Consider the following 56,990-nt stretch of genomic DNA (forward strand, 5'->3'; position numbering starts at 1 on the left):
GAGGCGCTTCTCCGCATCGACATCGGGCCACGGAAAACGATGCGCGAGCGGCCCTGGCGCCTTGTACAACGCGCTGAACTACACGACGTCCTACTTCGGGTGGCCGACCGCCGTAGTTGATGAACTCACCGGGTTCATAGAGGAAACCATGCCCACGTTCTTCGTGTGAGACAGCGAGATGCGAAAGCGGCCCCGGCTCGCGCCGGGCCGCTCGCTGCCTCTACGGCGCAGTCGTCCGGGTCCGACCCCTCGCCGGCGCGTAGCCCATCGGGACGAACTGCTGGTGCCGACGGGTAGGTCGCTCGGCAAGCCACGCCCGGATGAGCAGGCCGACGCTGACCGGAACCACCGCAGCAAAACTTGAGTGCCGTCCAGATCAGGGCCAGAACGAGGGTCTGCTGCACGAACGGGTGACAGTCGCGTCCAACCGCCGCGAGCGGGACTCGCCTTGCTCGCCGCCGACCAGGGACCTGCGTGCCAGAGTGTTTGCCATGTCGACGAGCGAAGAAACTCGGGCTGCCTTCTGCCGGTTCTGCGGGGGACCCGCCGTAGCCAAGTACAGAGTTCATCGGTTCGATCAGGGTGACGAGGAGGAGCTCGTCGAGGAGCTGTGCGAAGCGCTCTGCCCAGACTTCATGAAGGAGTACGCAGCACGACACCCGTCGCAACAGCCCGATCAGACATAACGTTGTGCCCCCTGGTTAGCGTGGACCTCGCTGCCCGTGCAAAGAACGGATTGGCGAGCCAGCGCGCGCCATCAGGGTCTGCTGCGCGACTCGTGACGGTTGCGTCAAACCGCCGCGATCGACCGCCTTGAAACAGGCCGCGTGGCCTGCCGACTCCGCCGAAGACTACGAGGTCGATACAGCTGCGCAGATCGCGACGGTCTGCGACGCCAAGGAGGGGCGTTCAGCACTCGATGACATTCACCGCCAGCCCACCCCGCGACGTCTCCTTGTACTTGATGTGCATATCCCGGCCGGTGTCGCGCATGGTCTTGATGGCCTTGTCGAGGGAGACCTTGTGGGAGCCGGTGCCGTTGAGGGCGAGGCGGGCGGCGTTGATGGCCTTCACCGAGGCGATCGCGTTGCGCTCGATGCAGGGGATCTGGACCAGGCCGCCGATGGGGTCGCAGGTGAGGCCGAGGTTGTGCTCGATGCCGACCTCGGCGGCGTTCTCGACCTGGGACGGCGAGCCGCCGATCACCTCGCACAGCGCGCCCGCGGCCATGGCGCAGGCCGAGCCGACCTCACCCTGGCAGCCCACCTCGGCGCCGGAGATCGAGGCGTTCTCCTTGAACAGGATGCCGATGGCGGCGGCGGTGAGGAGGAAGCGGACGACGCCGTCGTCGTCGGCGCCGCGGACGAAGCGGCTGTAGTAGTGCAGGACCGCGGGGATGATGCCGGCGGCGCCGTTGGTGGGGGCGGTGACGACGCGGCCGCCGGAGGCGTTCTGCTCGTTGACGGCGAGGGCGTAGAGGTTCACCCAGTCGATGACGTCGAGGGGGTCGCCGTCGCCGCGGGCGTTCAGGTCGGCCGACAGCTGGGGGGCGCGCCGCGGGACCTTGAGACCGCCGGGCAGGACACCCTCGGCGGCGCAGCCCTCGCGCACGCACTCCTGCATCACCGCCCAGATCTCCAGCAGCCCGGCGCGCACCTCCTCCTCGCTGCGCCACGACAGCTCGTTGGCCAGCATTACGTCGCTGATCCGCAGGCCCTCGCGCTCGCAGATCTCCATCAGCTGCGCGCCGGTGGTGAACGGGTAGCGCACCTCGGTGGAGTCGAGGACGACGCGGTCGGCGCCGACGGCGTCGTCGTCGACGACGAACCCCCCGCCCACCGAGTAGTAGACCCGTTCGCGCACGACCTCGCCGTCGGCACCGTAGGCGAGGAAGCGCATGCCGTTGGGGTGGGCCGGCAGCGACTTGCGCCGGTGCAGCACCAGGTCCTTGTCGGGGTCGAAGCCGATCGCGCGGACGCCGGCGAGCCGGATCGTGCGGTCGGCCCGCGCCTCCTCGAGGCGGCTCTGGGTGGCGACCGTGTCGACGGTCGCCGGGACCTCGCCTTCCAGCCCGAGCACCACCGCTCGCTCCGAGCCGTGCCCGTGGCCGGTGGCGCCCAGCGAGCCGAAGAGCTCGACCTTCACCCGATCGACGTCGTCGAGCAGACCGTCGGCGACCAGGCCGTCGACGAACGTCTTGGCCGCCCGCATCGGCCCCACGGTGTGGGACGACGACGGCCCGATGCCGATCGAGTACAGGTCGAAAGCGCTCAGCGCCACGTTGTCCCCCAACCCGTCCGACGTGGCCTCATCACTGGACGATAGCCCCGCGAGGCGAATTGGACGAGCAACCCGTCGTACCGCCGGCATAGCCCGATCGGGCCATGCGTCACGGCGATCGGACAGAGGTGGTGCGTTCTCCGACGCGGTCGCCGTCCGGCGCCCAGGCTGATGCTCCGCCACTCGCCAAGGAGATCTCGGATGAACGACCACCCTGCCCAGCCAGGCCCCGCCAACCAGCCCCCGCCTCCCCCGGGCATGTATCCCGATCCCGAAGGATCGGGGTACCGACGCTGGTGGGACGGCCGCCAATGGCATCCGGTCCAAGCAGCGCCCGGGCCGGCCCCGACCGCGGCCGGCGGCAGCAGGTTCGCCGGCTGGGTGAAGGCGCACCCGAAGACGACGGCCGGAATCGCCGCCGCTGCCGTGATCGCGGCCATCGCCGGCGGGATCGGAGGCGAGGAGGACGCGACCAAGAACGACACCGCCGGCGACAAGCCGACCCAGAACGTTCAGATCGACGACGACTCCGAGGCGACGGTCGAGGAGGTCCGCGACGACGAGCCCGCAGCCGCGCCGGCGCCTGAGCCGATCGACACCGACGGTGACGGCGTGACCGACGATGCCGACTACCGCCCCCAGGACCCGAAGGTGCGGACCGCCGACGACGTCGACACCGACAAGGACGGCGTCCCGGACCACGAGGATGCATTCCCCCGCGACGCCGACTACAGCAAGGACTCCGACGGCGACCGCGTCGCCGACAGCCTGGACGACTTCCCCCAGGACGAGCGCTACTCGACGGACTCCGATGGAGACAGCGTGGCCGACTCGGTGGATGCCTTCCCCGCGGACCCCGGCCGCTCCGAGGTCTCGGTCGCCATGGAGAACGCGCTGGAGTCAGCCGAGAACTACCTGGACTTCATGGCGTTCAGCCGTCTCGGGCTGATCGACCAGCTGTCGTCGGAGTACGGCGACGGCTTCAAGGTCGAGGACGCCACCTGGGCCGTCGACCAGCTCGACGTCGACTGGAGGGAACAGGCGGTCGCGTCGGCGAGGAACTACCTCGACCTCATGTCCTTCTCCCGCGCCGGCCTCATCGAGCAGCTCTCGAGCGCGTACGGCGAGCAGTTCACCCTCGAGCAGGCCACCTACGCCGCGGACAAGGTCGGCCTGTAGCGACGACAGCACGACACCGAGCCGTTACGGACGAAACCCGACTGCCATCGGCGCCCGGCTGCCGCGGCCGTCGGTCTGGGGTGCCACGCCGCTTGACGAGCAGGCCAGCGCTACCAGATTGTATGCAGATCCTGCTGCATCCTGACTTGTGAGCGGGACGAAGCCCCCTCCATCTCCACGACTTGTATACGGAGCGTCATGCGCAAGGGATACGTAGACGGATCGACCGGCCAGGTGCACTACCGCTGGGTGGGTGAGGACGGACCCGTCGTCGTGCTACTGCACCAGACCGCCTCCTCCTCGCGCATGTACGAGCGGTTCATGGCCGCGATGCCCAGCGGGTACCGGCTCATCGCGCTGGACACCCCCGGGTTCGGCGCCAGCGACCCGTATGCCGCGCAGCCGAGCACCGCACAGCTGGTGGCCGCGCTGGCCGAGGCGGTCGCCGCCCTCGGCCACGACCGCTACCACCTCCTGGGCCACCACACGGGCGCGGCACTGGCGTGCGAGTGGGCCGCCGGGCACGGGGAGGCGGTGCGGTCGCTGGCGATGATCGGGGGGCTCGCCATGGGTGCCGAGGCCCGGGCGAACTGGCTGGCGGGCGTGTCCGACGCTCCCCTGAGCGCCGACGGCGCACACCTGCTCCGAGCCTGGGAGCGGGTCGCGGGCATCGACGCGGTGCCGGTGGCGTCGCCGCCGGACGTCGACCTGCGTCATCGGGAAGCAGTCGACGTGCTGATCGCCTCACCCCGGTGGCCCGAGGCCTACCGGGCGGTGTTCTCTCAGGACTTCGAGGCGCACCTGGAGCGGGTGGGCTGCCCCGCGTTGCTGATGTCGGGCACCGAGGACATCCTGTGGCCCTACTTCGAGGCCACCGCGGCGTCGAAGCCGGACATGCGCACCGACGTGCTTCCCGGCGGCGCCTACGCGCTGGACCAGCACACCGAGGCCGTCGTGACGATCTACCTCGACTTCCTCACGGGCCTGCGCACCGCCTGACGAACGCCGCCCTTCGCACCCCGACGCCGCATGGGGTGCGAAGGGCGGAAGGGCCGCTCAGCCCCAGATCTCGTCGCAGTAGGACACGTTGAAGTTCTTCGCCCATTCCTGCGGGTCGTCGATCCCCCAGCGGTCCACCCAGTTCTGGGCGTGCTCGTGGATGATCGGATCACCGAAGAACCGCTTGCCACCGGCGTCGAACGCCTCGAAGTCGTCGACGTAGAGCAGGTCGAAGTGCTTGAACCACTCCTGCCCCTGCACGTTCTTGGTGACGACGAAGTTGGTGTACTCCTGGATGCGGTCGTTCTGCCGGAACTTCCCGTAGTCGATGGTCCGGGTGAACTCCCGGTACTCCTCCAGATCGCTCCCCGGCTTGATGTTGTAGGTGAGCAGAACCAGCTTGCGTGCCATCTTTCCTCCTGGGTGGTGGGTGTCAGTCGAACTGCTGGATCGCGGTCTTGGCCTCCAGGACCGGGCGGATGTGCTCCTGGGCCAAGGCGACGTGCGCCGGGTGCGAGGTGTACTCGCGCCACGACTGCTCGTCACGGAAGGTCATGTGGAAGTAGACGTGGGCGTTGCCCTCGGCCAGGCCCGCGTCCGCCGACACCTCGATCGACTCCAGGCCGGGGATCTCATCCGGCAGGGCGCGCAGCCCGTCGATGATCGCGTCGCGCTGCTCGGATGTGGCGGAGCCGGCCAGGGTGAGCATCACGTGGTGGTGGAGCAAGGGTCCTCCTTCGAGTCGGGTTCCGGGGTGTCGCGGAGCAGCCGCAGCACGGCCTCCGGCGTCAGGGGCAGCCGGTCGACGCGGACGCCGTACGGGGCGAGTGCGTCCTCCACCGCCGCGGCGATCGCTGCCGGTGCGGCCATCCGGCCGCCCTCGCCGACGCCCTTGACCCCGCGGTAGGTGAACGGCGACGGCGTCTCGAGGTGGCCGAGCCGGATCGGCGGGACGTCGAGGAAGGTGGGGACGAAGTAGCTGCGCAGGTCGCGCGCCCGGGGCTGCCCGGCGGCGTCGTACTCGAGCGCCTCCGAGAGCGCCGTGCCGATCCCCTGGGCCACGCCACCCACGACCTGGCCCCGGACGGCGTCCGGGTTCACCACCGTGCCGCAGTCGTGGAGCACGTAGTAGTCGAGGAGGTGCACCTGCCCGGTCGCGGTGTCGACCTCCACCACCGGAATGTGCACGGTGTGCCCGATGATCGGGCAGAAGCTCCCCCAGTCCGCGGAGGTCGCGCCGTCCACCGGACCCACGGGCATGGTCGCCATCGGATGGTCGTAGGTGAAGGTGCTCTCGAGCCCACTGCGGATGCCGTCGGGCAACGACAGGGCCTGCGTGTTGGCCAGCGCCGCCACGGCGGCGAGGGAGGCGAAGCTCGACGGTGCGCCTCGTACGGCGTACCCGCCGCGCTCCCGATCCCACTCGAGGTCGTCCTCGGCGCACTCGAGCAGGCGCGCCGCGAGGGGCCGGACCTGCTCGAGCACCTCGCGGGCGGCGCCCGCGACTGCGCCGGACAGCATCACCGTGAGCCGGCTCGCCGAGGGGCCCATGGCCGGCCCGGCGACCGAGGTGTCCAAGCGCGAGACGACGACGCTCTCGACAGCGACCCCGAACTCCTCGGCGGCGATCGTGGCCGCCACGGTCTCGGTCGGCGTGCCGAGCGAGGGTGAGTGGAGCGCGACGCGCACGGTGCCCTGGGCATCGATCCGTACCGTGGCGGTCTCTGCCGCGGTGGTGCCCCGCCCGGGCTCCTGGTCGAACATCACCCACAGCGCGGTGCCGCCCTGGACGCTGCGCTCCTGACACGTGACGACGCCGATGCCGATCGCCCGTCCCTCGGTGCGGGCCTCGCGCTGGCGCTCGCGCCACTCGGCGTACCGGGACTCGGCCAGCGCCTTGTCCAGCGCCGCCGGATAGTCACCGGAGTCGTAGACGTTGCCGGTCACGGTGCGGTGGGGGAACCGATCCGGCGTCAGGAGGTTGCGTCGGCGCAGCTCGACCCGGTCGATGCCCAGCTCGTCGGCGGCGGCGTCGACGAGCCGCTCCAGCATGAAGTTGTACGCCGTGCCGCCGAAGCCGCGGTAGGCCGCCTGCGGCACCTTGTTGGTCACGACGGCGGTGAACCTCATGCCGACCGCGGCGATGTCGTAAGGGCCTCCGGCCTGGGCGAGCGGCTCGGCGTTGTTGATCGGGCCGAGCACGAAAGCCGAGCCGTAGTCCTCGACCACCGAGAACCGGAGGCCGCGCATCGTGCCGTCCTCGTCGAGGGCGAGCTCGGCGTCGTAGCTGCGGTCCTCTCCGTGGTTGTCGCCGCCGACGAGGTTCTCGACGCGGTCCTCCAGGTAGCGCACCGGACGCCCGGTGGCCCGCGAGAGCAGCGCGCAGACCACCATCGCGCGCGGCTGCCAGAACTTCGCCCCGAACGAGCCTCCGATGTCTCGCGGGATCGCGGTGATCCGGGCCGGCGCCAGGCCGAGTGTGGCGCCGAGCGTCCAGAGCAGGACGTTGCTCTGATGGTTGCTCCAGAAGGTCAGCTCCTGCGAGCCGCGCTCCCACCGGGCCACGCAGCCGAAGGGCTCCAGCGCGGCACCGGTCTGCCGCGGCCAGCGGAGCCGGCGCCGCACCACGTGCGCGGCCCGGGCGAACTCGGCCTCCACCTCGCCGAAGTCGTAGGAGCGCTCCATCAAGACGTTGCCGGGGAGGCTCTCGTGCACGAGCGGCGCACCCGGCGCCATCGCCTCGGCGGGCGTCGTGATCGGCGGGAGGACGTCGTAGCGCACCCGCACCAGGGACGCGGCGTCCTCGGCGATCTCCCGGCTCGTGGCCGCCACTGCGACGACCGGCTCGCCCACGTGCCGGACCTTGTCGGCCGCGAGGGCAGGCATCGGCACCGGAAGCGGCGGGCGGTGCATGGCGGCCATCGTGAACACCGGCTGGGTGGCCGCGGCGACCTCGGCGCCGGTGAGCACGGCCCGGACTCCGGGAACCGACCGCACCGCGGCGACGTCGACCCCGACCACACGGGCGTGGGCGTGGGGGCTGCGGACCAAGGCGACGTGCAGCATGCCGGGAAGCTGCAGGTCGCCGACGAACCGGCCCTCGCCGCGCACGTGGCGCGCCGACTCCACCGTCGCCCGCGGCGTCCCGACCACGCGCGGGCCCGCGCCGGTCATGCGCCGCCCTCCCGCAACCGGGCGCGCTCGGCGCACCCGGCACAGCCGGCGCACTCGCGGACCCGCCGCGCGGCAAGCAGGACCGCCTCGACGATCTGGTCGTAGCCGGTGCAGCGGCACAGGTTGCCGTGCATCCAGTCGCGGACGCGGTCGGGCGCCGGGTCGGGGTCCTCGTCGAGCAGTGCCTGAGCGGTGAGCAGCATCCCGGAGGTGCAGAAGCCGCACTGGAGACCGTGGGCGTCGCGGAAGGCCTGCTGCAGATGACCGATGCCCCCGTCGGGGTCGGCCAGACCCTCGACGGTGACGACGTCGCGGCCGTCGACCTGGACGGCGAGGACCAGGCAGCCGCGCTCGGGGAGTCCGTCGACCAGCACGGTGCAGGCGCCGCAGCTGCCGTGCTCGCAACCGAGCCTCGTCCCAGCCAGGCCCCAACTCTCACGCAGCGTGTCCGCGAGGCTGGTGCGGTCCTCGACGGCGGCCTCGTAGGCCAGCGCGTTGACCGTCGCTCGCACCGTCCTCGTCATGACGCCTCACGCTGCGTCGAGACACCGCGCGATCCGAGCTCGGCCAGTGCGCGCCGGGCCAGCGTCGGCAGGACCTGCCGGCGATACCAGCCGCTGGCCTTCTCGTCGTCGTAGGGGTCGATGAGGGACGCCGCCTCGGCGAGCATGCTCTCGGCCGCGGAGTCCGCGCCGCCGACCAGCACCAGCCGTCCTGCGGCGCCGAACAGCGCGAGCCGGACGTCGCGCCCCGCGGCCGCGGCCACCGCACCGGCGATGGGCCAGGTCAGGTGCGTGCGCCGGACCAGCTGGAACCCGCACGACCCCGCTGCCACCGGGATCCGCAGCCGGACGATCAGCTCGCCGGGCTCGAGGACCGTCGCATTCGCTCGGCGTTGGAGCTCGCCGGCGGGAAGCGTCCGCTCGGTGGTCTCGACGTCGGTCCCCAGGACGGCGAGGGTGGCGGGCAGCTGCGAGGACGGGTCGGCCCACGCGAGGCTTCCCCCCAGAGTGGCTCGGCTGCGGATGCCGACCGCGCCGACACTGGCGAGGACCCGCCGCAGCAGCGGCGCCGCCTCGACGACCAGCGGGGAGCGCTCGACCTCGAGCATTGAGACCCCGGCACCGATGTGGATCGCGCCCGCTCCAACCTCGATGCCGCGCAGCTCGGGCAGTCTGGTCAGGTCGACCAGGATGCCCGCCTCGCGCTCGCCGAGTCGCAGCGCCGGGATCAGGCTCTGCCCCCCGGCCAGGGCGGTCGCCGTCGCGTCCGCGCGGAGCAGCGCCGAGGCGGCATGCAGGCTCGCCGGCCGCTCGTAGCGAAGAGGCGGGAGTTTCATCGAGAGTCCTGTCGCTGGAGACGGGACCTCGCATGCTTGCATACAATTTACGGGTTGCCTAGCCCCGGTTCCGCCTCAGCATCCAGTAGCAGGCGTCCAAGTTGTATACTTTGATTCCGAGTGCTCCAGACCCGACCTCACCAGGTGCGCGCCGGAGGCGACTTGACCTCGAGCCACACCGCGCCCTGCTCCAGTGCGGTCATCGAGTGCTCGACCCCCGGCGGGTGACGGAAGCCGTCGCCGGGGCCGAGGACGAAGCGCTCGCCGCCGATCACGGTCTCGGCGCCGCCGGAGACCAGGTAGCCCACGCTCTCGTGATCGTGCACGTGCGGCGGCGAGCACTGCCCGGCCGGCATGTGCACCTCCAGGAGGATCATCTCGCTGCCTTCGGCGAGCACGCGCACCTGCGCCGGGGTCAGCAGTGGGGTGTCCTCCACCTTCGTGATCGAGTGATGCTCCGCCGCGGCATTCGGGACCACCAGGTGGTCGACGGGATTCAAGGTCAACGGGCCTCCTCCATCGGGCCGCAGGCGGATCCTCCGCCCGCGGGTGCGGTGTTCCGTCCGGCAGTCGGGTGCACCTTGACCACCGGCGACGGATGCTCTTATTGTATACAATAAGGAAGCCTTCCTCACAAGGCCGCTCCGGCGCGCCAGGCCTACGAAAGGGAACAACGTGAACCGCACAGCCGACGTCGTGGTGATCGGTGGAGGTGTCATCGGCACGTCCGTGGCCTACTTCCTCAGCAGCGCTGGAGCCGACGTGGTCGTGGTGGAGAAGGAGGAGATCGCGGCCGGCGCCAGCGGGCACGGCCCGGGCTTCTTCAACGCCTTCGGAGGCGACTTCTCCCCCGGCGACCACCTCGCGATCGGGCTCGAGAGCATCCGGCTCATCCGCGAGCACATGCCCAATCTGGAGCAGTACCAGGAGGAGCCGAACTGGTTCAACGATCGGCCAGGCCTGGCGCCCGCGTTCTCTGAGGACGCCCTCACTCACCATCAGCAGATGTACGCCGCCAGCGGGCCGCAGCTGGAAGCGGCCGGCGCGGGGGCCGAATGGCTGGACGCCGCTGAGATCAGGGCCCAGGAGCCGCTTCTCGGGCCCGACGTGCTGGGCGGCTACCTCTTCCCGTCGGTCATCCAGGTCGACGGCTGGAAGCTGGCCCGGATGTACATGTCGGCGGCCCAGGCCGAGGGGGCCCGGCTCGAGAGGGCGGAGGTCACGGGGTTGACCTGGACCGACGAGACGGCGACCGGCGTCGTGCTGTCCGACGGCTCGACGATCTCCTGCCACCACGTCGTCGTCGCGATGGGCTCGTGGACGCCGGCCGCGTCGGTGTGGCTCGGCTTCCCGCTGCCGATGTGCAACCTCAAGGGACAGCTGCACATCCTGCAGGTTCCCGGCGGCGTCGACCTGAAGCACCACGTCATCGAGCGGATCGCGCTCATGCAGTACCCGAACGGCGACCTGCTGCTCGCGGCCACGCCGGACCCAGCTCCCGGCGGAGGGCTCCGACCCACGGATGCATACATCCGGCCGCTTTTCGAGAAGCACGCGCTGCCGGAGGACACCACGCTCCTCTACGAGACGGGCCTGAGCAGGTTCCCGTTCCTCAAGGACGCCGAGGTCGTCGACGACCTGGCCGGCGGGCGACCGATGTCGGTCGACCTGCTGCCGATGATCGGCACCACGCCGGCGATGTCGAACGTGCACATCGCCTCGGGTCACGGTCGCAAGGGGATCCACCTCTCGGCCGCCACCGGCAAGCTGGTCTCGGACCTGGTTCTCGACGGGAAGACCGAGCTGGCGCTCAACGTCGATGCCTACTCACCGCGGCGGTTCATGCCGCCCAAGATGTGAGCGAGCCCGGACACCGCCCCAGCCGCCACGAGGGCCTGCGCCGAGACTCGCTCGGCGCGGGCCCGCGCCGCGTCACTCGGTCTCCACGGGCTCGACGCTCTCGCAGGCCTCGAGCAGCGCCGCCTCGGAGAGTCCCTCGCCGCTGAGCTCGGCCACGACACGTCCGTGATTGAGCACGAGCACCCGGTGACAGATCGCCGCGATCTGCTCGTGGTCCCCGGAGAACACGACCACCGCCGTCCCCTTCGCGGCGAGGTCGGTCACCTGCTCGAGCAGCTCCTTGCTGGCTCCGGCGTCCACGCCCTGGGTCGGCTCGTCGACGAGCAGGACGTCGGGCTCGCCGAACAGCCACTTGCTGAAGACGATCTTCTGCTGGTTCCCGCCGCTGAACTGACGCATCGCCTGGTCGGGCTTCATCGGCCGCACGCCAGAGCGCTCCAGCAGGCCTACGGCCGCGCCGCGCTCCTTGCGCCACTGCACGCGTCCCTTGCTGCGGAAGCGATCGAGCGAAGGCAGGGTGACGTTCTCCGCCGCCGTGGCGTCCAGCCAGCACCCGTCGCGGTGCCGGTTCCCGGGGACAAGTGCCACTCCGGCCCGGATCGCGCCACGGACATCGCCGGTGACGTCGCCTGCACCGGTCACGGTGACCGAGCCGGACCGAGGTGCCTTCGCTCCCGAGAGCAGCTGCGGCAGCTCCTCCTGGCCCATGCCGGCGAGTCCGGTGACACCGACGATCTCCCCCGCACGGACGTCGAGCGAGAGGTCCTGCACGACCTCGCCGGACACGTCGCGGGCCGCCATCCGCACCTCCGCGTCGTCGCGAACCGCGCTCGGGTCGGGATAGAAGTCCTGGAGGCGGCGTCCGAGCATGTGCGCGACGAGGTCGCCTCGCGAGAGCCCGGCGGTGGGCGCGCTGATGACGTGCTTGCCGTCTCGCAGCACGGTGACGGCGTCGCAGTACTCGAGCACCTCGCCGAGACGATGGCTGATGAACAAGACCGTCGAGCCGAGGGCCGCCACCCGCCTCATGAAATCGGTGACCCTGGCCGCCTCGGTCCGGGAGAGGTAGGCCGTGGGCTCGTCGAGGATGAACAGGTGGTGTTCGAGGTCGTGCGACATCAACCGCATCGCACGCACGATCCCGATGAGAGCGTGCTCGGCCGGGCTCAGGTCGGCGACCATCGCGTCAAGGGGGATGTGGACGCCCAGGCGCTCGAAGCCTGCCCGGTAGGTCGCCCGCTCCCTGCGGACGTTCACCGGGGAGAGCAGCCGGGTCCCGTACTTCGCGTTCGCGCCGAGGTTCTCCAGCACCGTCATGGTGCCGACGAGACCGACGTCTTGGTGGATGACCGCGATGCCGTGCTCCCCCGGGGAGTGCACCGGCAGGCTCAACTGCCGGCCGAAGACCGTGATCTCGCCACCGTCCGGCCGGTGGTACCCGGTAAGGCACTTGACGAAGGTCGACTTGCCGCAGCCGTTCTGGCCGACCAGCGCATGGACCTGTCCGGCGGGCACCGCGAGGTCGAGTGGAGCCAGCGCCGGCACGCCCGCGAACGACTTGGAGAGCCCCCGGACGACGAGGGCGTCGTCTCCGCCCGTCGTCATGATCGCTCGCCGGAGCGGCGGCCGGCCAGCCGGGCCAGCGCGACGGCGAGCATCAGCGCCACGCCGTTGAAGACGTTGTTGACCCACGACTGGGCGCCCATGAGCTGCAGCGCGGTGATGCCCACGACGAGCAGGTAGAGCGCCACCATCGTGCCGAGCGCGTTGAACCGGCCGACGGTGATCGTGGTCGCGCCGAGGAACACCGCGGCGAACGGCGAGAGCAGGTACTGGTTGCCGATGCTGGGATCGATCGCGCCCAGGTTGCCCACCAGGAGGATGCCGATGACCGAGGCCATGAGCCCCGACACGACGAACGCACCCGTACGGATCCGGCCGACGTTGATGCCGGCGAGCCGTGCGGAGTCCCGGTTGCCGCCGATGAACAGCAGGTAGCGCCCCAGCGGCGTCCTCTCGTAGACGTACCAGAGCACGGCGACCAGGATCCACGCGTACCAGGTGGTCATCGGGAGGCCGAGCAGCTTGGCCCGCGACAGTTCGACGAAGAGGTCGGGCACGCCTACCACCACCCGCGAGTCGGTGATGGCGTAGGCGGCACCGGTGAATGCGGTGAACATGCCGAGGGTGGTGATGAACGAGTCGACGCCGACGCCGACCACCAGCAGCGCATTGACCATCCCGACCAGGACGCCCATGGCCAGCGCGGCGAGGATGGCCACCGCGGGGCCGGCGCCCTTCTCGGACAGCACCGCGACGGTGGCGGCGCTGGCGACCATCACCGACGCGATGGACAGGTCGAAGTCGCCGGTGCGCAGCACCACCGTCGCGGCGAGCGCCAGCAGCAGGACGATGGCCTGCGAGTTGACCATCGCCTGGATCACCGCGACCGACCGGAAACCCTCGAGGAAGAGGGCACTGACCGCGAAGAGCAGCACGAGCAGTCCCACGAGGGCATAGCGCTCGATCAGGACCTGCGCAGAGGCGCCGCGGGCCGCGCCGGCCCCGACGCGCGGGCCTTTCGCCGGTGCGGATGCCGGGGAGCCGTCGGTCACCTGGGACTGCTCGGATGAAGTCGACATCCCGTCCTCCTGCCGGGCCGCCTGCAGCCCGCCGCGCTCGAAGATTTGAAGCTGACGTCCGCCCGGGCGGGATCACGCACCCGCCCGGGCGGTGGATCACTTGACGCCCCACAACTCCTCGTAGACGGCCTCGAAGCCGTCGTACTCGGGTTGGATCTGGTCGTTGGAGTCACCGACGTTGCTCTCGTCGATCAGCCGGGTGGGCACGACGGTGCCGCTGGGCTCCAGGCCGGTCAGGGCACGCGCGATCTCGTCGACCGTGGCCCAGCCGATCCAGCCTTCCGGCGGAGTCGCGACCGTCACGCGCTGGGTCCCGCCGTCGCGGATCGCGTCGAGCGCCTGGACGATGCCGTCGCGACTGACGATCGTGACGTCGGGACGGGTCTGCAGGACCGCCGGCTCCACGAACGTCACCGCCGAGTCCCAGGCGGGATAGACGTAGTTGATGTCCTGGTTCTGGGTGAGCTCGGTCTGCGTCGTGCGCGGCATGTCCGTGGCGGCGTTGGCGAGGTCGACCGTCTTGTTGATGACCTCGCAGTCGTCGGGACACAGATCGGCGTAGACCTCGTCGTGGCCGATCTTCTGGGACTCCCAGAGCGGAACGCCCGTGCCGTACAGGTACAGCATCGTGGCGTCGCAGCCGGAGTCCACCAGGGTCCAGGCCGCGATGTAGCGCGAGTCCTGCGTGTAGTCCGCCGACAGGTTGCTGAAGACGCCGTCGGCGACCGGGTCGTCGTAGTTGCCCGAGATCGCGTTGACGACCGGGATGCCTGCATCCGAGGCGTCCTTCACGGCTTCGGCGACGTTGGCAGGGTCGATGCCGAGAAGGATGATGCCGTCCGCCTTCTGCGCCACCGCTTGGGCGATGCCCTCGTTCCAGCGGTTGACCTGGCCCTGTCCGTCGAAGACCGTCGGCTTCGCACCGATCGTCTCCGCGGCGCTCTTGAAGCCCTCGGAGACCGCGGTCGACCACTGGTTCGTGAGGATCGTGACCATCCAGATGCTCTTGCCCGACATCTTCGACCCGTCGACCGCTTCGTCGGAGATCGCCAAGGGCGACGGCTCCTTGCCGCTGTCGACGATCTTCTGCGCATCGGCGACACACGGACTGTCGCTGGCCTCCGCCGAGCCCTTGTCCTTGTCGTCGTCCGAGGTCGCGCTCGTACACGCGGTCACCATTGCCAGGGACGCCAACGCCAGCCCGGTTGCCAGGCGCCTGCTCTTTCGCTTCATGGATTCTCCAAGGTGAGTGAGACCGGGGTCTCTGGGTGGTGTGTCAGTGGTCGCGCAGGAGCGACCCGTATCCCGAGAGCTGGTCGGTGACGCCGTTCTCGCGCAGCGCCATCCACCACGTCGCGGCATTGATGGCGATCACCGGCTTGCCGAGCTTCTGCTCCATCTCATCGGCCAGGGAGACCATCGAGAGGTTGGTACCGACCTGCACGATCGCGTCGACGTCGTCGCCGTCGACCTCGTGGATCGCTTCTCGCAGCGTGTCCTCGGGCACCCGGGCGATCGCGACCGCGGTCGGGCAGCGCAGGCCCTTGATCGCCGCCACCGGGTGGCCGAGCTCGGTGAAGAAGCGCTCGACGTTCGCGTCTCCGACGGCCTGGTAGGGGGTGACCACGCCGATCCTGGTGGCGCCGAAGAGCTCGAGGGCACGCCGGCAGGCCTCGGCGCCGGTGGCGACCCGCAATCCTGAGAACGACTCGATCGCCTCGGTGAACTGGCGGTTGCCCTCCACGCCTCCCCAGAAGGTCTCGGCGCTCATGCCCATCACCAGGTAGTCGGGCTCGGCGGTGAGGACCCGAGCGCACGCGAGGTTGATCTCGGAACGGATCTGCTCGAGGAGAGCCTCGAAGTGGGAGTCGGAGGCCAGCGTCTGGTCCTTGATGTGGATGCGACCGATGTGGGCGGTGACGCCCGGCACCGCCATCCGGTAGTAGTCGGGCTCGACCACGGTGTTGGTGGACGGGGCGAGTACCCCGAAGACCCCGCGCCACCCCAGGACGTCGGTCATTTGCACCCTGCCTTCCGTGAACCAGAGACACCCGTCGTTCCGACTAGATTGTGTACATACGACCCCCTTCTCGGCAAGAGCCTCAGCGCAGCGGGGCTGCCGAAATACGGACGAAACACAGCAACAGTGCAGGAGGACGGACGCTCGACCGACCGAAGGGGGCCGCGATGAAAGACCGTACGGAACGGAGGAAGACAGCCCGATTTGTATACGACCAGCGTTGACAGTGGGCATCTGGTGGGTGAGGCTCACCTCGTAGTCCGGACACAGAACACAGAGCGGGAGGGGCATCTGGTGCCGATAGAGACAAGAAGCGTGAGCCTGGGCGAGGCCCAGGAGCTGATCGTTGCCGCGACCGCGCATGCCGCCGAGCTCGCCGTGAACATCGCGGCAGTCGTCCTCGACCCCGCAGGGCGACTCGTCGCCGCCGCACGCATGGACGGCGCGCCCTTGATGGCGGTCGACATGGCGACCGGCAAGGCCTACACCGCCGCCGGCATGGGAGCGCCCACCGAGGTCTGGGAGGAAGCCACGAAGGCCGACGCCGGCTTCGGCGGCGCCATCACCAGCGTGCCCGGGTTCACCCCTTTCGGGGGTGGCAAGCCGCTCACCGACGCAGGCGTTCTGGTCGGCGCGATCGGAATCAGCGGCGGGACGGTCGAGCAGGACGTCGAGATCGCCCAGGCCGCACTCGACGCCCACTGAGCGTCGCACCCACAGCACCGCACATCCACACAGCAGAACGAAGAGAGGATCCCCCATGGGACAGCTGGACGGACAGGTCGCATTCATCACCGGAGGGGCGCGCGGACAGGGGCGCTCGCACGCCGCGCTGCTGGCAAGCGAGGGTGCCGACATCGTCATCTGCGACTCACTCGCCGACAACTCCACCACGCCCTACGCCATGTCGTCCCAGGCCGATATGGACGAGACCGTGCGCCTGGTCGAGAAGGAGGGGCGCCGCTGTATCGCGATGCAGGCCGACGTCCGCAGGCTCGACGAGCTGAACGCCGTCGCCGACGCGGCGATCAAGGAGTTCGGTCGCATCGACATCCTGCTGGCCAACGCCGGCATCATGACCGCCGTCGAGGTCGCCGAGATGTCCGAGGAGGTCTGGGGGGAGACGATCGACATCAACCTCACCGGCGTCTTCAACACCTTCCGTGCGGTCCTCCCGCACATGATCGAGCGTGGCTACGGACGAGTCGTGGCGACGTCGTCCGGCGGTGGGCACATCGGCTTCAACAATCTCGGTCACTACTGCGCCGCGAAGTGGGGCGTGATCGGCCTGGTGAAGTCGGCGGCGATGGAGGTCGTGCAGAAGGGCATCACGGTCAACGCCGTGACGCCCACCAACGTCAACACCGACATGATCCAGAACGACGCCTGCCGCGCGCTGTTCCTCCCCGGCATCGAGAACCCGACCGAGGAGCAGATCCGCGAGGCCTACATCATCAACCCGATGGGCGTGCCGTGGATCGAGCCGATCGACGTCTCCCGGACCATCCTGTTCCTGGTCTCCCCCGACTCCAAGTACATCACCGGCGAGACGATCGGCCCCCTCGCCGGGTCGGGTGCGGTGAACGGCGCGGCCTGACCCGCCCCGTCGACGCGAAGGCGCCCCGCTCCGTCGTTGGGAGCGGGGCGCCTTCGCGTGCGCGTGGTGGCGTCCGGAGGTCAGGAGGCGGCGCCCTCCCGCAGGTAGCGCACGACGCGCTCTACCGGCTCGACGTCGGCGTACTTCGCCTCGAGGTCGAACAGGGACTGGGTGTGCGCGCTGTCCGAGCGGTCCCCGACCGCTTCGGCCACCACGATCGGACGGAACCCGTGCTGAAGCGCGTCGACCGCGGTCGCGCGGACACAGCCGCTGGTGCTGACGCCGGTGACCAGCACGGTGTCGACCGAGAGCCTGGTCAACGCGGAGACGAGCGAGGTGCCGAAGAAGGCGCTGGCGAACTGCTTGCGAACGACGAGCTCGCCGGGCACCGGGGAGAGCCGTTCGTCGAAGCCGCCCAGCTCGGGGCGCTCGATGTAGACGCGCAGGGACGGCACCTTGGCCAGGAACCAGCCGGTGTCCCACTCGGTCTCGTCGAGGGCCAGGGTCGTCCAGATGACCGGGACGTCGCTGGCGCGCGCAACCGTCAGCAGCTCCTGGTTCGCGCGGGTGACGTCGGCATAGGCCGGGGCCCAGAACGGCTCACCTTCGGTGACGTAGGCACGAACCATGTCGACGACGAGCAGGCAGGGTCTGCTGCCGTAGCCGACCCGGGCCCCGAAGCCCGTCGCCGCGTAGTCCTCGCCCATCTCCGGCGTGCCGGAAGGGGCTGCTCCTGGGGTTGCTGATGGCTGCGATGACATCGCGTGCTCCTTCCGCTGTCGGTCGACTGGTGTGCTCAGCCTGGCTCAGAGTTCCTCGCGGTCTCCTCGCGGCCGTCGGAGACGACGTTCGAGCCGACGAGCTCGTCGAGTTCGGCGTCCTCGACTCCGAGGTCTGCGAGAACGGCACGGGTGTCGGCGCCGACGGTCCACCGAGCGCCGTGGCGGATGGCGCCGGGCGTGCCCGTCAGCTTCGGCACCACACCGGGCATGCTCATCTCGCCGTGCACCTCGTCGTGGTGCTCGACGAGGAGACCACGCTCACGGAAGTAGTCGTCGTGGTAGATGTCGGCTGCCGAGTAGACCGGGGAGCTGACCACCCCCGCCTCGCCGAGTGCGGCGTCGAGCTGGTCGGCGGTGAGCTGCGCGGCCCACGCCCCGATGATCTCGTCGAGCAGGTCCTCGTTCTCCCCACGGCTGTGATGGGTGCTGAACCGCGGGTCGTCGCCCAGCTCGGGGCGTCCCATGGCGCGAGCCAGACGCCGCCACAGGGTGTCGTGGTTGGCGGCGATCACCACCCACTTCCCATCGCTGGAGCGGTAGACGTTGGACGGTGCGATCCGCGGCAGTCTGGTTCCGGTGGGCTCGCGCACGAAGCCGCACTTCTCGTACTCCACGACCGCGGACTCGAGCATCGCGAAGCAGGCGTCGGTGATGGCGGCGTCGACGACCTGGCCGCTTCCCCCGCCCGCGTCGCGCGCGTAGAGCGCGAGGAGGATCCCTTGGAACGCCGACTGCGCCGCCAGGGTGTCGCCGAGCGAGATCCCCGATCGTGGCGGCGGGAGGTCCGGGTGCCCGTTGATGTAACGGAGGCCGCCGATCGCCTCGCCGGCCGAGGCGAAACCGGGACGGTCTCGGTAGCGCCCGGACTGTCCGTAGCCGGAGACCCGGGCGTAGACGCACCGCGGATTGATCCGGTGGATGCGCTCGGGGTCCAGGCCCCACTTCTCCATCGTCCCGGGCCGGAAGTTCTCGACGACGACGTCGGCCGACCGACACAGCTCGCGGGCCAGCTCCTGCCCCCGCTCGGTGCGCAGGTCCAGGCTCACCGAGCGCTTGTTCCGGCCGACGATCGACCACCACAGCGAGTGTCCGTTGTGACGTAGCCGGCCCCAGTCCCGCATCGGGTCGCCGGTCCTGGGTGCCTCGACCTTGATCACCTCGGCGCCGAAGTCCCCCAGCAGGGTCCCGACGTAGGGACCGGCGAGCAGTTGGCCGAACTCCACGACGCGAAGGCCCGCCAACGGACCGGTTCCGGCGGAGGGGGCCCCGAGGGCGCGATCGTCGGAGTTCATGAGGAGAGCCAAGCACAACGAGTAGCCAACGTGCAAGAAAGTTGCATACAATCAAGGGGGTTCGAAGAAGCGACGTGGACTCTTCTCGGCGCCCGGACCCGTCTATTGCATACTTTCCTTCTTCGCCGCCGCTGAACGACAGGAGTTAGGTCATGAGCGCTTCACCAGGTGTCCTCGTGGCCGAGGTGGGCCCACGCGACGGACTTCAGAACGACGCCGTGGTGCTCCCGCCGCCGATCCGGGTCGAGATGTGCGAGCGGCTCGCGGCCACCGGCCTGCGCCGGGTCGAGGCGGCGAGCTTCGTGCATCCGAGGCTGGTGCCGGCGATGGCGGGGGCGGAGGAGGTGCTCGCGGGAGTGCGGCGCCGCGCGGAGGTCGTCCTCTCCTCCTTGGTGTTGAACCGGAAGGGACTCGACCGGGCCCTCGCCGCAGGAGTCGAGATGGTCAACGTGGCCTATCCGGTCACCGACTCGTTCTGCCGGCGCAACCAGAACGCCACGGTCGCGGAGGCCGCCGCTACGGCGATGGACGTCGTGCGCAGCGCGAAGGCGGTCGGGGTGCCGGCCGCGGTCACCCTCGGCGCCGCCTTCGGCTGCCCGTTCGAGGGCGAGGTCGACCCCGGCTTCGTGCTCGAGCAGGTCGCGGCCGCGGCCGCGGCCGGTGCCGACGAGATCGTGCTCGCCGACACGATCGGCGTCGGAGTCCCGGCGCAGGTGCACCGACTGCTTGCCGGAGCCCGGCCGCTCGCCCCAGGCGCCCGGCTGGGGCTGCATCTGCACAACACGCGCAATACCGGATACGCCAACGCCTACGCCGCCCTCGAGCACGACGTCGACACGCTCGACGCCTCCGTCGCGGGGATCGGCGGCTGCCCGTTCGCGCCTCGGGCGACCGGGAACATCGCCACCGAGGATCTGCTCTACCTACTGGAGCGCGAGGGCGTCGAGCACGGCGTCGACGTCGACGCCGTCATCGCGGTGGCCGAGTGGCTCGGCTCGGTGCTGGAGCGTGACCTACCGGGCCTGGTCCACCGCGCGGGACGGTTCCCGCCTCCCGCGTGATCGAGGGGACCTCGACGCGGGCGGTGGGGTCGCGTGGGAAGGGGTCAGGACACCTGGGCGTTGTCGCTGTTCCAGCAGGCCACCTCGAACCGCGCCGCCATGACGTGCGCGCGCATCACCGCGGCCGCCCACGACGCGTCTCGCGCCCGGAACGCCGCGACCAGTTCCCGGTGGTGGTGCCCGCTGCGGTGGATGGCCTCCTCGGAGTACCGGCTGAAGGTGCGCAGCGCCAGCGGCATCTGCATCACCGAGGAGACCAGCCCCGGAAGTCGAGGGCTCCCCGAGGCGGCCAGGATGCGGTCGTGGAACTCGCGGTTCAGCCCGTTGAGCTCCTGGAGCGCCGCACCGGTGCGCCGGTCGACCAACGCCTCCATCCGGCCGCAGAGCTGCTCGAGCTCGCCGATCTCGTCGTCGGTGATGAGCGGCGCGGCCAGCGCTGCGCCATGGCTCTCCAGGAGCTCGCGCAGCACGAAGATCTCGTCGAGGTCCTCGTGCGTCCACGATGCCACTCGGGCGCCACGGTTGCTCTCGACCTCGACGAGGCCGTCGGCGGCGAGCCGGCGCAGCGCCTCACGGATCGGCGTCCGGCTGATGTCGAGGCTGGAGGCCAGCTCGACCTCACCCAGCCGGACCCCCATCTCGTACTCGCCGTTGAGGATCGCGGTGCGCAGTGCCTCGTACGCCCGATCGCTGGAAGTCGCCACGATCGCTGATCCTACGCGCCGGACGGCCCGCCTGGTTGCGACGAACGCATTCAGCGAGAGGTGGGGTGAGCATGGGCCTGACCCCGCGCCGGACGCCGGTTCGCCCGGTAGCTGCGGGACTCGGAGCGCGAGGGGTCCGCGACGACGCCAGCTCGCGGAAGGGGCCGGCAGGCGCTGCGGACCGACGTTTCAGGCCGAGTCCAGGCCGAGCCACTCCAGCAGGTCCGCCGCGGCGTCGGCCAGCTCGCGGTCCCCGTCCAGCGCCACCGATCGGAGCGCCGACCGCAGGTGGTCGTCCGCGGCGCCGAGCCCGTCTGCCCGGAAGTTCGAGAACGCCGCACCGAGCCACTCAGCGTGGTTGGCGTCGGCCCTCGCCTCGGCCGACAGAACCAGGCGCACCCCACGCAGGTCGCGCCGCTCGAGCAGAGCCCGCGCCGTGCGGTAGGTGACCGCGGTGTCGTCGGGATCGAGGAGCAGCGCCATGATCTGCTGCTCGGCGCCGGGCCGGTCCAGCTGCGCGGCCAACTCCTCGCCGAGCGCCGCCCGCTCCTGCCAGGTCCGCTCGCCCATGCTCCTCATCATGTCGGTGCCCGCCCGAGCGCGCCGCTCCGGAACGATTTCAACCCCGTCCGTCACGGGAGACCATCTCGAGGCCAGTCTCGGTCAGGACTCCACGTCCTCGGCGGCGAAGAGGGCGAGTCGGATCTCGCGCGCCTGGGTGAAGTGGCGCTGCGCGATCGAGCGCGCGGTCTCGGCGTCGCGCTCCTCGATCGCCGTCAGCAGACCGCGATGGGCGGTCAGGCTCTGCTCCCAGCGACCGGGTGAGCACAAGGTGGTCTCGGGGTAGCGGCCCAGATGGATGGTGAGCCGCTCGAGCAGATCGATCAGCGACTCGTTGTGGCCGGCCTGCCAGACGCGTCGGTTGAAGAGTCGGTTCACCTCGACGATGGCCGGCACGCTGGTGACGTCGACGGACTCCGAGCGCTCCAGCACCCACCGCAGCTGGCGCAGGTCGTGATCGGTACGCCGATCGGCCGCGAACGCCGCGGCCGCGCCCTCCAGGACGATCCGCGTCGAGTAGATGTCGAGGATCTCCTCGGGGCTGCGTCGACGCACGATGAGGTTGGGTCCGTCCCAGCAGACCAGCCCGTCCTGCTCCAGCCGTTGCAAGGCCTCGCGCACCGGGGTGCGGCTGACTCCACACCGCTGGGCGACCTGGATCTCGCGCAGCGCCTCCCCCGGCTTGAACTCGCCGCCGAGCACGGCCTGCTTGAGCTCGTGGTAGGTGTTGGTGCGCGCCGTCACGTCGCGCTCCCGGACCGCATCGCCGAGTGAGCCGTCTTCGCCATCGCAGCCTCCTTGTCCCGGGCGGTGCGGGTCGCCCCGCACCGCCGTCTCGTACGCCTCAGGCCCGGCCGGCAGCGACCTGGGCCGCCGCCCGTCCGGCGATCCGACCGAACACGGCCCCGTTGCTCAAGCCCGACCCACCCGGATAGTTGAAGTAGAAGATCCCGCCGACCATCTCGCCGCACGAGTACAGCCCCGGGATGACCTCGCCATCGTCGTCGATGACCTCGGCCTCGGTCGAGATCCGGATGCCGCCGAAGGTGAAGGTGATGCCGCAGGTGACCTGGTAGGCCTCGAACGGTCCCTCGTCGATCGTGTTGGCCCAGTTGGTCTTGTCATAGGCCAGCCCGTGGGTCCGGCGTCCGTCCTTGACGTTCGGGTTGTACGGGACCGACTGGTCGACCGCGGCGTTGTACTCGGCCATCTCGGCCACGAAGCCCTCGGCGTTGACGCCGTCCATCTTCCGGGCGAGCTCCTCGAGGGTGTTGCCGGTGACCTTGGTGACCTGCTTGATCCGGTACTCGTTGCGCAGCAGCTTGATGGTCTTCTGGTCGAAGACCTGCCAGGCGAACTGGCCCGGCTGGGCCAGGATCACCCGGCCGTACTTGGCGTAGGTGTAGTTGCGGAAGTCCGCGCCCTCGTCGACGAAGCGCTTGCCGTCGGCGTTGACCATCACGCCCCACGGATAGCTGTGCTTCTGGAATCCGTCGCCGACCGACAGGTCGCCGAACGTCGGTGCGTTGAACTCCCAGCCGACGGCGTGGGCGCCGGACCAGTTGCCCCACGGCGCGGCTCCGACCTCCATCGCCATCCGGATGCCGTCGCCGGTGTTGAACCGCGTGCCCCGCACCTTCGCGACGTCCCAGCCCGGCCCGAGGTAACGGGTGCGCCACTCGGGATTGGCCTGGAAGCCACCAGCGCCCAGCACGACGGCCTTGGCCTCGATGGTGATCACCGTGCCGCCCTGGCGGACCACGGCCCCGGTGACCGCCCCGGACTCGTCGGTGAGCAGGCGCTGGGCGCGGGCGCCGTACTCGATCGCGATGCCCTCCTTCTCACACGCCGCGGTGAGCGCGTCGACCAGGCCGGGCCCGCCGCCGAGCGCCTCGAGCGTCAGTCCGCCCCAGAACGTGAAGCGGCCGTCGACCTCGAAGGCCTGGCGGCCGTAGATGGGCAGGAACTTGACGCCCTTGCCGTGCATCCAGCGCAGGGTCTCGTAGCTGTTCGAGACCAGCACGTCGACCAGGTCCGGGTCGGCACGGTTCTCGGTGACGCGCGCGATGTCGTCGAAGAACGTGGCCTCCGGGTACGAGCCGAAGTCGGTGCGGGCGATCTGGTCCTCGGTCAGATCGTCGACCAGCGAGAGGATCTCGTCGTTTCCCTCGTAGGCGAACCGCATCGCGCCCGCGGTGAACGTCGAGTTGCCTCCACGCTCCGCATAGGGTGCCCGTTCGAGCACCAGCACCTCGGCTCCCGACTCGCGGGCCGCGAGCGCCGCGCACAGGGCGGCGTTGCCGCCGCCGACAACGACGACGTCGATTGAGCTCTTCAACTTGTCCTCCGAAATGGTGTACCTGTGTATGCAGCGTGAGGGCGAGAGAGCGGCGGCCGGTCAACTGCACCCGGCCGCCGCGGAGTCGATGGTCAGCGAGGCTGGGGCTGCCGCACGTGCCCCCAGAAGTCGGCGTCGTCGTAGCGGGTCGCCAGCCAGGTCTCGTCGTCGATGACGATGCCGCCGCACCCGTACTCGATGCCGAAGCCCGAGGGGGAGCTGGCGTACCACGACGTCATCCGGTCGTTGGTGTGGCGCCCCAGCGTCGAGCGGAGCCGGGCGGCGCCGGCCAGCACCTTGTCGTAGCTGCGCCCGACGATGTCCATCTCGGTCACCTCGAGCATCAGGTGCGCGACGCCGGGGGGCGGCGTGACCCCCTCGATGACCTCGATGAACGCGAAGGAGTGGTGCCGGGGGTTGCAGTGGAGGAACTCCAGCTCGGCCTGGCCGCCGTGGGCGGTGATGTGGTCGCTGATCCGGAATCCGAAGATGTCGTGGTAGAGCCGGTGGTACCGCGCACCGTCGGTGACGGCCTGGGCGATGTGCCCGACTCCGAGATCACCGCTCACGAACGTCGCACCGAGCGGCGAGACGAAGCGGGCGGTGGATTTCTTCTTGCCGCAGAAGAGCTCGATGTCGTAGAGGTCGTCGGGGTCGCGGAAGGTGATCAGCGCCGTGACCTCGCGCTCGGCCGCGAGCTCGGGGCTGCCGTCGGTGACGTGGTAGCCCTCGTCGGAGAGCAGCTTCGAGAACGTCTCGAGGGCCTCCTGGGTCCCGACGTCCCAGCCGACCACGGTCATCGCGTTGCGCTCGCCGCCTCGGACGTCGAGGCGCCAGGTGTAGTCGTCCATGCGCAGCAGGAGTCGGTCGGCGGTGGCCTCGGCCACCTGCAATCCGAGGACGTCGGTGGCGAAGCTGTCGCGTGGGACACGGTGCGAGCGGCGGCGAGGATGAGTAGAGCGGACACGCGGGGCCGAGAGCGGCTGTGGCTCGAAGAACTGGAGGACTACATGGGCATGGCAACGTCGGCCGTCCCCTACGACGACCAGTGGGTCTTCTGCGTCGTCGTCTCCGACACCCCATTCGGCGGCATCACCTTCAAGGACTACGTGCTCAAAGAGCGCGTCTACTTCCACCCCTTCGGCGGCAACAACACGTGGCCGAAGGTCGCCCCGAACTTCCTCTGCTTCCGATGGGGCGGCCAGGTGCGCCAGGTCAACCGCGTCATCCGCTCGGAGGTCGTCCCGCGGTTGGCTGACCGGTGGCCGGCGATCACGTCGGAGGAGTCCGACGGCCCGCACATCGTCTACGACCTGGGTCCAGACATCCCGATCCCCACGATCAGCACGAAGGGCACGTACGCCACCGCGAGGGTCCGGTGCCTGCTCGACCAACTGCTTGTGCAGCCGACCCTCGCCGACGCGGGTCGCACGAGCAAGGAACTCAGCGAGTAGTCCCAGTCAAGAGGCCGCCGACTGCCGAACCTGCTGCGCGTGACCCCGCGTCCGAAGGATTGCATGGTCGGACAACATTGGCCGGACCGAAGGCGGCGGCTCGACCCGGCAGTCAGCCGTCATGCCTTCGGGCAGCCGGACGAACAGATGGTCCAACTCTGGAGCGCAGCAAGAGTGTCCCGAGATCTGCGGCGTACCGGCTTCGGCCAGGGAAACCCCTCGGGGCCTCGCTGTTCGCCAGGATCGGCTTCCCACCCACGCCGCGCCCCTGATCGCCCGCCGCCTTGAGTTCAGAACACATTCTGAACTACCATGGTGCCCATGAGCACCGCCACCAAGCCTCGGACCACGTTTCAGTCCTCCGAGTTGAGCCGATCCTCGGCCGAGGTCTTCGCAGCCGCGGCCGATCAGCCGGTGCACGTCACGCGCCGCGACGGCGAGCCCCTGGTGCTCATGACCGAGTCCGAGGACCGCGCCCGAAGCGAACTCCTCGCCCTGGCCGGCCAGTTGATCGCGGTCGCGACCTGTGGGGACGGGCCGCTGGCCGATCGGATGGCGGATCACTTCGGCTGGATGCTGGCGCTGAGCGCCGAGGACCGCGCCGCGGCCGCCGACGACATCCTTCAGGCCGCACGAGCCTCGTTCGCCACCGGCCAGTCCCACCTGGCGATGGCTGAGCTGCTGTCCTGGCGGGAGACCGCGACGGCGCTGGCCGCTGGCCTGGGCCACACCCCGGTCGAGTGGCTCGACGAGGCCGAACCCGTCGAGCGCCCCTGATCCGCCCAACGCATGGCGAACAAGTCCAAGGTCGAGCGCCCCACGAAGCGCAGCGAGTACGAGATCCAGTACGCGACGAATGACGCCATCAAGGGCTGGCGAGACCTGGTCGCGACCACCAGGGGGCCCCTGGTCGATGCCTGGGACTTCCTGACGCGGACACCGCTGGAGGTCACCCCGTTCAACTACCCGCTGAAGGGGGAGCTCGGGACGGTTCGGCGCAACGGCGTCGAGTTCGAGCGTTGGCAGCACAAGCCGACGCTCAAGGGCAGTGCTCGAATCTGGTTCTACGTCGACGGTCAGACCGTGTACCTCGAACAGGTGCACACCAGCCATCCGAATCAGACCAAGTAGCGCTCGGCTCAGGCTGCGTCAGTTGGCTTCGCGCAGCGGGGCAGGCCGGGGCAGCAAGCCGAAGAGCCGATCGAGGGTCGGCCGCAGATCCGGCGCGATCGGTCGCTTGCCGACGTAGTGCTGGTAGGTGATCGACCCATCGGAATGCGCGAGCTGCTCGCGCGCGGCGTCGAGTCCGACGTCGTGGGTGAGCAGTGTTCCGACGGTGCGTCGCCGCGTATGCGGGGAGATGATCTCGTCCTCACCCAAGCCGAGGCATTCGTTGCCTCGGCTCGCATTGCGGAGCCGGGTGCGGATGTTCGCGGGGTTGAGTCAGTTGCCAGTCCGGGAGGCGAAGACGGGATCGTCGAGACGTCGCCACTTGGTCGTCTTACGGCGCTCGATCAGCATCCGCGCGACATGGTCGGGCAGGTACAGGGTGCGTTCGTTCCGGGTCTTGGTGAAGTCCTGCCGGTGCAGCTTCTTCACGTACCCCCGACGCGGCTCCACCAGCGTCCCGCAGATGTGAACCATGGGTTCGTTGCCGGTCAGGTCGCTGAGGTCGCGCTACCGGACTCCCAGCCCTTCACCGTCGCGGCAGCCGGTTCCGAGCAGGAAGTCGACGACGTCCATCAAGTCACGGTTCGGCCCGCGCTTCCCCGGGATGCGCTGGACGTCAGGTCTCACGAGGTGCCGCAGGTGCAACGCCTGGTCGACGGCGAGGTGGTCGATGTCGCCGTTCCGGCTGGACTTGCGTCTCGCGGTCCTCGCGACACTATCCATCGGATTCGCGTCGATGGCCCCGTACTTCACCGCCAGGTCGAACATGCCCCTTCAGCGCGGTGCGCATCTGACCGGTCGACCGGCCGCCCGGCTTCGTGGGCAGGCGTCCGTAGCGCTCGCCACGCTGAATGACTCCCAGCGCGCCCTCCAGCCGCTGGACGGTGACCTCGGCGAGGCGCAACTCCCCGAGCGCCTTCGTGACTGCCTCCGTCTCAGTCCGGTAGGCCGCAAGGGTCTGCGGCGCGAGCGGCTCGCCGGTTCGGACCTTGCCGTGGGTCTCTCGGTGCTTCAGCCAGATCGAGGCGAGTTCCCCGAGGGTGGTAGTCGGTCTGATCTCGCCGGCACCCCGGCCAGCCCCGCTGGTCCAGCTTCTCCTTGAACCGGCGGCGAGCCTGCCCCTCCGTGTCGCCGGTCGCGGAGACCTCGCGTCGGGCGCCGTCCCGGTCGCGGACCTTCACTCGAGCCTGCCACCGGTCGCCGTATGGGACTGTCCAGACCTCGCCGTGTTCCCCCATCGGGAGACGGTTCTGCGCCATCAGGGCCCTGCCGGCCTCGGCCTGCTCCGCCAGCCACTCGCGGAGATCCTCGCTGCGGTACCGCACGTGGCGGCCGATGTGCATGCAGACAGGGCCGCGGCGATCACGGCGCCACCATTCCAGAGTCTTCAAGGGCACTCCGAGCACGGCGGCGGCCCCGGCGGTGTTCAGGACGCACCCGCCCAGGGGTACCTGCCTGCCGATCGGGGCCTAGACATCGTGGGTCTGCATCTGGTCAACGTTGTTCGGTGTCTCGTTCATGTGACTCTATGCCGCTGGCGCGGCTACCGGCGGCGGAAGAGTCGACGGGGACGACGAAATCGTCCGATCAAACGGCGGAATAGCGGCGGAATCCGCGCTCGGACGGCCTCAGAAACGACTCAGCCCCCAACCTGCGTTTGCGCTGGTCAGGGGCCGAATCAGATGGAGCCGCCTGTCGGAATCGAACCGACGACCTAATCATTACGAGTGATTCGCTCTACCGACTGAGCTAAGGCGGCCTGCTGCCGAGGCAGCGGGACGAGTATAGGGACCGGCCACGCACGGCGCGGAATCGGCAGGCCCGGCCGCTATCGGGCCGTCCTAGCCAGGGCTCAAGTCGCGGCTGCGGACAGCCGAGACAACAGATGCTCGCCGTTCTCGGTTCCCCCCACGCCGGAGTTCCTACGTGTCCGTCGCCGCCGCGCCCCCGTCCGTACCGACGCCTGCCGACGGCGTCCGCGACGCCGAACCCACGACGTCGCGGCGCGGACTCGCCCGCGGTGTGATCGGCGGCCTCGCGGTCGCGGCGGTCGCCCCGCTGGTGACCGCCGAGGAGGCCGAGGCGGTCACCCGAGCGCACCGGCGCAAGTGCAAGCACTGGCACCGGTGTGCCAGGCACCGGTGGCACACGTGCCGGCACAAGCACCGCTGCAAGCACCGCTTCCACAAGGCCAAGCCGCCGGCCACGACCGACCCCGGCACACCCGAGACGCCGGTGGACCCTCCCCCGGTGGACCCGCCGCCGGTCGACACGGGTGACCCCGACTTCGTCGTCTCCCCCATCCCGACCGCGGAGTCGCTGCACCTGGGCAACCGCTTCACCTACGGCATGACGCCGGCGCTGCACGCGCAGATGAAGAAGCACGGCAGCCCGCAGGCGTGGTTCGAGGCGCAGCTGAACCCCTCGGCGATCGGCGACGCCAAGGCCGACGCGATGCAGACGTGGTGGCTCTCGATCAACCTCGACGCCACCGCGATCGCCCAGCGCGACAAGGACGAGATCGAGGGCGGCTGGATGGCGATGGCCAACTACGCCCGCTGGTGCCTGCTGCGCCGCATCTACTCCCAGCGCCAGGTGCTGGAGGTGATGGCCGAGTTCTGGGAGAACCACCTGCACATCCCGCTCAACGACGACGGCGTCTACACCTACCGCGCCGACTACGGGAAGGTCATCCGGTCCCACGCACTCGGCCGATTCGACCAGATGCTGCGCGCAGCGATCACCCACCCGGCCATGGGCATCTCGCTCGACAACGCCCGCTCGACCAAGAAGGCGCCGAACGAGAACCTCGGCCGCGAGCTCCTCGAGCTCCACACCGTCGGCCGCGGCAACCACACCGAGGACGACGTCAAGAACTCCGCCAGGATCCTCACCGGCTACCGGGTCGAGCTCTGGACCACCTGGAGGTCCTACTACGACCTCAACAGCCACTGGACCGGGCCGGTGCGCGTCCTCGACTTCACGCACCCCAACGCCGACGCCGACGGCCGCGCCGTCACCGACGCCTACCTCACCTACCTCGCCAAGCACCCGCGGACCGCCGAGCGGATCGCGCGCAAGCTCGCCACCCGGTTCGTCTCCGACTCGCCGTCCGAGGCGCTGGTCAGCCGCCTCGCCGACGTCTACCTCGCCTCCGACACCGCCATCAAGCCGGTGCTCCTGGCGCTGGTCGCCTCGGAGGAGTTCAAGGCCTCGGCCGGGCTCAAGGTCCGCACGCCCACCGACGACGTCGTCGCGACCCATCGCGTGATGCGCACCGAGATCGCCAAGCCGGTCGACGACAACTCCACGGCGAACTCGATGCTGTGGCAGACCACCGCCATCGGCCACTCGCCCTTCGCCTGGGCGCGTCCCGACGGCCCCCCGGAGCGTGCCGGCGCCTGGTCGTCGACGTCCCGGCTGCTCGCCTCCTTCGACATCCACTACTCGATGGCCGGCGGCTGGTGGCCCAAGAAGGACGCCACCTACCCGACCTACGCCTCGTGGCTGCCGGCCCCGACCGTGCGCTTCGACGCCTTCGTCGACCACCTGTCGCGGCAGGTCCTCGGCAAGGCCGCACCCGCCCGGCTGGTCCAGGCCTGCTCGGAGGCCGTCGGCGTCGCCCCGGCCACGAGCGTCGACAAGGACCACGCGGTGGCCCGTTGGAAGTTCCCGCTCCTACTGACCACTCTGCTCGACACCCCCGACCACCTGCACCGCTGACGCGGCGCGCCGCCACCTGGCGAACACGGAGAGAGACCCATGGCCGACGCCCCCTGCTGCGACGACTTCCGACGCACCTCGCGCCGCTCCTTCCTGCGCGGCGCGCTGGCGGTCGGCGGCGCCGCCACCGTCGCCTACGGGACGGCGTTCACCCAGACGTCGTACGCGGCCACGGGAAGCGCGGAGCGGGTCCTGGTCGTGGTGTCGATGCGCGGCGCGTGCGACGGCCTGAGCCTCGTCGTGCCCCACGCCGACCCGACCTACTACGCCGCCCGGCCCCGCATCTCCGTGGCCGCCAGCTCGCTGCTCGCCAAGGACGGCATGTTCGGACTCCACCCGTCGCTGGCGCCGCTGCTCCCGCTGTGGAACGCCGGCAAGATGGCGGCCGTCCACGCCACCGGCCTTCCCTCGCCGAACCGGTCGCACTTCGCTGCGATGGAGGATCTCGAGGACGCCGATCCGGGCTCGGCCGCCCGGGTCGGCTGGCTCAACCGGCTCGTCGGCCGCGACGGCGTCGGCTCCCCGATCGAGGCGATCCAGATGGGCGGCGGCGTGCCGAGCACCGCGGTGCTCGGCCCACAACCGACCCTGGTGACCTCGGGGATCGACCAGGTCAAGCTGCCCGGCGCGACGACCGCCACCGAGATCGCGGCTCGACGGCGCTCCCTGTCGACCGCATGGGCGGGAAGCGACGGCGCCCTGGGGACCGGCTTCCGCTCGACCCTCGACGTCATCGACGAGTTCGCTCCCGTGCACGCCACCTCCGCGACCCCCGCCAACGGGGCGGTCTACCCGCGCGGCGACCTCGCCCAGGCACTGCAGGACTCCGCCCGCACGATCCGCGCCGACGTCGGCGCCGAGGTGATCACCGTCGACCACGGGTCGTGGGACCACCACACCGGCATCGGCACCATCGCGAGCGGCAACCTGAAGAACATGGCCGACGAGTGGGCCGGCGCGATCGCGGCGTTCTTCAAGGACCTCGGCCCGCTGGCCGACAAGGTCACGCTCGTCACGATCAGCGAGTTCGGACGCCGGGTGGCCGAGAACGCCAACCAGGGCCTCGACCACGGCTACGGCAACGTGATGTTCCTGATGGGCGCGGGCGTGAAGGGCGGGCGCTACTACGGCCGCTGGCCCGGCCTGACCAACACCACCGACGCCGACCTGCTGGTCACCACCGACTACCGCAGCGTTCTCTCCGAGGTCGTCACCACCCGCCTCGACGCCTCGAGCGCGGAGGTGTTCCCCGGCTTCCAGCCCGAGTCGATCGGTGCGATGACGTCGCTCTGACGCGCCGGCCGGGCGACGGCCGGCTGGGCGACGGCCGGCTGGGCGACGGCCGGCTGGAGGCCGTCGAACCGTGCTGGTCTGTGCGATCGCGCCGGTACGGATCGTGCGGAGCGGCGGAGGTGAGACCCGTTCCGCGCAATTGCGCCGAATGGTGCAGTGCGAGAGCCCAGAGCCGACCCGAACCGCGCAATTGCGCCGAACGGTGCAGCCCGAGAGCCCAGAGCCGACCCGAACCGCGCAATTGCGCCGAACGGTGCAGTGCGAGACCCCAAAACCGACCCGAACCGCGCAATTGCGCCGAACGGGCCGGTACCGAGAGCCGGAAAGGGGGACGATCAGGCAGCCGGGACGGCGACGCGCTCGGACTCGGCGAGGCGGCCGGTGAGCTTCGTCTGCGGCTCGCCGCACCAGCAGGTGAAGGCGACGATGATGCCGTGGTCGGTGTTGACGAGGTCGGTGATCTGGCTCGGGAAGTTCAGTTGACGCTTCCCGCACGCGGTGCAGGTGTGGAGGAACATGACTCAATTGTGCGTCCCGGAAGATTCCAGGGGTAGCCTTGGTTTCCAGCACGAGCCACAGGAAAATCCTTGAGATGTGGCGGGTGCCACGACAGCGGCCACCAGGAGCCCCAGAATGCTCTCCCTGCATCAGCTGACCTGCTTCCTCGCCACCTACGAGCACGGCTCGCTCACCGCGGCCGCCGAGGAGCTCGGCTACGCGCAACCCTCGGTCTCCGAGCAGGTGCGAGCGTTGGAGAAGTCCCTGGGGGTCACTCTCTTCCGCCGGGTCGGCCGCGGCGTCGTCCCGACCACGATCGCCGACACCCTGCGCCCGCACGCCGAGCGGGTGCTGGCCGCCGTCGGCGAGGCCCAGGACGCCGTGCGCAGCGCCCGCTCGTTCGAGACCGGCACCATCCGCTTCGGGATGTTCGGCGTGGCCCGCCTCTACGCCGGCGCCGGGCTCATCGCCGACGTGCTAGCCCGCCATCCCGGCGTCCGCGTGGAGCTGGTCGGCCAGAACTCCACCCAGACCGCCGAGGACCTGCGCCGCGGCCGGCTCGAGGCCGCGATGCTCGCGGTGTCGGGGGTACGCAGCGAGGGGATCACGATCACCCCGGTCGCCCGCGAGGAGCTCGTCTACGTCAGCGCCGACCCCGAGCGGATCGCCTCCCCCGTCACCGCGCATCGCCTGGCGCAGGCGCCGCTGGTGATGCACGAGACCACCTGGCGCGCCGAGGACTCCACCCGGATCCTGCTGCGCCAGATGCTGCACGAGACCGGGCGCAACCCGCAGACCCGGATCGAGGTCGAGGACGTCGAGACCGCCGTCGAGCTGGCCGGCCTCGGCCTGGGCGACACCGTCGTCCCGCGCGGCGCGGCCGAGCAGCTGGTCCCGCGCCTCGCGCCGAACGCCGGGTGGGTCTCCCTTCGCCCGCGGCTGTGGGACACCTTCGCGGTGGTGCACCGCACCGGCGCCGTGCTCTCCCCCGCCGCCCAGCTGATGATCGAGCTCGCCACCGCCCGGATCCGCCAGATGGCCGAGCCGCTCGGGACCTCGTGAGCCGTCGCCTGCCCGGGATAGTCCCGGGACTTTGGGTTGCCAGATTGGTCCGCGAGCAACCCAAAGTCCCGGGACTATCCCGCCGGGCGCACTTTCTCCGGCACTCCCAGGTGTCTCCTAGGTGGGTCTGGGAACCTTGGGGTCATGTCGGCTGAACAGGAGCGGGAGGTCGCCGAGGCATCGGCCATCCTCGAACGCGCGCTGATCGAGGTGAAGAAGGTCGTCGTCGGCCAGGACGCGATGGTCGAGCGGATGGTGGTGGGGCTGCTGGCCCGCGGCCACATCCTGCTCGAGGGCGTCCCCGGTGTGGCCAAGACGCTGGCGGTGCGCACCCTGGCCGACGTCGTCGGCGGATCCTTCGCGCGGCTGCAGTTCACCCCCGACCTGATGCCCGGCGACATCACCGGCACCCGCGTATGGCGGGCCAGCAGCGAGCGCTTCGACGTCGAGCTCGGCCCGATCTTCGCCAACCTCGTGCTGGCCGACGAGATCAACCGGGCGCCGGCGAAGGTGCAGTCGGCGTTGCTGGAGGCGATGGCCGAGAGGCAGGTCTCGATCGCCGGCACCAGCTACCGGCTGCCCGAGCCGTTCCTCGTGCTCGCCACCCAGAACCCGGTGGAGTCCGAGGGCGTCTACCGGCTCCCCGAGGCGCAGCGCGACCGCTTCCTCCTCAAGATCGACGTGCCCTACCCCAGCGGCCAGGAGGAGTTCACGATCCTGCACCGGATGTCGGTCAAGCCGCCGGCCGCCGACCCCGTGCTCGACCCCGGCGAGGTGATGCGCCTCCAAGACGTCGCCGACGGGCTGTTCGTGCACCACGCGGTCGCCTCCTACCTGGTGAACCTCACCGTCGCCACCCGCTCCCCCGAGCGCTACGGCCTCGCGCATCTGCGCGGCGCGATCGAGCTCGGCGTGAGCCCCCGCGCCTCGCTGGGGATGCTCGCCGCCGGCCGCGCCCTCGCCCTCCTGCGCGGCCGCTCCTACGTGCTGCCCGGCGACATCGCCGAGGTGGCCTCCGACGTGATGAGCCACCGGCTCCTGCTCTCCTTCGACGCGATCGCCGACGGCGCCGACCCCCGCGCGATCATCCGGGAGATCGTGGCCACGGTGCCGCAGCCGACGATCGCCACGCGCGAGTCCGGCGGACCCCGACCCGGCATGGTCGACGCCGCGGGCGCCCCCGCGGGCGTCGGCGGCGGGGGAACCGTGGTGAAGAACGCTCCGACGCTCCCCCTGGGTCCCGAAGGTCCGCCCAGCTCGTGAGCCGGACCAGCGCGATCCCCCTCGGCTCGACCACGCCCGAGGCGATCTTCGATGCGCTCGACCTCGCCGTGCGTCGACGGCTGCCCGGCCGCCTGCACGGCGACAAGCTCGGCCTGCGGCTCGGCTCGGGGTCGGACCCCGAGGAGGTCGTGCGCTACCGGCCGGGTGCCGACGACGTCCGGCGGATCGACTGGAACGTCACCGCGCGCGCCACCGAGCCCTATGTGTGGCGCCCCCTCGCCGAGCACGAGCTCGAGACGTGGGTGCTGGTCGACGACACCGCGAGCATGTCGTTCGGCTCGGTGCAGCTGGAGAAGCGACAGATCGCCGACGGCGTCACCGCCGCGATCGCGTTGCTGACCCAGGGCCCCGGCAACCGGCTCGGCACCGCGCACCTCACCGACGCCGGGCTCACCTGGTCGGCGCCGGTCCCGTCCCGGGCCGCCGCGCACCGGGCCCTGCGCCGGCATCGCCGCACTCCCCACGGCTCGGCCGATCTCGGGCTCGCCCAGGCCCTGCGCACCTTCGCCACCCGTCACCCGCGCCCGGGAGTGCGCGTCGTCGTCACAGACTTCGTCGAGCCCGACGGCCGGCTCGAGCGGCCGTTCACGTGGGAGGTGCCCCTGCGCAGGCTCGCCGCCGCGCACGAGACGCTCGTGGTCGAGGTGGTCGATCCACGCGAGCTCACCCTCCCCGACGTCGGCGCCGTCACCCTCGAGGACCCCGAGACCGGACGCCGTCGCGAGGTGTTCACCTCCGACCGCGGCCTGCGCGACCGCTACGCCGCCGCCGCGGCCGCCCACCGCGGCGCGACGTCGGAGGCCGTGCGCGCAGCCCGGGCCGGCCACGTGATCCTGCGCACCGACCGCGACTGGGTCCGCGACCTCGCCCGCTTCGTCAATGGCGCCCCCATGCGGCGGAGGCACCCGTGACCCTCAACCCGATGCTCTCCCTCGCCTCCCCGGGCTGGCTCTGGCTGCTGGTGCCGGTGGCGCTGCTGGCCGTCGCCTACCTCGTGCAGCAGGCCCGCCGCAGCCGCTACAGCGTGCGCTTCGCGACCCTGCCGATGCTCGAACGACTCGTTCCCAAGCAGCCGTCGTGGCGCAGGCACGTGCCGGCCGTCCTGCTCCTGCTGGCCTTCGTGGGCCTCAGCGTCGCGGCCGCGCGGCCGCAGATCGACCAAGAGGTGCCCCGCGAGCGGGCCACGGTCATCGTGACCGTCGACGTGTCCCTCTCGATGGAGGCCACCGACGTCTCGCCCGACCGGCTCACCGCCGCACGCGAGGCCGCGACGTCGTTCATCTCCGGCCTGCCCGACGGCTTCAACGTGGGCGTGGTGGCCTTCGCCGGCACCGCCACGGTCCTCGCCCAGGCCACCCCGGACCACGACGCTGCCATCGCCGCCCTCGACCGCCTCGAGCTCGGCCGGGGCACCGCCATCGGCGACGGCGTCCTGACCTCCCTCGCCCAGGTCGAGGCGGCCGGCCAGGCCGCCGGGACCACCGCCGACGGCGAGCCGGTGCCCGCCCACATCGTGCTGCTCAGTGACGGCACCAACACCGCAGGCGCCAGCGTCGAGCAGGCCGCGGCCGCGGCGGTCGACGCCGACGTCCCGGTCTCGACCATCGCCTACGGCACCGAGAACGGCACCGTCGTCGTCGACGGCGAGACGGTGCCGGTGCCCGTCGACCAGCCCTCGCTCGACGCGCTCGCCGAGGCCACCGGGGGCACAGGCTATGCGGCCGAGACGGCCGACGAGCTCGACCAGGTCTACGAGAACATCCAGACCTCGATCGGCTACCGCACCGAGCAGCGCGACATCACACCGTGGTGGATCGCCGGCTCGATGCTGGTGGCGATGCTCGCGGCGGCCCTGTCGTTGGCGTGGTTCTCCCGCCTGCCTTGACCTACACCGATCGCCCCGCAAGGGTGATCTGACGTCAGAGCATCGGCCGGACCTCCGGGCGGTTCGATGCGGATCCGGGTGACAGGAGTGGGTTCAGCGGTGGGCGATCTCTACATCGACGGCGAGTGGCGCTCGGCGCAGAGCGGTGAGAAGCGGCAGATCCGCTGTCCGGCCAATGGCGAGCTCGTCGCCGAGGTCGACGAGGCGGGCGCAGCGGACACCGAGGCCGCCATCGCCGCGGCGGCGCGCGCCTTCCACGAGGGCCCATGGCCCCGCACGACCGCACGCGAGCGGGGAGACCTCCTGCTCCGCGTGGCCGACCTGCTGCGGCGCGATAAGGCCGAGCTGGCCCGGATGGAGGCACTCGACACCGGCAAGAGGCTCGTCGAGGCGGAGTTCGACATCGACGACATCATCGGCGTCTTCGGCCACTACGGTCGCACCGCCGACCAGGACGCCGGCCGCGTCGTCGACACCGGGAACCCCGACGTCATCAGCCGCATCGTGTACGAGCCGATCGGCGTGTGCGGGCTGATCGCACCGTGGAACTATCCGCTGCTCCAGGTGTCGTGGAAGGTGGCACCCTGCCTCGCCGCAGGCAACACCTTCGTGCTCAAGCCGAGCGAGCTCACCCCGCACACCTCCATGCATCTGATGCGACTCCTCGAGGAGGCCGGGCTCCCCGCCGGCGTCGGCAACCTGGTGCTCGGCGCCGGGCCGGACGCCGGAGCACCGCTCTCGCAGGACCCGCGGGTCGACCTGGTGTCCTTCACCGGGGGCCTGGCCACCGGCAGGCAGATCATGGCGGCCGCCGCCGGCACGGTGAAGAAGGTCGCGCTGGAGCTGGGCGGGAAGAACCCCAACATCGTCTTCGCCGACGCCGACCTCGACGTCGCCCTCGACTACGCGCTCACCGCGGTGTTCCTGCACTCCGGCCAGGTCTGCTCCGCCGGGGCGCGGCTGGTGGTCGAGGAGTCGATCCACGACTCGTTCGTCGACGCGCTGGTCGACCGGGCGCGGCGGATCCGGCTCGGTGGCCCCTTCGACGAGCAGGCCGAGACCGGTCCGCTCACCAGCGCCGCACACCGCGACAAGGTCGAGGCCTATGTGGCCGCCGGGCTCGCCGAGGGCGCCGTGCTCCGATGCGGCGGGGCCCGACCCGACGATCCCGCGCTGGCCGACGGGTTCTACTACCTCCCGACCGTCCTCGACCGGTGCCGCAGCGACATGTCGGTGACCCAGGACGAGTCCTTCGGCCCCGTGCTCACGGTGGAGACCTTCACCGACGAGGACGACGCCGTCCGGATCGCCAACGACAGCATCTACGGGCTCGCCGGCGCGGTGTGGACCCAGGACGCCGGCCGCAGCCAGCGCGTCGCCGGGCGACTGCGGATGGGCACCGTCTGGATCAACGACTACCACCCCTACGTGCCGCAGGCGGAGTGGGGCGGCTACAAGCAGTCGGGCACCGGCCGCGAGCTCGGCGTCGCCGGACTGGACGAGTACCGCGAGGCCAAGCACATCTGGCAGAACATCGACCCCCAAGAGCAGCGGTGGTTCTCCGGCTGACCCCCATCGGCCCTCCACGAGCGCGTACCGACGAAAGGCAGAGGAACCCGTGAGCACTGACCAGTACGACATCGTCATCGTGGGCGGAGGCTCCGCCGGGTGCGCCCTGGCGAACCGGCTGTCCACCGACCCGGGCACCAGCGTCCTGCTCCTGGAGGCCGGGCGCACCGACTACCGGTTCGACCCGTTCATCAACATGCCCGCGGCACTGCCGATCCCGATCGGCAACAGCCTCTACGACTGGAAGTACGAGACCGACCCCGAGCCGCACATGGGCGGCCGCCGGGTCTTCCACGCCCGCGGCAAAGTGCTCGGTGGGTCCAGCAGCATCAACGGGATGATCTTCCAGCGCGGCAACCCGATGGACTTCAACCGCTGGGCGAGCGACCCGGGCATGGAGACCTGGGACTACCTGCACTGCCTGCCGTACTTCAAGCGGATGGAGACCTGTCTGGCCGGCGCCGACCTGTGGCGCGGCGGCAGCGGGCCGCTCAAGCTCGAGCGCGGCCCGGGCACCAACCCGCTCTTCGGCGCCTTCTTCGAGGCCGTCCAGCAGGCCGGCTATCCCCTCACCGACGACGTCAACGGCTACCGCCAGGAGGGTTTCGCCAAGTTCGACCGCAACATCTACCGGGGCCGACGCTGGTCGGCGGCGCGCGCCTACCTCGACCCGGTCAAGAGCCGGAAGAACCTCACCATCGAGACCCTCGCCTTCGCGACCAGGATCAACTTCGAGGGCAAGCGAGCGGTCGGGGTCGACTACGTCCGCGGCGGCCGGCTGTCGCGCAGCGTCCGCGCCGGCGAGGTCATCCTCTGCGGCGGCGCCATCAACAGCCCGCAGCTGCTCCAGCTCTCCGGCGTCGGCGACGAGAGTCTCCTGCGCGGCCTCGGCATCGACGTCGTCCACCACTCGCCGGGTGTCGGAGAGAACCTCCAGGACCACCTGGAGGTCTACATCCAGCACGCCGCGCTCCAGCCGGTCTCGATCGCGCCGGGCCTGCGGATGCGCGCCCGCCCGAAGATCGCCTTCCAGTGGCTCTTCGGGCACGGCGGGCTCGGCGCCTCGAACCACTTCGAGGGCGGCGGCTTCGCCCGCAGCAACGACGAGGTCGACTGGCCCAACCTGATGTTCCACTTCCTGCCGGTGGCCATCCGCTACGACGGCTCCCAGCCCGAAGGGCTCAAGACCGGCGAGCACGGCTACCAGGTGCACATCGGACCGATGTACGCCGACACCCGCGGCTGGGTGCGGATCAACTCCACCGACCCGCGGGTCCACCCCTCACTGCGCTTCAACTACCTCTCCACGCCGACCGACCGCAAGGAGTGGGTCGAGGCGATCCGGGTGGCTCGCCACATCCTCGGGCAGCCGGCCTTCGCGCCCTTCAACGGCGGCGAGGTCTCGCCCGGGCCGGGCGTCGAGACCGATCAGGAGATCCTCGACTGGGTCGCGGCCGACGCCGAGACCGCCCTGCACCCCTCGTGCTCGGCCAAGATGGGCGTCGATGAGATGTCGGTGGTCGACCCGCTGACCATGAAGGTGCACGGCACCGAGGGACTGCGGGTCGTCGACGCCTCGGTCTTCCCCTATGTCACCAACGGCAACATCTACGCCCCGGTGATGATGGTCGCGGAGAAGGCGGCCGACCTGATCGCCGGCAACACCCCGCTCGAGGCCGTCGAGGTGCCCTACTACCGCTACCGCGACCACACTCCGCTCTACCCGCCCGGCGACCCGCGCAACCTGACGCCGTCGCGAGGACTCGAGGGATGAGCCGGCACCTGCCCGAGCCCGCGGGCTCGCTGGGCGAGCCCGCGGCCGACGTCGACCTCGCCGATCTGGAGAAGCCGACCCTCAACAAGGTCGTGTTCTTCGGCTCCGCCGGCATCGTCACCGCCTTCACCGTCTACACCCTGGCGGCACCCGACAGCGCCTCCAGCGCCATCGGCAAGGTCGTGGAGTGGATCTCGAAGTACTTCGGCTGGTGGTACTTCGCCCTCGGCGCCGCGCTGATCGCCTTCGTGCTCATCGTGTGCCTCTCGCGGTTCGGGCGCTACCGGCTCGGGCCGGAGGAGTCGCGCCCCGAGTACAGCCTGTTCACCTGGACCGCGATGCTCTTCGCCGCCGGCATCGGCGCCGACCTGATGTTCTACTCCGTGGCCGCCCCGGTGGCCCAGTACCTCCACCCCCCGACGGGCGAGGGCGAGACCGTGCGAGCGGCCGAGGAGGCCGTCACGTGGACGCTGTTCCACTACGGCATCACCGGCTGGGCCATGTACGCCGTCATGGGCATGGCCCTGGGCTTCTTCGCCTTCCGGCACGGGATGCCGCTCTCGATCCGGTCCGCCCTCTATCCGATCTTCGGCAAGCGGGTGCAGGGCCGCCTCGGTGACGGCATCGACATCGCCGCCGTGCTCGGCACGATCTTCGGGATCGCGACCTCGCTGGGCATCAGCATCGCCCTGCTGAACGTGGGCCTGGACGTGATGTGGGGCATCGAGCAGGGCAAGGCCGCCCAGCTCGGCCTGGTCGTCGTCGCGGTGGGCCTGGCGACGATCTCGGCGGTCTCGGGCGTCGACAAGGGCATCCGCCGGATCTCCGAGCTCAACGTCGCGCTGTCGCTGGTCCTGATGCTGTACGTGCTGTTCACCGGCCAGACGTCGTTCCTGCTGAACTCCCTGGTGATGAACGTCGGGGAGTACATGAGCCACCTCCCCGGGCTCAGCTTCGACACGATGGCCTACGAGGAGCTCGCCAGCGGCGACGTCTCGGTGTGGAAGAACCTCTGGACGCTCTTCTTCTGGGCGTGGTGGGTGGCCTGGTCGCCGTTCGTCGGCCTGTTTCTCGCCCGGATCTCCCGGGGGCGGACGATCCGGCAGTTCCTGGTCGGGGTGATGATCATCCCGTTCACGTTCATCCTGCTGTGGGTCTCGATCTTCGGCAACAGCGCGCTGGCCCGGATCCGCGGGGGTGATGTGGAGTTCGGCGCGGTCACCGACGGCTCGTTCGAGGCCGGCTTCTACACCTTCCTCGACAACTTCCCGGCCGCCGGCATCTTGATCTTCGTGGCCACCCTGACCGGGTTCCTCTACTACGTCACCTCGGCCGACAGCGGCGCGCTGGTGCTCGGCAACTTCAGCTCCAACCTCCCGCATCCGATGGCGGACTGCACCATTCCGGTGCGGATCTTCTGGTCGCTGGCCATCGGCGCGCTGACCTTGGCGATGATGTTCGCCGGCGGCGACGAATGGCTCACCACCCTGACCAGCGCCACCATCATCATGGGCCTGCCCTTCTCGATCGTGCTCGCGCTGGTCGCCGTCGGGCTCTACCGGTCCTTGCGCCTGGAGGCCTACAAGTCCGAGAGCCTCCAGTTCTCGCTGCCCGGTGCCCTGTCGGCCGGACGTCGATCCGGGACCGGCGCCGGTGCGGGGTCGGTCGCCGAGCGGCTGCGCCACAGCCTGTCCTACCCGACGCTCGCCGAGACCGAGCAGTTCGTCACCGAGGTGGCGCGGCCGGCCCTGGAGGAGGTGGCCGACGCGCTGACCGACCACGGCCTGGTCGCGGAGGTCACCGAGATCCGGCAGGGTGACGCGGTGAGCGGCGTGGCTCTGGTCGCCCAGCTCGAGGGCGAGCCCTCGTTCGTCTACCGCCTGCTGCCGCGGCCGAGCCGGGCGCCGACGTACGCCGTCGGGCGGCTCAGCAAGGAGATCTACTACCGCACCGAGGTGCACCTCGCCGAGGGGACCCAGGGCTACAGCGTGACGGGCTACAGCCACGAGGCGCTGGTCGGCGACGTCCTGGACCAGTACGAGCGGCACCTGTCCTACCTGCACCTGGTCCGGCACGGCAACGACGCGGTGACGCACGACGAGGGAGCCGGGGAGGCGCGCGCCTAGCCGTAGGCCTCAGGCCGCCGGCGACCAGCCCCGGTTCGGCACCTGGTCGGCGCGCCCGCGCCAGGTGTTGTGCGGGCGGTACTCGCGGATGTCCCAGACCTGCACCTTCACCCGGACACTGGCCGGGTCACCGAGGCACCACTGCGGCACGCCGATCCCCAGCTGGTCCTTGCGCGGTCGCCAGAAGGTGCCGACCTCGCAGTCGAGGTAGGTCCACTGGCCGTTGCGCTTGCCCACCATGTAGCTGCCGCGGCGCTCGTCGCCGTCGCGCGGGCTGTAGCCGAAGGCGTAGAACTCCGCACCGGGCCGCCCGTTGGTGTCGATGAGCACCTGGATCGCCTGCGCCTTGGCGGCGGTGAACCGGCCGGCGACCGTCGTCCACAGGCAGGTGTTCTCCGGGCGGTTCCACAGGCCCATCGCGGTGATGTCGAAGCCGTGATAGCCGCGGTCGGTGCGATCCCCCAGCGTCACCTGGGGGCGTCCGTCGGCACACACGGTGCCGCCCGCCCGTGGCGCGGCGAGCTCGCCGCTGCTCGCCTGGGCGGTACTCGGTACGGCGAAGATCGGCATCACCATCAGCAGCGCCAGGGTCCATAGCCTCGTCCTCATGGACCCACTGTGGTCGCACACCGCCACCCGGGGCCACTGGAACAATCCGGCCCGTGCGGGCCGGTGCGCGTGCAGACGGTTCAGCAGGTGGTGCCGTCGGCGGGGACCTCGCCGTCGAGCAGATAGCCCTCGACGGCGTCGTCGATGCACTCGTTGCCCTGGTTGTAGCCGGTGTGGCCATCTCCGTCGCGGGTCAGCAGGACGCCGCTGTCGAGCTGCTCGGCGAGGGCGACCGCCTCCTCGTAGGGCGTGGCCGGGTCGCGGGTGGTGCCCACGACGAGGATCGGCGCGGCTCCGGGCGCCTCGATCTTCGGCGCCGGCTCGGAGGCCTTGACCGCCACGCCGAGACATCCGCTGAGGCCCCAGGCGAAGAAGCGGCCGAACGTCGGCGAGGCCTTCTCGAACTCAGGGTAGAGCGCGGGGACCTCGTCGGCCGGCAGCGCGGTGGGGTCGTCGAGGCAGTTGATCGAGGGGAACGCCTCGAGGCTGTTGTCGCTGTAGCTGCCGTCGGGATTGCGTGAGCCGTAGAGGTCCGAGAGCAGCAGCAGGGTGCTCCCGTCGCCGTCGAGCCCCTCCTGAAGCGCCTGGTCCAGGAAGCTCCATGCCTCCTTGCTGTAGAGCGGATAGGCGACGCCGTAGAACGCGTTGCCGGCCTGGAGGTCGCGGCCGTCCTGGTCGGTGGGCAGCGGGTTCTCCTCGATCGAGTCCAGCAGCCCGCTCACCGTGGCGCGGGCCTCGTCGGCGTCGGCGCCGAGGAAGCAGTCGCCGTCTGCGAGGCAGTCGTCGATGTAGGCGTTCAGAGCCGTCTGGAAGCCGGCCGCCTGGCTCAGGGCGTCGCCCTTGGCGTCGAGCAGCGGGTCGGTGGCGCCGTCGAGCACGAAGCGGCCGACGCTCTTGGGGAACAAGGAGGCGTAGGTGGAGCCGAGGGTGGTGCCGTAGGAGAACCCGAGGTAGCTCAGCTGTTCCTCGCCGAGCGCCGAGCGCAGCACGTCCATGTCGCGCGCGGCCTCGACGGTCGAGATGTGTGCGGCGACGTCACCTGAGTTCGCGACGCAGCCCTCGAAGAACTCCTTGCCGGTGTCGGTGAACTCGGCGATCTCCGCGGCGTCGTCGGGGGTGGGGTCCTGGGCGATGAAGGCGTCGAGCTCGGCGTCGGAGACGCAGTCGACCGGCGCGGACTCGCCGGTGCCGCGCGGATCGAAGGCGACGATGTCGACCCGGTCGAGGAGGTCCTGCGGGAAGTAGCTGGAGGAGTTCTCGGCCATGCTCGTGCCGGGCGCGCCGGGGCCGCCCGGGTTGACCACGAGCGATCCGACCCGGTTCTCGGAGTCGGCCGCCGGGACCCGCTCCAGCGCCAGGTCGATCGTCTCGCCGTCGGGTTCGAGGTAGTCGAGCGGGACGGTGAGGGTCGCGCACTGGTTGTCGCCGCAGTCGGTCCAGTCCAGCGCCTGGGCGTAGTAGTCCTCCAGGCCCTCGGGGACGATCCCGGTCGGCCCCTGGGGTGCCGCACTAGAACTCTCCTGCGGCGGCGGCGCGGAGGAGCTGCTGCCATCGGTCTCGCCGGCGTCGTCGGGAGGGTCGGACTCGTTGTCGTCGCCGGCGACCAGCGCGGCCACCAGGCCGCCGCCGATACCGATCACCAACACCGCAAGGATCGAGACGACCCAGACGAGACGCTTGTTCATGTGGTCATCTTTCGTTACGGCTCGGAACCTTCAGCGCCACCATCATGGACTCCAGGGCCAAGGCGACAGGCACATTGAACTCGACCATCTGCTCGCGTGCCTCGAAGATCCATCCGATCCGGCGCAGGTTCAGCTCCGCGGTGGAGTTGCGGGCGATCTCCTCGATCTGGTCACGGATCTCCTCGTTGACCAGCTCCACCCCGGTGCCGAGGTCGAGGGCGATGGCATCGCGGTAGACCGAGACGAGGTCGATCAGGCCGCGATCGACGACGTCGATGACCCGGCGCTTGGCGCGGGTCTTCTGGGCCTTGTCGAGCGCGGACAGCGCGGGGGCGTACTCGCGGGGCCGGCGGCCGCGGTCGACGACGCCGTACTGGAGGTCGAGGTCCGCCTTCTCCCGCGCGTCGAGCTCACTGGTGATCGCGTCGGCCTCCTCCTTGGCGACCGCGGCGAGCTCGGTGGCCGCCCGCATGCAGGCGCCGAGGCTGGTGAGCCGCGCAGGGTAGGAGACCACGGTGCGCCTGCGCTCGCGGGTGGCCTCGTCGCGAGCCAGGGCCCGGGCCCGGCCGATGTGGCCCTGGCTGGCTCGGGCGGCGTAGGAGGCCAGCTCGGCGCTCACGCCGTCGCGGCGCACGAGGTGATCGGCGACCGCCGCGACGCTGGGCGTGGCCAGGGTCAGCTGGCGGCAACGCGAGCGGATGGTGGGGAGCACGTCCTCGGCCGAGGGCGCGCAGAGCATCCACACCGTGCGCCCGTTGGGCTCCTCGATCGCCTTGAGCAGGGCGTTGGCGGCCTGCTCGGTGAGCCGGTCGGCGTCCTCGACGATGATGATCTGCCAGCGACGACCGGCCGGCGCGAGCGCGGAACGCCGGACCAGCTCGCGCACCTCCTTCACGCCGATCGAGAGCTGCTCGGTGCGCACGACACCGACGTCGGCATGGCTGCCGGCCAGCGCGGTGTGGCACTCGTGGCACTCACCGCAGCCGCCGCGCTCGCACTGCAGCGCCGCCGCGAAGGCGACGGCGAGGTTGGAGCGGCCGGAGCCGGGCGGACCGGTGAACAGCCAGGCGTGGGTCATCCCGTGGCCCGCGACGGCCGGCCGGAGCACCTCGACCGCGCGGTCCTGACCCACCAGTCCGGCCCAGACGCCGTCGGCGGCGCGCTCGCGGGAGTCGGTCATGCTCACGCCCCGAACCTACGCGGCGGCACCGACGTCGGGCACCTCGGGCAGGTCGGCCGGGCGGATCACCCGGAGTCCCGGGCCGCTCGCCGCAGCAGCGGCTCGACCGCCGCGCGGACGGCGGCCGCGATGTCGTCGACGTCGGCGCGGGCGTCGAGGACCAGGTAGTGATCGGCATCGGCGGCCGCCATGTCGAGGAAGGCCTGGCGGACCCGCTGGTGGAACTCCAGGGACTCCCCCTCGATCCGGTCGCGCTCCTCGAACCGGCCGAGTGCGGCGGCGGGCTCGAGGTCCAGGACGACGGTCAGGTGGGGTCGCAGGTCGCCGGTGGCCCAGCGGGCGACGGCCTCCACCTCGGCGACGTCGAGCGTGCGCCCGGCGCCCTGGTAGGCGAGGGTGGAGTCGACGTAGCGGTCGGTGATCACGACCTCGCCGCGGGCGAGCGCCGGGAGCACCACCGTCTCGACGTGCTCGGCCTTGTCGGCGGCGTAGATGAGGGCCTCGGTGCGGTCGGCCAGGTCGCCGGTCTCGGGACTCAGCACGATCCGGCGCAGGTCGGCGCCGGCCCGGGTGTCGCCCGGCTCGAAGGTGAGCCGCGCCGCATAGCCCTGAGATCCCAGCCACTGGGCCAGACGCCGCGACTGCGTCGACTTGCCGGCCCCGTCCCCGCCCTCGAAGCAGACGAAGACGCCGCGGTCGGCGTAGACGGGACCAGTGGGGTTCAGCGGCACACGCGGAGGCTACCGGCCGACCGCGGCCGGCTCGCGCTGCGGCTCCAGGCGCAGGTGGACCACGAGCAGCTCCGCGCCCAGGATCCGCACGGTGAGGGCGTTGACCGCTCGCAGCGGGTGCCAGCCCACGAGGTGACGCTGGACGACTCGAGGATCGAGGTCGGGTCGCACCTCCGCGACCGCATCGACCCAGCGCGGCCGGTCCCCAGCCCACGCGGACCCGCACCCGCGGCTGCGCGATCAGGTTGGGCACGTAGGCCGCGCGATAGCCGTGCTCGGCCACGATCCAGAAGTCCTCGGCGGCGTCCCCGCGACCGCGGCCGTTGCCGACGACGGTCTGCCTCGACTCCCCCGATCGACGTCCGATGGTCTCCAGCAGCACGACGCCGAGCGGGTTGAGCCCGATCAGGAGCCCACCGCGGACGACCGGGTTGATCAGCCGACGTTGGACGAGGCGGACCCTGCGCACCTTGTGAGGTGCGGGTCCAGGTGGCGTTCACGGCGTGGGCCTTCACCGACGCCGAGCTTGCCGAGGTACGTCGCGAGGCCCAGGTCGAGCTCCGCGACGCGCTGGCCCAGGCCTTCATCGAGGTTGCACCCGACCCCACGGCCGCGGCCGCCGCCGCCCTGGCGGCGATGAGCGTGGCCGACGGCATCGCCCTGCACGCGGTCTCCTCGGGCCCGTGGTTGTCCGAGGCCGCCCAGACCGCCGCGCTCGAGATCGCGATCGACGGCCTAGTCGGCCCTCCGGCCGCAGGCCGGCTCCCCGGAGGTTGAGCAAGCCGGGAGGGCGAGGCACGAGCCCGACCGGCGCCGACGAAACCTCCAACCCACCTCGCCGACGCTGGCAAGGACGGTTGCCGGGGTTTCGTCAGCGCTCGCTGGCGCTCGCTTGCTCAACCTCCGGCCCGCGGGCGACTCCCCGGAGGTTGAGCAAGCCGGGAGGGCGAGGAACGAGCCCGACCGGCGCCGACGAAACCTCCAACCCACCTCGCCGACGCTGGCAAGGACGGTTGCCGGGGTTTCGTCAGCGCTCGCTGGCGCTCGCTTGCTCAACCTCCGGCCGGTCCGGCCGGCGGGCCTAGGTCGCCTTCTTCGCGGCCTTCTTCGCAGGAGCCTTCTTGGTAGCCGCCTTCTTGGCGGTGGCCTTCTTCGCCGTGGTCTTCTTCGCGGCGGTCTTCTTCGTCGTCTTCTTGGCGGCCTTCTTGCCCGCCTTCTTGGCCGGGCCGCGCTCGCGCCGGTCGGCGAGCAGCTCGGCGGCGCGCTCGAGGGTGATCGACTCGACGGTGTCGTCCTTGCGCAGCGTCGCGTTGTACTCGCCGTCGGTGACGTACTCGCCGAAGCGGCCCGACTTCACCACGACGGGCTGACCAGAGACGGGGTCGTTGCCGAGCTCCTTCAGCGGCGGCGCGGCGGCAGCCCGGCCGCGCTGCTTGGGCTGGGCGTAGATCGCCAGCGCCTCGTCGAGGGTGAGGGTGAACAGCTGCTCCTCGGAGGTGAGGGAGCGGGAGTCGGTGCCCTTCTTCAGGTAGGGCCCGTAGCGGCCGTTCTGTGCGGTGATCTCGACGCCGTCGGGGTCATTGGGATCGACCCCCACCACGCGCGGCAGCGAGAGGAGCTTGACGGCGTCGTCGAGGGTGATCGTGTCCAGCGACATCGACTTGAACAGCGATCCGGTGCGCGGCTTCTCGCCCTTCTTCGCGTCCTCGGGCAGCACCTCGGTGACATAGGGCCCGAAGCGGCCGTTCTTCGCCACGATCTCCAGGCCGGTGTCGGGGTGGCGTCCCAGGGCGATCTCCTCGCCGGCCGGGTTCGCGAACAGCTCCTTGGCCTTCTCGAGGGTGAGCTCGTCGGGCGGGAGGTCGTCGGGCACGTTGGCGCGGCGCCCGAGCGGGTTGCCGTCGTCGTCGGGACCCTCGAGATACGGGCCGTACTTGCCCACCCGCAAGAAGATGCCGGAGTCCGGGCCGCCCACCGCGAACGTGGCGTTCTCGCGGGCGTCGATGTCGCCGAGCTCGGTGACGAGCTTGTGCAGCCCCGCGACGGAGTCCGAGCCGTAGTAGAACTCGGCGAGCTCGGTGACGCGATCCTTCTCGCCACGGGCGATCTCGTCGAGGATGTCCTCCATCGCGGCGGTGAACTCATAGGAGATCTGGCGCGGGAAGTGCTCCTCCATCAGCCGGGTCACCGAGAACGCCAGCCATGCGGGCACCAGCGCGGTGCCCTTCTTGTAGACGTAGCCGCGGTTGAGGATGGTGCCCATGATCGAGGCGTAGGTGGAGGGCCGGCCGATCTCACGCTCCTCGAGCTCCTTGATGAGCGTGGCCTCGGTGTAGCGGGCGGGCGGCTTGGTCTCGTGACCGTTGGCGTTCAGCGAGGCGGCCGAGACGGCGTCGCCCTTCTCCAGCGCCGGCAGCCGGGTCTCCTGGTCGTCCTTGGCGCCGCCGTCGTCGGTGCCCTCGACGTAGGCCTTGAGGAAGCCGTGGAAGGTGATGACGCGGCCGGAGGCTCCGAAGACGACGTCCTCGCCGGTGCGGGCGCCGCCACCGAGCCGGACCGAGACCGACTGACCCACCGCGTCCTTCATCTGCGAGGCGACGGTGCGCATCCAGATCAGCTCGTAGAGGCGGAACTGGTCGCCGGTGAGGCCGGTCTGCGCCGGCGTGCGGAACGACTCGCCGGCCGGCCGGATCGCCTCGTGCGCCTCCTGGGCGTTCTTCACCTTACTGGCGTAGGTGCGCGGCTTGTCGGGGAGGTACTCGGCGCCGTACAGCTCGCGCACCTGCGAGCGGGCTGCGTCGACGGCGCCGTCGCTCAGCGTCGTGGAGTCGGTACGCATGTAGGTGATGTAGCCGTTCTCGTACAGGCGCTGGGCCACCGACATGGTGACCGAGGCGCCCATGCCGAGCTTGCGGCTGGCCTCCTGCTGGAGGGTGGTGGTGCGGAAGGGCGCGTACGGCGAGCGGCGGTACGGCTTGGACTCCACCGAGCGGACGTCGAAGCTGGTCTCGCCGAGCGCGTCGACCAGGGCCTCGGCGCGCGCCCGGTCGAGGTGGACGACGTCGGCGCCGGGCTTGAGCTGACCGTCGGACCCGAAGTGGGAGCCGGAGGCCACGCGGGTGCCGTCGATGCTGTGCACCCGCGCGGGGAACATCCGCTGGTCGTGCTTGCTGCCGGCGTCGAAGGTGCCCTCGAGATCCCAGTACGAGGCGGCCCGGAAGGCCATCCGCAGCCGCTCGCGGTCGACCACCAGCCGGGTGGCCACCGACTGGACCCGGCCGGCGGAGAGGCCGGACATGACCTTCTTCCACAGCACCGGGCTGACCTCGTAGCCGTAGAGGCGGTCGAGGATGCGACGGGTCTCCTGCGCCTCGACCAGGTCCATCAGCAGCTCGCGCGGGTGCTCGGCTGCCTCGAGGATCGCGTGCTTGGTGATCTCGTGGAAGACCATCCGCTTGACCGGGATGTTCTTCGGCTTCAGCTCGTCGAGGAGGTGCCAGGCGATGGCCTCGCCCTCGCGGTCCTCATCGGTGGCGAGGAAGAGCTCGTCGGCGTCCTTGAGCAGGCCCTTGAGCTTGGTGATGTGGGACTTCTTGTCGCGCGGGACGACGTAGTAGGGCGTGAAGTCGTGGTCGACGTCGACCGCGAGCCGTCCCCACGGCTTGTCCTTGATCTTGGCCGGGGTGTCGGCGGCGTTGTTCGGGAGGTCGCGGATGTGTCCGATGGAGGACTCCACGACATAGCCGTCCCCGAGATACCCGCCGATCGTGCGGGCCTTCGCCGGGGACTCGACGATCACCAACTTGTGTGCCACTGCGTCCTTGCTCTCTTCCCAACGCGGCCCCCACACCGGGGGCCCACGGCCGCTCACGGTAGCGCGTCGCGTCGAAAGCGCCAGCCGGCCGTATCACCGGCGCCGGGATCAGCCGGCTTCGACGGAGCCTCGGGCGAGCGCCTCGAGATCGCGCACCGCGTAGCGGTGGTGCTCCCATTCCTCCTCCAGGATCGTGCGCAGGCTGGAGAGCACCGTCTCCTCGTGGTCGGGGTCATGCGGGTTTCGTCGCGGCTGCGCGAGGGTCTCCTCGGTGACGCCGGCCAGGTAGTCGCGCACCATCGCCTGACGTCCGGCTCGGACCTCGACCACCTCGGCGAAGGATGGTCGGTCGGCCTCGGCGTCGACCCCCGTGCCGTCGTCGTCGTTCGCCAGTCCCGCGGGGTGGAACGGCTCCTCTGCCCCCAGGACCGCCTTCGCCAGCCACACATCCGTCGCGTGCACCAGGTGTCGCAGGGTCTGCGCGAAGGACCACTCGCCGCCGACTGAGGCGTCGACGGCACCGTCGGGCAGCGCCCGGGCGCGCTCGAGGGTCGCTGCCCAGCTCTGCTCGAGCGCGGCCCAGGCAGCGCGCAGGGCTGCGGGGTCTGCGGCGGTACGCAGCTCGCGGCCGGGAAAGCGTCGGTTCAGCTCGGCGTCGACGAAGGGCGCGACGTCGACGCCGTTGACGAGGAACGTGTTGTCGGCGTCCTCGAGGAGCCACGGCGAGTCCAGGTCCATGCCGGCGATGTCGCTGCCACGCACGACAACGTCGCCGAGATCGCAGGCGACGAAGCGCGAGTTGCGCAGGCTCCGGGAACGGAAGGTGCGGTCCTTGAGGATCTCCGGCGACGGCTCGTCCATGGCCGACAACCTGCCACAGATCGCCGACAGGCGGAGTGGGTCAGCCCACCGAGAGCAGGGCGACCTGTCGGTCCTGGTCGGCGATCAGGCCGGTGTTCCCGATCGGGACGACGCTCACGAACATGCCGTAGGTGTCCGCATCGCCGGTGTCGACCACGACCACCTTGGCGACGTCGCCCTCGACGGCGACGTCGGCGTTGTCGATCCGGATCTCCGCGGTCATCTCCCAGGCCGGCTTGCCGGACACCTCGAGGGCCGCGCTGTCGAGCAGTTGACCGCCGCTGAACCCCTGGTAGAAGTCGGTCGAGGCCGCCATGCACTGCAGCACGACCTTGGCCGCCTCGCCGGGGGAGCTGAATCCGTTGGCCTTGGGCAGGCCGCCGAGCGCGTAGACGGCGACCCAGCGCTCCTCGATCTGCATGCCGGGGGCGAACACGCCGTCAGCGAAGGTGAAGGCCAGCGCCTGGTCGAGCATGTCGCTGTAGCCGGTGGCCGCCGGCATGGTGAGGCCGCCGCCGGACCAGTTGCCGCCGGAGGCGCCGGTGGCGCCGGTCGTGGGGTCCCCGCCGGTGCATTGGGCCGCGGTGGGCGCCTGGGCATCCTCGGCGAACGGGTCGCCGGGCGCGGGCGGCGTGTCGGTCGAGGGGTCGTCGGGATCGGGCGACGTGCTGCCGCCCGGGGACGTGGACGGAGGGGGGGAGGTGGTGGTACCGGTGGCCTTCTCTTCGTCGTCGGTGAATGCGCGGACCGCGAAGAACGTGCCCAGGCCGATGGCCACGACCATGACCACCGCGAGGACGACGATGCCGATCGTCTTGCCCTTCCCGCCGCCGCTGGGCGGCTGGTCGTAGCCCTGCTGGCCGTACTGCTGCCCGTACCCCTGCTGACCGTAGGACTGCTGGCCGAACCCCTGCTGACCGTAGGACTGCTGGCCGAACCCCTGCTGACCGTACGACTGCTGCTCGTAGGACTGCTGGCCGTAGCCCTGCTGACCGTAGGACTGCTGCTCGAAGGACTGGCCGTAGCCCTGTTGGGCCTGCTGAGGGTGTTGCTGGGGCGCCTGCCCGAACATGGTCGGCTCGGCGGAGGGGTCGGGAGTGCCCGACGCGCTCGCCGAGGGCGGTGCCGACGGCGGCCCGGACGGCGGCGGACCGGAGGGCCCGGACCCGCTCGAGGCATCGGGGCGCTTGGCGAGCAGATCGGGGACGTCGGCGCCCTCGGCCCGAGCCGCCCCCGGATAGTAGGTGGGATCGTCGAAGTTGCTGGCGGGCGAGGACGACGCATCGTCGCTCGCGGACGGCGAGCCGCCGGCTCCCGGGTAGTACGTCGGCTCGTCGAAGTTGCTCGCCGGCGTCGAGGAGGACTCGCTCGATCCGCTCGGCGACGAGTCGCCGCCCGTCGACGGCGTCGCGCCGGCTCCCGGGTAGTAGGTCGGCTCGTCGAAGGGGCTCGGGTCCGGCGCGCCCGGCGGCGGCCCGGAGGCGTCGTCGCGCAGCTCATCGCCCCAGGCCGAGCCGTCCCAGTAACGGAACGCGCCTTGCTGACCGGCCGGATCGGGGTACCACCCAGGAGTTGCCACGAGCGAACTTTAGATGAGCCGGCCAGCCTCAGCAGCGATCGGCGTCAAGAACCCGTCCTCGACCAGCTCGCGGACCGCGGGGAGGTAGCGCGTGCGCACCTCGGCCGCGTCCAGCTCGAGCAGGACGGCGAGGGCGTCCAGGATCTGGCCGACCGACAGCTCGCCGTCGCTGCTGCCGGCCAGGGCCGCCTCGACCGTGTCGACGGTCCGCGCGCGCCGGAAGCCGCGCTGCTGACGCAGCACGATGGTGGCGGGATCCTCGGCGCCCGCCGGACCGTGGGTCTCCTGGACGACGTCGGCCCGGAGCACCAGGTGATCCTCGAGCCCGACCTCGGCGAGGGTGGCCGCACCCCAGTCGGCGATCGCGGGCGCGATCGGCTGCTCGACGTCGTAGGGCCACTCGAGCAGGTCGTGGCGGACCGTCCTGCCGTCTCGCTCACCGGCTGCGCGCAGGTTGATCCAGCCGAATCCGATCGCCTCGATGCCCTGGTCGTCGAACCAGGAGAGCCACGTGTCGTAGCGGGTGCGGTAGTCGGGTGCGCCGTGCAGGCCGGCGTCCTTGATCCACAGCTCGACGTAGGCCGCGGGGTCGATCACCTCGCGCTGGACGACCAGCGCGTCGTGATCGGCGTCGAGCCAGCCGGCCAGCCGCTCGTCCCACGGGGTGCCGCGCTCGATGACCCAGTTCGCGAGCACCTGGCACCAGCCGCCGGGGCTGAGGTGGCGTGGCGCGGTGCGCACGACGTGCTCGACGACCCGGTCACCGGGCAGACCGGAGTCGCGGTAGACGAGGCGCTCGCCGGTACCGGGCGAGATGACGAAGGGCGGGTTGGTGGCGATCAGGTCGAACCGCTCGCCCCGCACGGGCTCGTAGAACGATCCGTCGCGCACGTCGATCTCGACGTCGTTGAGAGCGGCGTTGAACCGGGTGAGGTCCAAAGCGCGCGGGTTGACGTCGGTGGCGACGACCCGGCCGCTGTGACGGGCCAGGTGCAGGGCCTGGACGCCGCACCCGGTGCCGAGGTCGAGGGCGGAGCCGACCTGCCCACGCAGGGTCAGCTGGGCCAGCGACGTCGAGGCGGGGCTGATGCCGAGCACGTGGTCGGAGCCGACGCGCTGCGGGCCGCCGTCGAGGCCGGGCGTGAGGTCGCTGACGACCCACAGGTCGGCGTCCTGGGCGCCGTCGGTGGCATAGGGCCGGCAGTCCAGGCGCGCCGCCACCTCGCCGACGCTCTGCTCGAGCAGGCCGTCGACGGCCAGCCGGTCGACCAGTCCGGGCAGCGCCCGCTCGGCCTCGTCGAGCGGCACGGTGGTCTGCAGGAGGAAGAGCCGCACCAGGGTCTCCAGGGGGCTGCCGCCGCGGGTGCGCATGAGCCCCGGCGTCGTCTCGTTGCGCGCCAGGGCGTCGTGGGCACGCGACCCGAGGAGGTCGGCGACGCCGTCGTAGGTGAAGTCGGCCTCCAGGAGCGCTTCGCGCAGCACCGGCGCGACGGACGGGTTCATCGGATCTCCCTACGTGGACGCGTGGTAGTAGCTGTCGAGGGTGAACTCGCCCGCCTCGAACTCCTCGACCGCCCCGCGGTAGAGGCCGTGCCGCAGCTCGGCCGCGTAGCCGTCGAACTGTGGGAGGCCGAGGTCGCGCGCGGCGGCGAGCTCGGCCTCGACGTCGTAGGGCACCCGGACGAAGGTCAGCGCGAAGGGCGCGGGCTCCGGCTCGTCCAGCACGCCGTCGAGGATGACGTAGGACGCCGTGGGGTCACCCATCGCGTTGCCCGCGCTGCCGGTGTTGAACAGGGTGCGGCCGCGGAACTGGGTCTCGTAGAACGGGTCGTGGGTGTCGGCGTAGCCCACGACGTCGGGCTCGGGGGCGTCGTCCCCGACCGCGGCGCGGGTGGCGTCGGTGTTCGCGAACTGCCCGAGGAACTCCCCCTCGGACTTCACGTACCGGACCCGCCGGTGCACGGTCTCGGCCGAGGCGTGCATGAGCCGCACCCGGCGTCCGCTGACCAGCAGGTCGTGGCAGAAGGGCAGCCCGCGCAGCCACTCCCCCTGGTCCGGCCCGAGCTCGGCGAGCCACCAGCGCAGGGCCTCGTCGTCGTAGGTGCGTGCCGGGTCGGGGAGGAAGTCGTCCCAGTTGCCGAGGAGGTTGATCTCGCACAGCTCTCGGCACCGCTCGATGACCGCCCTCCCCCGCGGGCCCTTGCCGACGTAGTCGCCGAGGTTGAAGATCCGGGTGATCCCTCGGTCCTCGATGTCGGCCAGCACCGCCTCCAGGGCGGTGAGGTTGCCATGCACGTCGGAGACCAACGCAATCTGCTCACGAACCACCCCACCATCCTGTCAGCCCGGCCAGACCCACCCGCACCTCCAGCCCCGCCCACATGCCCGCCCCCCGCCGCGGCGACCCCCAAATGACGCTGACCCGTCCGCTATGGCTGACGGGTCAGCGCAAATTGGGTGGGTCAGGCGGCGGTGGCCGGGGCGTCGTCGGTGATCGAGGACTCGCGGCGCTTGGAGACCACGATCGCGACGACGATGATCGCCGCGGCAACCAGGGCGATCACGATGCGCAGGGCGTCGTTCTGGTCCTCGCCGACGCTGAGGGAGACGACTGCGCTCGCGATGAGCAGCGAGACGAGGTTCATCACCTTGATCAGCGGGTTGATGGCCGGGCCGGCGGTGTCCTTGAACGGGTCACCGACGGTGTCGCCGATGACGGTGGCGGCGTGGGCCTCGGATCCCTTGCCGCCGTGGCTGCCGTCCTCGACGAGCTTCTTGGCGTTGTCCCAGGCGCCGCCGGCGTTGGCGAGGAAGACCGCCATCAGGGTGCCGGTGCCGATCGCGCCGGCGAGGAAGCCTGCCAGGGCGGTGGCGCCGAGTCCGAATCCGACGGCGATCGGGGCCATCACCGCGAGGATGCCCGGCGTGATGAGCTCGCGCAGGGAGTCGCGGGTGACGATGTCGACCACACGGCCGTACTCGGGGCGACCGGTGCCCTCCATGATCCCGGGGATGTCGCGGAACTGACGGCGCACCTCCATCACCACGGCACCGGCGGCGCGGGCGACGGCGTTGATGGCCAGTCCGGAGAACAGGAAGACCACCGCGGCGCCGATCAGGATGCCGACCAGGACCGCAGGGTCGAAGACCACGAAGGACAGGCTCTCGTCCGGGGCGGCGTTGGACTCGAGCACGGCCTCGGCGACGGAGGTCGCATAGGACCCGAACAGCGCCGTGGCGGCCAGGACCGCGGTGGCGATCGCAATGCCTTTAGTGATGGCCTTGGTGGTGTTGCCGACTGCGTCGAGGTCGGTGAGGATCTGCGCGCCCTCCTCGCTCACGTCGCCGGACATCTCCGCGACGCCCTGGGCGTTGTCGGAGACCGGCCCGAAGGTGTCCATCGCGACGATGACGCCGACGGTGGTCAGCAGACCGGTGCCGGCCAGCGCGACTGCGAACAGCGACACGGTGAGGGTCGCGCCGCCGAGCAGGTAGGCGCCGAACACGGCGGCACCGATGACGAGGGTGGTGTAGACGGCCGACTCGAAGCCGACCGAGAGGCCGGAGAGGATCACGGTCGCGGGGCCGGTCAGCGAGGTGCGGCCAACGCCCTTGACCGGCTCGTACTCGGTGCCGGTGTAGTAGCCGGTGAGGGCCAGGATGCCGGCGGACATCACGATGCCGATCACGACCGCGATCGAGGCGATGACCCGCGGATCGCCGTCGATGCCGGCGAACTCGAGGCCGAAGTCGGAGAACTCGCCGGGCAGGTAGACGAAGGAGACGATCACGCTGGCCACGGCGGCGATGGCCGAGGAGAGGTAGAACGAGCGGTTGATCGTGACCAGGCCGTTCTCGCCGGCCTTGGGGTTGGTGAGGTAGACCCCTGCGACGGCGGTCAGCGCGCCGATCGCGGGGATCAGCAACGGGAAGACCAGGCCCTTGTCGCCGAAGACCTGCGAGCCGAGGATCAGCGCGGCCACCAGGGTGACGGCGTAGGACTCGAACAGGTCGGCGGCCATTCCGGCGCAGTCGCCGACGTTGTCGCCCACGTTGTCGGCGATCGTGGCGGCATTGCGCGGGTCGTCTTCGGGGATGTTCTGTTCGACCTTGCCGACCAGGTCGGCACCGACGTCGGCGGCCTTGGTGAAGATGCCGCCACCGACTCGCATGAACATCGCGAGCAGAGCTGCACCGAAGCCGAAGCCCTCGAGCACGTGCGGCGCCTCGTCCTGGAAGAACAGGACGACCAGGCTGGCACCGAGAAGACCCAGGCCGACGGTCAGCATCCCGACCATCGCGCCGGTACGCAGACCGATCCGCATCGCCGGCTCGCGGCCCACGGTGTTGGCAGCGGCGGCCACCCGCAAGTTGGCCCGCACCGCCAGGCTCATGCCGAGGTAGCCGACCGCGGCCGAGAAGCCGGCTCCGACCAGGAAGAACACCGAGCGGAAGATCCGCACCAGCATGTCGTCGGCGGGCAGTGCCAGCAGCGCGAAGAACGCGACCGCCGCGAAGATCGCCAGGGTGCGGAACTGACGCTGGAGGTAGGCGTCGGCCCCCTCCTGCACCGCCTGGGCGATCGTGCGCATGTTCGGCGTGCCCTCGTCGGCCGACAGCACCTCTCGGCGGAAGAGCACGGCCATCGCCAGTGCGCCGAGCGAGATCAGGGCGACGATGACGACCAGGACGAGATTGCCGCCGGCTACCTCGACGTCGCCAACAGCTGCGGGATGGATCCCGGCCATGCTTCCTCCTGCGGGTGGGGGCCTGCGAACACGGGTCGTGTGACCCAGGTCTCGTTGATCGAGCCGGAGTTTACGCAGAACCCGCCCGGCATCCGGGAGGAGAGGTGACGCGCGTCA

The 56,990-nt window shown here is 70.6% G+C and carries 53 protein-coding genes, 1 tRNA gene and 1 pseudogene (1 of these 55 cut by a window edge); 20 read left to right on the forward strand and 35 right to left on the reverse strand.

Annotation, left to right across the window (positions count from 1 at the left end):
- Nucleotides 1-120 carry the final stretch of a hypothetical protein gene (locus WMR31_RS12310; RefSeq protein WP_340539132.1) on the forward strand. The gene continues 711 nt to the left of window position 1, outside the view, so the window shows 120 of its 831 coding nt (coding positions 712-831); the start codon falls outside the window, past its left edge; the stop codon is at nt 118-120.
- Nucleotides 121-909: 789 nt separating this feature from the next.
- On the opposite strand, the gene WMR31_RS12315 is transcribed toward WMR31_RS12310, so the two are convergent.
- Nucleotides 910-2,280, reverse strand: coding sequence for an L-serine ammonia-lyase (locus WMR31_RS12315; RefSeq protein ID WP_340539133.1), 1,371 nt, complete (start codon nt 2,278-2,280; stop codon nt 910-912).
- 201 nt (nt 2,281-2,481) lie between these two features.
- Here WMR31_RS12315 and WMR31_RS12320 point away from each other — a divergent pair, with 201 nt between their 5' ends.
- Together WMR31_RS12320 and WMR31_RS12325 are read left to right on the forward strand one after the other, a co-directional pair.
- Nucleotides 2,482-3,459: an Ltp family lipoprotein gene (locus WMR31_RS12320; RefSeq protein ID WP_340539134.1), complete on the forward strand. Its 978-nt coding sequence runs from the start codon at nt 2,482-2,484 to the stop codon at nt 3,457-3,459.
- Between the two features lie 198 nt (nt 3,460-3,657).
- On the forward strand, nt 3,658-4,458 hold the full coding sequence (locus WMR31_RS12325; RefSeq protein WP_340539135.1) for an alpha/beta fold hydrolase: 801 nt from the start codon (nt 3,658-3,660) through the stop codon (nt 4,456-4,458).
- A gap of 57 nt (nt 4,459-4,515) precedes the next feature.
- Here WMR31_RS12325 and WMR31_RS12330 read toward each other — a convergent pair whose 3' ends face one another.
- From WMR31_RS12330 to WMR31_RS12355, 6 genes are all read right to left on the reverse strand, one after another.
- Nucleotides 4,516-4,869, reverse strand: coding sequence for a RedY/HapK family protein (locus WMR31_RS12330; protein WP_340539136.1), 354 nt, complete (start codon nt 4,867-4,869; stop codon nt 4,516-4,518).
- 22 nt (nt 4,870-4,891) lie between these two features.
- Nucleotides 4,892-5,185, reverse strand: coding sequence for a Dabb family protein (locus WMR31_RS12335; protein WP_340539137.1), 294 nt, complete (start codon nt 5,183-5,185; stop codon nt 4,892-4,894).
- Complete coding sequence (locus WMR31_RS12340) at nt 5,167-7,632, reverse strand: xanthine dehydrogenase family protein molybdopterin-binding subunit (protein ID WP_340539138.1); 2,466 nt, start codon at nt 7,630-7,632, stop codon at nt 5,167-5,169. Before WMR31_RS12340 ends, WMR31_RS12335 begins: the two co-directional genes overlap by 19 nt.
- Nucleotides 7,629-8,156 (reverse strand): (2Fe-2S)-binding protein, encoded by a 528-nt coding sequence (locus WMR31_RS12345; RefSeq protein ID WP_340539139.1) that lies wholly within the window; start codon nt 8,154-8,156, stop codon nt 7,629-7,631. The genes WMR31_RS12340 and WMR31_RS12345 overlap by 4 nt, the downstream gene beginning before the upstream one ends.
- Nucleotides 8,153-8,971, reverse strand: a complete 819-nt coding sequence (locus WMR31_RS12350) for an FAD binding domain-containing protein (RefSeq protein ID WP_340539140.1) — start codon at nt 8,969-8,971, stop codon at nt 8,153-8,155. The genes WMR31_RS12345 and WMR31_RS12350 overlap by 4 nt, the downstream gene beginning before the upstream one ends.
- A gap of 137 nt (nt 8,972-9,108) precedes the next feature.
- The gene (locus WMR31_RS12355; protein WP_340539141.1) at nt 9,109-9,477 is read right to left on the reverse strand and encodes a cupin domain-containing protein; all 369 of its coding nucleotides are present in this window, start codon (nt 9,475-9,477) and stop codon (nt 9,109-9,111) included.
- A 169-nt stretch (nt 9,478-9,646) separates the two neighbouring features.
- On the opposite strand from WMR31_RS12355, the gene WMR31_RS12360 reads away from it, so the two are divergent.
- On the forward strand, nt 9,647-10,831 hold the full coding sequence (locus WMR31_RS12360) for an NAD(P)/FAD-dependent oxidoreductase (protein ID WP_340539142.1): 1,185 nt from the start codon (nt 9,647-9,649) through the stop codon (nt 10,829-10,831).
- A 72-nt stretch (nt 10,832-10,903) separates the two neighbouring features.
- On the opposite strand, the gene WMR31_RS12365 is transcribed toward WMR31_RS12360, so the two are convergent.
- The 4 genes from WMR31_RS12365 to WMR31_RS12380 all read right to left on the reverse strand — a co-directional run bounded on the left by WMR31_RS12365 (nt 10,904) and on the right by WMR31_RS12380 (nt 15,493).
- Entirely contained in the window at nt 10,904-12,436 is a 1,533-nt protein-coding gene (locus WMR31_RS12365) for a sugar ABC transporter ATP-binding protein (protein ID WP_340539143.1), read from the reverse strand.
- Nucleotides 12,433-13,473, reverse strand: a complete 1,041-nt coding sequence (locus WMR31_RS12370) for an ABC transporter permease (RefSeq protein WP_340539144.1) — start codon at nt 13,471-13,473, stop codon at nt 12,433-12,435. Before WMR31_RS12370 ends, WMR31_RS12365 begins: the two co-directional genes overlap by 4 nt.
- Nucleotides 13,474-13,569: 96 nt before the next feature.
- Complete coding sequence (locus WMR31_RS12375) at nt 13,570-14,706, reverse strand: sugar ABC transporter substrate-binding protein (protein WP_340539145.1); 1,137 nt, start codon at nt 14,704-14,706, stop codon at nt 13,570-13,572.
- A gap of 43 nt (nt 14,707-14,749) precedes the next feature.
- Nucleotides 14,750-15,493 carry a maleate cis-trans isomerase family protein gene (locus WMR31_RS12380; RefSeq protein ID WP_340539146.1) on the reverse strand — a complete coding sequence of 248 codons (744 nt, stop codon included), beginning with the start codon at nt 15,491-15,493 and terminating at the stop codon, nt 14,750-14,752.
- A gap of 315 nt (nt 15,494-15,808) precedes the next feature.
- On the opposite strand from WMR31_RS12380, the gene WMR31_RS12385 reads away from it, so the two are divergent.
- Together WMR31_RS12385 and WMR31_RS12390 are read left to right on the forward strand one after the other, a co-directional pair.
- On the forward strand, nt 15,809-16,198 hold the full coding sequence (locus WMR31_RS12385) for a GlcG/HbpS family heme-binding protein (RefSeq protein ID WP_340539147.1): 390 nt from the start codon (nt 15,809-15,811) through the stop codon (nt 16,196-16,198).
- 55 nt (nt 16,199-16,253) lie between these two features.
- Nucleotides 16,254-17,090, forward strand: a complete 837-nt coding sequence (locus WMR31_RS12390; protein WP_340539148.1) for a mycofactocin-coupled SDR family oxidoreductase — start codon at nt 16,254-16,256, stop codon at nt 17,088-17,090.
- An 80-nt stretch (nt 17,091-17,170) separates the two neighbouring features.
- Here the strand turns inward: WMR31_RS12390 and WMR31_RS12395 are convergent, their stop codons facing one another.
- A complete protein-coding gene (locus tag WMR31_RS12395) occupies nt 17,171-17,851 on the reverse strand; it encodes an isochorismatase family protein (protein WP_340539149.1) in 681 nt (226 codons plus the stop codon).
- A gap of 35 nt (nt 17,852-17,886) precedes the next feature.
- A complete protein-coding gene (locus tag WMR31_RS12400) occupies nt 17,887-19,164 on the reverse strand; it encodes a CaiB/BaiF CoA transferase family protein (RefSeq protein ID WP_340539150.1) in 1,278 nt (425 codons plus the stop codon).
- Between the two features lie 152 nt (nt 19,165-19,316).
- Here WMR31_RS12400 and WMR31_RS12405 point away from each other — a divergent pair, with 152 nt between their 5' ends.
- Nucleotides 19,317-20,225: a hydroxymethylglutaryl-CoA lyase gene (locus tag WMR31_RS12405; RefSeq protein WP_340539151.1), complete on the forward strand. Its 909-nt coding sequence runs from the start codon at nt 19,317-19,319 to the stop codon at nt 20,223-20,225.
- 44 nt (nt 20,226-20,269) lie between these two features.
- Here WMR31_RS12405 and WMR31_RS12410 read toward each other — a convergent pair whose 3' ends face one another.
- From WMR31_RS12410 to WMR31_RS12430, 5 genes are all read right to left on the reverse strand, one after another.
- Nucleotides 20,270-20,929: a GntR family transcriptional regulator gene (locus WMR31_RS12410; protein ID WP_340539152.1), complete on the reverse strand. Its 660-nt coding sequence runs from the start codon at nt 20,927-20,929 to the stop codon at nt 20,270-20,272.
- A 189-nt stretch (nt 20,930-21,118) separates the two neighbouring features.
- Nucleotides 21,119-21,499, reverse strand: coding sequence for a hypothetical protein (locus WMR31_RS12415; RefSeq protein ID WP_340539153.1), 381 nt, complete (start codon nt 21,497-21,499; stop codon nt 21,119-21,121).
- A gap of 93 nt (nt 21,500-21,592) precedes the next feature.
- Nucleotides 21,593-22,234, reverse strand: coding sequence for a GntR family transcriptional regulator (locus WMR31_RS12420; RefSeq protein WP_340539154.1), 642 nt, complete (start codon nt 22,232-22,234; stop codon nt 21,593-21,595).
- 100 nt (nt 22,235-22,334) lie between these two features.
- Complete coding sequence (gene tcuA, locus WMR31_RS12425) at nt 22,335-23,828, reverse strand: FAD-dependent tricarballylate dehydrogenase TcuA (RefSeq protein WP_340539155.1); 1,494 nt, start codon at nt 23,826-23,828, stop codon at nt 22,335-22,337.
- A gap of 92 nt (nt 23,829-23,920) precedes the next feature.
- Nucleotides 23,921-24,877: a VOC family protein gene (locus tag WMR31_RS12430; RefSeq protein WP_445321631.1), complete on the reverse strand. Its 957-nt coding sequence runs from the start codon at nt 24,875-24,877 to the stop codon at nt 23,921-23,923.
- On the opposite strand from WMR31_RS12430, the gene WMR31_RS12435 reads away from it, so the two are divergent.
- The 3 genes from WMR31_RS12435 (at nt 24,779) to WMR31_RS12445 (ending at nt 26,413) form a co-directional block, all read left to right on the forward strand.
- Entirely contained in the window at nt 24,779-25,282 is a 504-nt protein-coding gene (locus tag WMR31_RS12435) for a hypothetical protein (RefSeq protein ID WP_340539157.1), read from the forward strand. The genes WMR31_RS12430 and WMR31_RS12435 overlap by 99 nt on opposite strands.
- A gap of 321 nt (nt 25,283-25,603) precedes the next feature.
- The gene (locus WMR31_RS12440; RefSeq protein ID WP_340539158.1) at nt 25,604-26,059 is read left to right on the forward strand and encodes a hypothetical protein; all 456 of its coding nucleotides are present in this window, start codon (nt 25,604-25,606) and stop codon (nt 26,057-26,059) included.
- A 12-nt stretch (nt 26,060-26,071) separates the two neighbouring features.
- Nucleotides 26,072-26,413 (forward strand): hypothetical protein, encoded by a 342-nt coding sequence (locus WMR31_RS12445; RefSeq protein WP_340539159.1) that lies wholly within the window; start codon nt 26,072-26,074, stop codon nt 26,411-26,413.
- An 18-nt stretch (nt 26,414-26,431) separates the two neighbouring features.
- Here WMR31_RS12445 and WMR31_RS12450 read toward each other — a convergent pair whose 3' ends face one another.
- The 5 genes from WMR31_RS12450 to WMR31_RS12465 all read right to left on the reverse strand — a co-directional run bounded on the left by WMR31_RS12450 (nt 26,432) and on the right by WMR31_RS12465 (nt 28,211).
- A complete protein-coding gene (locus tag WMR31_RS12450; protein WP_340539160.1) occupies nt 26,432-26,662 on the reverse strand; it encodes a site-specific integrase in 231 nt (76 codons plus the stop codon).
- Nucleotides 26,663-26,725: 63 nt separating this feature from the next.
- Nucleotides 26,726-26,881 (reverse strand): hypothetical protein, encoded by a 156-nt coding sequence (locus tag WMR31_RS12455; RefSeq protein ID WP_340539161.1) that lies wholly within the window; start codon nt 26,879-26,881, stop codon nt 26,726-26,728.
- Nucleotides 26,882-26,959: 78 nt separating this feature from the next.
- Nucleotides 26,960-27,220 (reverse strand): hypothetical protein, encoded by a 261-nt coding sequence (locus tag WMR31_RS12460; RefSeq protein WP_340539162.1) that lies wholly within the window; start codon nt 27,218-27,220, stop codon nt 26,960-26,962.
- A gap of 167 nt (nt 27,221-27,387) precedes the next feature.
- A complete protein-coding gene (locus tag WMR31_RS22145; protein ID WP_445321632.1) occupies nt 27,388-27,915 on the reverse strand; it encodes a helix-turn-helix domain-containing protein in 528 nt (175 codons plus the stop codon).
- 220 nt (nt 27,916-28,135) lie between these two features.
- A tRNA-Thr gene (locus WMR31_RS12465) sits at nt 28,136-28,211 on the reverse strand.
- 167 nt (nt 28,212-28,378) lie between these two features.
- Here WMR31_RS12465 and WMR31_RS12470 point away from each other — a divergent pair.
- Both WMR31_RS12470 and WMR31_RS12475 read left to right on the forward strand, forming a co-directional pair.
- Nucleotides 28,379-30,175: a DUF1800 family protein gene (locus WMR31_RS12470; protein WP_340539163.1), complete on the forward strand. Its 1,797-nt coding sequence runs from the start codon at nt 28,379-28,381 to the stop codon at nt 30,173-30,175.
- 39 nt (nt 30,176-30,214) lie between these two features.
- The gene (locus tag WMR31_RS12475) at nt 30,215-31,468 is read left to right on the forward strand and encodes a DUF1501 domain-containing protein (RefSeq protein ID WP_340539164.1); all 1,254 of its coding nucleotides are present in this window, start codon (nt 30,215-30,217) and stop codon (nt 31,466-31,468) included.
- 335 nt (nt 31,469-31,803) lie between these two features.
- Here WMR31_RS12475 and WMR31_RS12480 read toward each other — a convergent pair whose 3' ends face one another.
- The gene (locus WMR31_RS12480; RefSeq protein ID WP_340539165.1) at nt 31,804-31,986 is read right to left on the reverse strand and encodes a hypothetical protein; all 183 of its coding nucleotides are present in this window, start codon (nt 31,984-31,986) and stop codon (nt 31,804-31,806) included.
- A gap of 115 nt (nt 31,987-32,101) precedes the next feature.
- Here WMR31_RS12480 and WMR31_RS12485 point away from each other — a divergent pair, with 115 nt between their 5' ends.
- The 7 genes from WMR31_RS12485 to betT all read left to right on the forward strand — a co-directional run bounded on the left by WMR31_RS12485 (nt 32,102) and on the right by betT (nt 41,666).
- Nucleotides 32,102-33,028, forward strand: a complete 927-nt coding sequence (locus WMR31_RS12485) for a LysR family transcriptional regulator (RefSeq protein WP_340539166.1) — start codon at nt 32,102-32,104, stop codon at nt 33,026-33,028.
- A gap of 144 nt (nt 33,029-33,172) precedes the next feature.
- Nucleotides 33,173-34,291, forward strand: coding sequence for an AAA family ATPase (locus WMR31_RS12490; protein WP_340539167.1), 1,119 nt, complete (start codon nt 33,173-33,175; stop codon nt 34,289-34,291).
- Nucleotides 34,288-35,223 carry a DUF58 domain-containing protein gene (locus WMR31_RS12495; protein WP_340539168.1) on the forward strand — a complete coding sequence of 312 codons (936 nt, stop codon included), beginning with the start codon at nt 34,288-34,290 and terminating at the stop codon, nt 35,221-35,223. The genes WMR31_RS12490 and WMR31_RS12495 overlap by 4 nt, the downstream gene beginning before the upstream one ends.
- A complete protein-coding gene (locus WMR31_RS12500) occupies nt 35,220-36,197 on the forward strand; it encodes a VWA domain-containing protein (RefSeq protein ID WP_340539169.1) in 978 nt (325 codons plus the stop codon). The genes WMR31_RS12495 and WMR31_RS12500 overlap by 4 nt, the downstream gene beginning before the upstream one ends.
- A 99-nt stretch (nt 36,198-36,296) precedes the next feature.
- Nucleotides 36,297-37,766: an aldehyde dehydrogenase family protein gene (locus WMR31_RS12505; protein ID WP_340539171.1), complete on the forward strand. Its 1,470-nt coding sequence runs from the start codon at nt 36,297-36,299 to the stop codon at nt 37,764-37,766.
- A 49-nt stretch (nt 37,767-37,815) separates the two neighbouring features.
- Nucleotides 37,816-39,540, forward strand: a complete 1,725-nt coding sequence (gene betA, locus WMR31_RS12510) for a choline dehydrogenase (RefSeq protein ID WP_340539172.1) — start codon at nt 37,816-37,818, stop codon at nt 39,538-39,540.
- Complete coding sequence (gene betT, locus WMR31_RS12515; RefSeq protein ID WP_340539173.1) at nt 39,537-41,666, forward strand: choline BCCT transporter BetT; 2,130 nt, start codon at nt 39,537-39,539, stop codon at nt 41,664-41,666. Before betA ends, betT begins: the two co-directional genes overlap by 4 nt.
- A 9-nt stretch (nt 41,667-41,675) precedes the next feature.
- On the opposite strand, the gene WMR31_RS12520 is transcribed toward betT, so the two are convergent.
- The 5 genes and pseudogenes from WMR31_RS12520 to WMR31_RS22150 all read right to left on the reverse strand — a co-directional run.
- On the reverse strand, nt 41,676-42,275 hold the full coding sequence (locus WMR31_RS12520) for a hypothetical protein (RefSeq protein ID WP_340539174.1): 600 nt from the start codon (nt 42,273-42,275) through the stop codon (nt 41,676-41,678).
- 80 nt (nt 42,276-42,355) lie between these two features.
- Nucleotides 42,356-43,960, reverse strand: a complete 1,605-nt coding sequence (locus tag WMR31_RS12525; protein ID WP_340539175.1) for an alpha/beta hydrolase — start codon at nt 43,958-43,960, stop codon at nt 42,356-42,358.
- Between the two features lie 4 nt (nt 43,961-43,964).
- Nucleotides 43,965-45,140: a DNA polymerase III subunit delta' gene (locus WMR31_RS12530; RefSeq protein ID WP_340539317.1), complete on the reverse strand. Its 1,176-nt coding sequence runs from the start codon at nt 45,138-45,140 to the stop codon at nt 43,965-43,967.
- 65 nt (nt 45,141-45,205) lie between these two features.
- Nucleotides 45,206-45,871: a dTMP kinase gene (tmk, locus tag WMR31_RS12535; RefSeq protein ID WP_340539176.1), complete on the reverse strand. Its 666-nt coding sequence runs from the start codon at nt 45,869-45,871 to the stop codon at nt 45,206-45,208.
- Nucleotides 45,872-46,091: 220 nt separating this feature from the next.
- Nucleotides 46,092-46,340: pseudogene (locus tag WMR31_RS22150) on the reverse strand (nitroreductase/quinone reductase family protein); the annotation flags it as partial.
- An 8-nt stretch (nt 46,341-46,348) separates the two neighbouring features.
- Here WMR31_RS22150 and WMR31_RS12540 point away from each other — a divergent pair.
- The gene (locus WMR31_RS12540) at nt 46,349-46,648 is read left to right on the forward strand and encodes a TetR family transcriptional regulator C-terminal domain-containing protein (protein WP_340539177.1); all 300 of its coding nucleotides are present in this window, start codon (nt 46,349-46,351) and stop codon (nt 46,646-46,648) included.
- Between the two features lie 304 nt (nt 46,649-46,952).
- Here WMR31_RS12540 and topA read toward each other — a convergent pair whose 3' ends face one another.
- From topA to WMR31_RS12570, 6 genes are all read right to left on the reverse strand, one after another.
- Complete coding sequence (gene topA, locus WMR31_RS12545; protein ID WP_340539179.1) at nt 46,953-49,685, reverse strand: type I DNA topoisomerase; 2,733 nt, start codon at nt 49,683-49,685, stop codon at nt 46,953-46,955.
- A 108-nt stretch (nt 49,686-49,793) separates the two neighbouring features.
- Nucleotides 49,794-50,546, reverse strand: a complete 753-nt coding sequence (locus tag WMR31_RS12550) for a DinB family protein (RefSeq protein WP_340539180.1) — start codon at nt 50,544-50,546, stop codon at nt 49,794-49,796.
- 40 nt (nt 50,547-50,586) lie between these two features.
- Nucleotides 50,587-52,125, reverse strand: a complete 1,539-nt coding sequence (locus tag WMR31_RS12555; RefSeq protein WP_340539181.1) for a DUF2510 domain-containing protein — start codon at nt 52,123-52,125, stop codon at nt 50,587-50,589.
- A 9-nt stretch (nt 52,126-52,134) separates the two neighbouring features.
- Nucleotides 52,135-53,628 carry a DUF7059 domain-containing protein gene (locus WMR31_RS12560; protein ID WP_340539182.1) on the reverse strand — a complete coding sequence of 498 codons (1,494 nt, stop codon included), beginning with the start codon at nt 53,626-53,628 and terminating at the stop codon, nt 52,135-52,137.
- A 9-nt stretch (nt 53,629-53,637) separates the two neighbouring features.
- Complete coding sequence (locus WMR31_RS12565) at nt 53,638-54,453, reverse strand: metallophosphoesterase family protein (protein ID WP_340539183.1); 816 nt, start codon at nt 54,451-54,453, stop codon at nt 53,638-53,640.
- A gap of 134 nt (nt 54,454-54,587) precedes the next feature.
- Nucleotides 54,588-56,873 carry a sodium-translocating pyrophosphatase gene (locus WMR31_RS12570; protein WP_340539184.1) on the reverse strand — a complete coding sequence of 762 codons (2,286 nt, stop codon included), beginning with the start codon at nt 56,871-56,873 and terminating at the stop codon, nt 54,588-54,590.
- Between the last annotated feature and the right edge of the window lie 117 nt (nt 56,874-56,990).

Origin of the sequence: Nocardioides epinepheli (assembly GCF_037936805.1) — a bacterium.
Classification (GTDB): domain Bacteria; phylum Actinomycetota; class Actinomycetes; order Propionibacteriales; family Nocardioidaceae; genus Nocardioides.

Coding starts and splice junctions, on each gene's coding strand:
- WMR31_RS12320 (WP_340539134.1), top strand. CDS start 2,482: ATGAACGACCACCCTGCCCAGCCAGGCCCCGCCAACCAGCCCCCGCCT.
- WMR31_RS12325 (WP_340539135.1), top strand. CDS start 3,658: ATGCGCAAGGGATACGTAGACGGATCGACCGGCCAGGTGCACTACCGC.
- WMR31_RS12330 (WP_340539136.1), bottom strand. CDS start 4,869: ATGGCACGCAAGCTGGTTCTGCTCACCTACAACATCAAGCCGGGGAGC.
- WMR31_RS12340 (WP_340539138.1), bottom strand. CDS start 7,632: ATGACCGGCGCGGGCCCGCGCGTGGTCGGGACGCCGCGGGCGACGGTG.
- WMR31_RS12345 (WP_340539139.1), bottom strand. CDS start 8,156: ATGACGAGGACGGTGCGAGCGACGGTCAACGCGCTGGCCTACGAGGCC.
- WMR31_RS12350 (WP_340539140.1), bottom strand. CDS start 8,971: ATGAAACTCCCGCCTCTTCGCTACGAGCGGCCGGCGAGCCTGCATGCC.
- WMR31_RS12365 (WP_340539143.1), bottom strand. CDS start 12,436: ATGACGACGGGCGGAGACGACGCCCTCGTCGTCCGGGGGCTCTCCAAG.
- WMR31_RS12370 (WP_340539144.1), bottom strand. CDS start 13,473: ATGTCGACTTCATCCGAGCAGTCCCAGGTGACCGACGGCTCCCCGGCA.
- WMR31_RS12375 (WP_340539145.1), bottom strand. CDS start 14,706: ATGAAGCGAAAGAGCAGGCGCCTGGCAACCGGGCTGGCGTTGGCGTCC.
- WMR31_RS12380 (WP_340539146.1), bottom strand. CDS start 15,493: ATGACCGACGTCCTGGGGTGGCGCGGGGTCTTCGGGGTACTCGCCCCG.
- WMR31_RS12390 (WP_340539148.1), top strand. CDS start 16,254: ATGGGACAGCTGGACGGACAGGTCGCATTCATCACCGGAGGGGCGCGC.
- WMR31_RS12395 (WP_340539149.1), bottom strand. CDS start 17,851: ATGTCATCGCAGCCATCAGCAACCCCAGGAGCAGCCCCTTCCGGCACG.
- WMR31_RS12400 (WP_340539150.1), bottom strand. CDS start 19,164: ATGAACTCCGACGATCGCGCCCTCGGGGCCCCCTCCGCCGGAACCGGT.
- WMR31_RS12405 (WP_340539151.1), top strand. CDS start 19,317: ATGAGCGCTTCACCAGGTGTCCTCGTGGCCGAGGTGGGCCCACGCGAC.
- WMR31_RS12415 (WP_340539153.1), bottom strand. CDS start 21,499: ATGGGCGAGCGGACCTGGCAGGAGCGGGCGGCGCTCGGCGAGGAGTTG.
- WMR31_RS12435 (WP_340539157.1), top strand. CDS start 24,779: ATGAGTAGAGCGGACACGCGGGGCCGAGAGCGGCTGTGGCTCGAAGAA.
- WMR31_RS12440 (WP_340539158.1), top strand. CDS start 25,604: ATGAGCACCGCCACCAAGCCTCGGACCACGTTTCAGTCCTCCGAGTTG.
- WMR31_RS12445 (WP_340539159.1), top strand. CDS start 26,072: ATGGCGAACAAGTCCAAGGTCGAGCGCCCCACGAAGCGCAGCGAGTAC.
- WMR31_RS12460 (WP_340539162.1), bottom strand. CDS start 27,220: ATGTTCGACCTGGCGGTGAAGTACGGGGCCATCGACGCGAATCCGATG.
- WMR31_RS12475 (WP_340539164.1), top strand. CDS start 30,215: ATGGCCGACGCCCCCTGCTGCGACGACTTCCGACGCACCTCGCGCCGC.
- WMR31_RS12480 (WP_340539165.1), bottom strand. CDS start 31,986: ATGTTCCTCCACACCTGCACCGCGTGCGGGAAGCGTCAACTGAACTTC.
- WMR31_RS12485 (WP_340539166.1), top strand. CDS start 32,102: ATGCTCTCCCTGCATCAGCTGACCTGCTTCCTCGCCACCTACGAGCAC.
- WMR31_RS12490 (WP_340539167.1), top strand. CDS start 33,173: ATGTCGGCTGAACAGGAGCGGGAGGTCGCCGAGGCATCGGCCATCCTC.
- betT (WP_340539173.1), top strand. CDS start 39,537: ATGAGCCGGCACCTGCCCGAGCCCGCGGGCTCGCTGGGCGAGCCCGCG.
- WMR31_RS12520 (WP_340539174.1), bottom strand. CDS start 42,275: ATGAGGACGAGGCTATGGACCCTGGCGCTGCTGATGGTGATGCCGATC.
- WMR31_RS12525 (WP_340539175.1), bottom strand. CDS start 43,960: ATGAACAAGCGTCTCGTCTGGGTCGTCTCGATCCTTGCGGTGTTGGTG.
- WMR31_RS12530 (WP_340539317.1), bottom strand. CDS start 45,140: ATGACCGACTCCCGCGAGCGCGCCGCCGACGGCGTCTGGGCCGGACTG.
- WMR31_RS12550 (WP_340539180.1), bottom strand. CDS start 50,546: ATGGACGAGCCGTCGCCGGAGATCCTCAAGGACCGCACCTTCCGTTCC.
- WMR31_RS12560 (WP_340539182.1), bottom strand. CDS start 53,628: ATGAACCCGTCCGTCGCGCCGGTGCTGCGCGAAGCGCTCCTGGAGGCC.
- WMR31_RS12570 (WP_340539184.1), bottom strand. CDS start 56,873: ATGGCCGGGATCCATCCCGCAGCTGTTGGCGACGTCGAGGTAGCCGGC.